Origin of the sequence: Amycolatopsis coloradensis (genome assembly GCF_001953865.1) — a bacterium.
GTDB classification, from domain to species: domain Bacteria; phylum Actinomycetota; class Actinomycetes; order Mycobacteriales; family Pseudonocardiaceae; genus Amycolatopsis; species Amycolatopsis coloradensis.
Genome location: NZ_MQUQ01000015.1, coordinates 1 through 57,671, shown reverse-complemented (window position 1 = coordinate 57,671; position 57,671 = coordinate 1). Strand labels below are relative to the sequence as shown.

Genomic DNA, 57,671 nt, shown 5'->3' with positions numbered 1-57,671 from the left:
TCTGCTTCGGCCGTTCCACGGTCACCTGGCTGCGGATCGCCTCGAGGTCACCGCGGGCGTTCCCGGTGACGGTCTCGGCGTCCGCGCCGCGCCACGAGGTCGAGGTGGCCCGGATGAGGGCGAGCCGGACGGGAGCGACCACATCGGCCGGATTCACTCGTTTGGTGGCATCCATCGTCATCGCCGACGACAGGCCGAGGGTCTCGTTGTCGATCTGGGACATCTTCGCGGTGACGTCGCCGCCGGTCGCGGCCGAAACGTCCTGCGGGTCGTAGTTGACCGACGCCGTCCCGGACGGGCTTTCGCCGAGCAGATCGGGCAGCGGGGTCGGCTTGACGAGGCCCGCGGCGTAGAAGTCGCCCATCCGCTCCAGGAACGTGGTGAGGTCGGGACCGGTCGGGTCCCAGTGCCGCGGCGGCGCGATCAGCAACTGCGCGCGCTCCTGCCCCGCGGCCTGCCCGCCGAGCCCCGCCCGGAAGGCGATCGCGCCGAGTCCGTTCTGGGTGCCCCCGGAGCCGTTCAGCGCGGACGCGATCAGCGTGTCGATCGGCTGCGCGCGGAGGTTCGTCCCCTCGATCGAGATCCCACCCGAAAGCGGGACATCGGACTGGAGTTTGCCCGAGTCGGTCAGCACGGTCTTGACGCCCGCCTTGCCGATCGTTTCGACGGTCTGCGAGTCGAGGGCGCCGCCGGGCCACAGCACGCCGTCCTGCGGCTGGATGCCGAGCAGGTTCTTGATCGTCGCCGCGCCGCCGAGCGCGCTGGCCATGAGCGCGGTGTCGGTGGCGTCACCGGCACGGACCTTCGTCAGCGCGGTGAGGTCGGCGTCGGCGAACGGGAGGGTGACCACGCACCGGCCCGCGACGAGCGCCTTCAGCTGTCCGAGCCAGTTCCTCGCGCTCTCGACGCCCTTGCCTGCGACGGGACCGCCGCCGGTGGCGACCTGGTAGCCGCGGGCCATCCCGTCCACGGTCGCGACCAGGTCGGGGTCGATGGCGAGACACAACGACGACGAGACCTTCGTGTCGGCCTCGGCCGTCCGCGCGGCCGCGACCAGCGAGTCCAGCCGCCCGCCGGGGCCCAGTTCGCCCGCCAGCCGCTCGTCGGCCAGTGTCAGCGGCCCGCCGAGCGGGGACGAGACGACGTGCACGGTGCTGTTCGCGATCGGCCACAGCAGGCTCGCCGACGGCGGCGACGGCGGACGCGACGCGGGCGCCTTGCCGGGGACGCCGAGCACCGGCATCAGCAGGCTGACCGCGGCGAGCCGTTCCGGCCCGCCGAACTCCGGGGTGCCGTTGACGTTGACCAGCAGCGGGTACACCCCAGGCCGGATGAACTGGAACTTCGAGGACTGGCCGAGCGGGACGGTCAGGTTCAGCCCGGCGCTCTTCCCCGCCTCCAGCACGTCCGGTTCGAGGTCGACGAACTCGGTGGCCGCGAGGTCCTTGAACTTGCCGCCGGCGAGCACGTCGCCGATCTGCTGCTCGGTCTGCAACCGGGTGCCCAGTTGCAGCCGGACGCTCAGCTTGCTGATCGGCCGATCGCCGATGTTGGTGACGCGGCCGGTGACGGTGAGCGACGTCGAGATCGAAGTGATGACGCGGGGATTCAGCTGATCGAGGTCCACGCGCAGCCGGGGCTGCTCCTGCGCCTGCGCGACCGCGCCGAACAACGCGGGCAGAGCCAGGAACAGGATCGACAGGACAGTGGCGGCAAGCCGCTTCACTCAGGTGCTCCCTCGGCGGTCTGGGCGTTGCTGCGCGAAGAGTTCTTTGGCCTTCCGGACCAGCTTGCGCTCGTCGGAGTAGGCGAGGGTGGTCTCGAGGTCGGCGAGCGGTACCCAGGCGACCTCGGTCACCTCGACATCTTCGTCCGAAAGTTCGCCACCGATGTATTCCAGGATGAAATGGTGCACCGTCTTGTGCACCCGTCGTCGCTCGGCCACGAACCAGTAGTCGATGGTGCCGAGGGGTTCGAGGACCCGCGCGGAGATGCCGGTCTCCTCCTTCACCTCGCGCACCGCGGTCTGCGCATGCGTTTCACCGTCCTCGATGTGGCCCTTCGGCAGCGACCACAGGAGTCTGCCGTGCCTGTCGAGCCGTCCGATCAGCGCGGCGTTGGCCCGTTCGACGTCGACGACGAGTCCACCGGCCGACGTTTCGTCGACCGTGGTCAGCCGCCGCCCCCGCCTGCGCCTCCGCCGGCGGCCCGGCTTCGAAGCGCCGGAGCGGCCGGCTGATCCAGACATGCTGCGATGCTAGAGCAAACGGCGGTACGGGTACGCTGGCTCTCCGTGCCCGTGTTGGGCGGGGTCGTAGTAAGTACATCCAAATCGTGGTGGGATTGTCGTGAACAAGGTGGTCGCCGGGCAGGCGATTGCGGGGAAGAGCACTGCGATGCAGAACGCTGTGACGGAGCTGATGCGCATCTCCCCGCTGGCGGACGAACTCGCGAAGCTCTTCGCCAAGGCGGGCTACCGCCTGTACCTGGTCGGCGGGAGCGTCCGCGACATGATGCTCGGCAGGCTCTCGAACGACCTCGACTTCACCACCGACGCGCGGCCGGACCAGGTGCTCAAGATCGTCAGCGTCTGGGGTGACGCGGTGTGGGACGTCGGCATCGCGTTCGGCACGGTCGGTGTGACCAAACAGGGCATGACCCTGGAGATCACCACGTTCCGCGCCGACAGCTACGACGGCGTCGGCCGCAACCCCGAGGTCACCTTCGGCGACAGTATCGAGGGCGACCTGCTCCGCCGCGACTTCACGGTCAACGCGATGGCGATCGACCTGGCGAACCAGACCTTCGTCGACCCGTACGACGGGCTCCAGGCGTTGCGGGACCGGATGCTCGACACCCCCGCGACCCCGCAGGAGTCCTTCGCCGACGACCCGCTGCGCATGCTGCGGGCCGCGCGGTTCTCCGCGCAGCTCGGGTTCACCGCGGCGCCGCGGGTGATCGACGCGATGACGTCGATGGCCGAGGAGATCGACCGGATCACCGCCGAGCGCGTCCAGGCCGAGCTGTCGAAGCTGCTGCTCGCGGACGACCCACGGCCCGGTATCGAGCTGCTGGTCGACACCCGCCTCGCCGACCGTGTGCTGCCCGAGGTGCCAGGGATGCGGCTGGCGATCGACGAGCATCACCAGCACAAGGACGTCTACCAGCACTCGCTGACCGTGCTCGCGCAGGCGATCGACCTGGAGAAGTCCCACGAACCGACGTCGAAGCCGGATCTGATCCTGCGGCTCGCGGCGCTGCTGCACGACGTCGGCAAGCCCGCGACGCGCGAATTCCAGCCCGGTGGCGGCGTGAGCTTCCACCACCACGAGGTCGTCGGCGCGAAAATGGCCCGCAAGCGTTTGCGCGCCCTGAAGTTCTCGAAGGAGATCGTCCAGGACGTCAGCCAGCTCGTGTTCCTGCACCTGCGGTTCCACGGGTACGGCAAGGGCGAGTGGACGGATTCGGCGGTGCGGCGCTACGTCACCGACGCCGGCGACCTGCTGCCCCGGCTGCACAAGCTGGTGCGTGCCGACTGCACCACGCGCAACCGGAAGAAGGCGGCCGCGTTGCAGGCGACCTACGACGACCTCGAGCGGCGGATCGAAACGATCCAGGCGCAGGAGGACCTCGACCGGGTCCGGCCGGACCTCGACGGCGGGGAGATCATGCGGATCCTCGACCTCAAGCCGGGGCCGGACGTCGGCAAGGCGTGGAAACACCTGAAGGAACTGCGCCTCGACCGCGGTCCGCTGGAGCACGACGACGCGGTGGCCGAGTTGAAGAAGTGGGCGGCCGAGAACGGTATCGGCGGCTGAGGTCACGTCGCGACGGCGTCCACATCGGCCAACAGCTGCTGCCAGCTGGAGAGCTTGCTGACCGGGCCGTGCCGGTCGAGTCGTTCCAGAAGTTGTCTCCGTTGCTGGTTGAACCGTTTGGCGTCACGGTCGCGTCGTCTGCCGGTCGATTCAGCAGCGGAGATCAAGGCGGACCGCAGGAGTTCTTTGGGGTCGGCGACTTTCTCGACCTCCTGGATTTTCGGGAGTCCAAGAGCGGCCTTACCACGCGGGTTTCCCGCGATCTGGCGAATCAGAACCTCGTCCAGCAGCAGCCAGGCTTCGGTCATCCGGACGGGGATGATCGGGCACCACACTGGAGCGTCGGTCTTTCTCAGCGCACCGGCGATTTCCTCGTGACGTACGGCCCTGCCCACGTTGTCGGCGTCGCGGTGCACCACGACGAGGTCGACCTGGTTCCCCATGAGTCTCAGGCCTGCCTCCACCCGTGATTCAACGTCTTTGGGGACACCCCGGAGCTGCTCGAATGGCGGCATCGTAAGGCGTAGGTCGACGCCCCGATCGCGAAACAGGAGCTCGGCTATTCCCGCCAAAGGGTGATCGGAGCTCCCTTCGGCGACGAAGAGGCCGCGAACAGTGGTCCTCATCAGCCGACCAGATCCATCGGAAGCTTGATTTGGACGCCAGGTGGAGCGGTCGCGTAAACGACCAGATCGGCGTCCGTGGCCGTTACCGTGGCTTCCCTGGCTCGCCATGTCCTGGCGAGTGGAAGTAACGACAGCGCCCTCGTAGTAGTCCCATCAGGTGCGGTCTGGAGCCGGTTGTCCGCGACCAAGATGTCTTCACGGCTGCATAGTTGGACCACACCGGGTGAATGGGTGTTGATGATGACCTGTCGAAACGGGTTGTCGGCGTCCGGTGGTTCTTCGGGGTCGACGGCAAGGTCACGGACCAGGTCGAGCATCGCTTCCAGGTTGGCCGGATGTATCCCGTTCTCGGGCTCCTCCATACAGATGAGCCCGGTCACCGTGGGATCTTCGAGTAGTACGCACAGCGCGAGAAAACGCAGGGTGCCCTCTGAAAGCGCACGTGCTGGGAGCCTGAGCCCGCCACGTTCCTCAAGGAACAGCGTAAGTACCTCTCGAACCTGGTCCGGTTCCACAGAGAGGCTTTCGACGCCAAGGTCGCCAAGGTCGGCGAGCCGACCGGCGACCCGCGCGTAAACGGCGTCCGCGTCCGGTGCGACTCCGCTGCTCACATTGTCCTGGGCGATCCGGAAGAGCGCGGCCGCGAGGTGGCGGCCATCGGAGCCGAGTGAACGAGGGTCGGTGAACCCGTCCGGGGTACGAAGCGCGGAAGGCTCGAGTGCAAGCCTTCGCCAGCTCTGCATTTCGCGGCGCGCGGCGAGAATTGTCGGGTGGTCGTTCGTCGTGATGGTGCTCAAGACTGTTCTGCCTGCTCGTGCCGCGGCGCGTGGTTGGGGCCTGCCTGAGCTCCCGCCGTCACCGTGCACATTGATCACCAGGCCACTCTCATGAGCGCCTGTCGAAAGGTACGGCCCGCCGCTCCGTCGTCCCAGCACCACGGCATTACGGAACTTCTTGACGCTGTGGTTGAACTTCAAATGCTCAGCCGCTTCACCTCGGTTGATGTGAACGAGCTTCTCGGACAGCAAAGCAAGCCGTCCGACGCTTGCTTCACCGTCCGGACGTGTGTAGCCGAGTCCGAGTTCATATCGAAGGAACGTCGTGGTCGCAGGTGCGGGTGAGCCGAGATCGTCTTCGACTGTCGCCGGAACGATCATCTCGACCGCGATATGGATCTCACGCTCATGGTCGCCGTAGCCGTCCCAGAACAGGTCTCGTGGGTCGCCGCTCCGTCCGTCGGCAGGACCGCGTATCTGCTGAGCTGCTTCCATCAGGGTGCCGGACGCCAGGTGCGACAGAAAATCGATGACGTCGAACACGTTGGACTTGCCGATTCCGTTCGCTCCCGCGATGCAGGTGAACGGACCGAAGTCGACCCGTACGTCCAGCAGGTTCTTGAACCCCTGTACCTCCAGCCTGGTGAGCATGAAAGTCAGGCTAGCGTGCGGACGAGTCGATTCAGCGGAGCGTGGGGCCGGTGAAGGTGACTTCGATGCGCTCGAGGTACATCATCAGCTGAGATAACTCCGTTGGGCCCTGGCTCGTTGTGCCGTTAGCCGACATACTCGCGCCGGTGCTCCGGGCAGGGGGAATTCCATGGCGAAGCGGCCGTCCAGTTTTCTGGTGACGTTGCTGCGTCGCGGCGCGCCCGCGCTGGCCACGGCGACGAGCGAGCTGTCCGACGAGGTCGGCGATCCGACGCCGATGCGCGCGTTGCGGCGGATCCAGAAGATGTCCGGGCCCGTCGACACGACCTATCGCGACAATCTTCTGTTGCGGGCTGCCCGTTATGTCGCACTCGTTCCTTTGGTCTACCGGCTCTTCGCGGTACCCGGCGCGTTCGGGGTTTACGTCTCCACGCACGGCATGATCGGGATCGGCCCCGTCGGGCTGGTGGCGCTCGGCTCGGTCTCGCTGTCGCTGTACGGGATCCGGTGGATGCTGCGTACGGCGCCGTTCCGGCCGCAGCACGCCGTCCGGCTGCTGGCCCTCGACCTGGTGTTCACGCTGCTCGCGCCGCTGGCGATCGGCGCGCTCGTGCCGGCTTCGGTGTTCACCGAAGCGATGGCGGTGCCCGGGAAACACCTGCTCGGCGAGGTCGCGCTGCTCGCGCTGGCGCTGGGGATGCCCGCCGCGGTGGGGCTGGCGCTCGCCAGCTTCCCGGTCCGGATGCTCGCGTCCCTGCTCGGCACCGGCAAGGCCGCGCCCGGCGACGCGATGGCCACCTTCCCGTCGATCCTCGGCGTGCTCTTCACCGCGACCGGCGCGCTCGTCCTGGTCGGACTCGGTACCCGGCTCGCCCTCGCGTACGGCATCCGCAACGGCCGGATCGCCGAACGCGCCCGCCAGCACCGGATGCTGCACGACTCCGTACTGCAGACCCTCGAAGCGATCGCGCTGGCCAACAAGGGCGATCCGGCGGTGCGGCTCGCCGAGGTGCAGCGGCTGGCACGGGCGCAGTCGATGGAACTGCGGCGGACGATCGAGAACGAGGCTTCGGAACGGTCCGAGGCCGGGTCGCGGCCGCTGGGCGAGAAGCTCGCCTCGCTGGCGGCGGAAATGGCGCGGGATGGGCTGCGCGCCCAGCTCGTCATCGCCGAACTCGACGACGACACCCTCTCGGAGGTCCGGCAGATCGCCATCCGCGACGCCGTCCGCGAGTCCCTGCGGAACACCCTCAAGCACGCCGGGACGGACAAGGTCGTCGTACGCGTCGAAGAGCAGGACGGCGGCATCGCGGTGATCACCCGCGATCACGGCGCGGGCTTCAGCCCCGACGCCCGCCCCGCCGGTTTCGGGATCAGCGAGTCCATCACCGCCCGGCTGAACGAGGTCGGCGGGACCGCCAGGGTGGAGTCCTCTCCGGGCAATGGCACCAGAGTCACCCTTTGGGTGCCGTTCTGACGGTAAACAGGAGAACATGAAGAAAACGGACGTCCTGGCCAGCGCGCTCACCGCGTACCGCGACGGTGACCAGGCCAAGGCAGCGGACCTCGCCGAGCGTGCCGGATCCACGCTCGGCATCGAACTGCACCGGTACCTGACCGAAGGCGGCGGCGGAGGTGTCTACGACCGGCCTGCCGCGTTCACGGCGTTCATCCGCGGTGGCGGGAACGTCAAGCTCTACCGGCAGCTCAGCGAGATGCTCGCCCGGCGCTACGGCAGCGTCGGTTCGCTGCTCGACCTCGGCTGCGGTGACGGGCTCGCCGTCGTCCCCGCGCTCGAACAGGCGGATCGGCAGCCCGGCCGGATCGACCTCGTCGAGCCGTCGCGTGCCCTGCTCGCCGAAGCACGCAAGCACCTCGACGGCACGCACGGCCTGCACACCTGGGACGTCACCGCGCAGGAGTTCCTCGCCCGCGACGACGACCGGCAGTGGCAGCTGACGCAGTCGACGTTCGCGCTCCAGTCGATCCCGACCGGCGAGCGCACCGAGGTCCTGCGGGCGCTCCGGCCCCGCACCGCCCGCCTGGTGCTCGCCGAATTCGACGTGCCCGAGTACGACGAAGACTCCGCCGAGTACCTGGTCTCGCTGGTCACGCGCTACGAACGGGGGATCTCGGAGTACGGCAAGAACGCGTCGCTGGTGGCGCAGGGGTTCCTGCTGCCGATCCTGCTCGGCCTGGTCAAACCGGGGGCGGACCGGACGAACTGGGAGCAGCCCGCCACCGATTGGGCCTCGCAGCTCAAGGAAGCGGGCTTCACCGGCGTCCGGATCGAACCGCTGGCCGACTACTGGTGGTCCCCCGCCGTGCTGATCACCGCGTCCTGAGTTCGCCAGGACCGCGTTTAGCGGGCTGAACGCGGACCTCGCACGAGGTCTCAGACCCGCGAAAGCGCGCCGGTTTCGAGATGCTGGGCGATCGGCCGGGGCAGTACGTAGGCCACGGCCCCGCCCGGTGTCCCGTTCCACGGCGCGGTGATGCCGGTGACCACGCGCAGCGGCCGTTGGACGCGGTACAGGCGGCGTTCCCGCTCGCGTTCCGCGGCCAGCGACGTCTCGACGAACCGTGACGGCTCGGCGTGCACGAGGTTGCCGGTCTCGTTCCCGAACCGCTGCACGGTGGTGCCCGCCGGCAGCACGACGATCCGCTTGCGGCGGAAGAAGTTCAGCGGCGGCTCGCCCCGCAGCGGCAGGATCGGCCAGTCGGCCGGGTTGTCGGCCTCCTCGTTCGCGCCCGCCGCGGCCCGTGCCGGATAGAGCAGCAGGGTGCCGAGGAAGAACCGCGCCGCCTCTTCGAGCTTGGCGAACGCCACCGGCTCGTCCGCCGGAGGCCGCGACACCTCCCAGCCGTTCTCGGCGCGGCGCAGCGTCCAGACCCCTGGTTCCGGTACCGCGTTCGCGCCGATCCGGTAGGCCGTCGGTGCGACGCCGTGCTCGGCCAGCCGCTGGTACAGCACGTCCAGCACGTCACCGGCCCGGACGTCGCGGCCGGGCTCGCCGTCGCGTTCGACGCGGGTGCGGACGCTGTCGTCCGGCAGGTCCGCGTCGGTCTGCGGCGGACGTGGTTTGCCGACGATCTCCGCTTCGGCGGTCGCCCGCACCAGCTCGCCGACCAGCGGCGGCCGGAAGCCGGCGGCCCGGATGTGCTCGACCAGTTCCGGCTCCGGCGGGACGCCGTACTTCCGCAGGTAGTGCGGGACGGCCGCGGGCCAGATCCAGACGCCGTCGGTGTGGAAGGCGTTCGGCACGTCCGGCGGGCCGTTGGGGGTGAAGACGTCGGGTTGCGGACCCGGCCTGGACACCGCCACCGGCGAGCGGAAGAGGTAGTCCAGCACGCCGCGGACCTGGTCCGGCGGCACCGGCGGCCGGTTGACGACCGGGCGTTCGCCTTCGTTGTGCGCGTCGACGACCTTCGCGTGCCGGAACGTCACACCCAGCGGCAGCCCGGCCTTGGCCGCGAGCCAGGCCGGGACGTGCTTGTGGTCGCGCGGGAAGATCGCGAGTTCGGTCGCGTACGCGCGTGGCGTCGGCTTCCCGCCCTCGTTCGGCGCGAGCCGCCAGGTCGGTTCCTGCTCGGCATCGAAGTCGAAATCGAAGTGCGACTCCGAGTCCAGGGTGAAGGTGCCCTGGAACCAGGTGCCGGTCTCGGGGTGGTGCATCGCCGCGCGCAGCCGCGCGAACAGCGAACCGAGCTCCGGCGGGGCCGCGATCGACACCGACACCGGGCCATTGCCCTCGTCGCCGACCGACCGGACCTCGAGTTCGGCGTAGTCGCCGATCTGCCGGAACTGGGCGCCGACCCGCTGCCAGCCCGGCGGCAGCACCCGCAGCAGCGTCCGGCCGATGGCGCGCAGCAGCGGGGGCTGGTCGCCCGCGCCGTTCTCCGGCCGGGCGTCCGGCGTCTCGAAGAAGTCGTGCCTGGTCTGCCACAGCGCCGTCAGCCGCGACGGCGCGACCGTGGTCGAGAAGTCCGTCAGGCCCAGTTCGGCCGCGCGGGCCGCGTCCTCGCCCGCCCAGCGCAAGGTCAGCTCGGCGCCACCGGTGTGCGGCGCGATCAGGAAGTGCTCGTCGTCGAACCGGCCGTGTGTCTGCAGGCTGAAGGTCGCGCCGACCTCGCCGTTGAGCACCACCCTCGCCGGGCGTCCGTTCCAGTCGCGGTCGAACCCTTCAGGCGGGGCTTCCCCCGGCGGCGCGATGAGCAGCAGTGTGCCGTCCTCTGTCGACCGCTGGGCCGCGAAGACGGTTTCCCCCCATACGGCGTACAGGCCATCCGGCCGCTCCGCCGCTTGAACCCGGTAACGCACGATGTGTCCTCTCCCCAATTCCCCAAACCGGAGGTAAATCTAGTGGGCCGGGTAGCGGGCGTACCACCGGTCGTCACCCGGTGCGTTCCCGCCGAACTCCGCGAGCGCGTCGTCCGCCAGCTGTCCGATCACCTCGCTCAGTTCCAGCTTCGCCAGCCAGTCCGTCTCGAGCTCTTCTTCCCCGTACATCGCACCGACGAGGTTCCCGCAGATCGATCCGGTCGAGTCGCTGTCACCGCTGTGGTTCACCGACGCGAGCAGCGCGACGTTCGGGTCCGTGGTGGCCAATGCCACGTAGACCGACATGGAGAGCGCGGTTTCGCCGATGTTCCCCTGGCCGAGTGTTTCGAGCTTCTCCGGCGTCGGGGCCCCCTTTTCGGCCAGGGCGAGCGCCTGGTCCAGCGCGACGCTCTGCTCCTCGTGCCCCTGGTACTTCTCCAGTTCGGCACGGGCGGCCGTGACGGCGTCGAGCAGTGGTTTCCCGAGCAGCAGTTCGTGCACGATCACCGCGAAAGCACCCGACGAGAGATACCCGCTCGGGTGACCGTGGGTCAGCGCCGCGCTCTCGGCGCCGAGCCGGAAGACCTCGGCGAGGTCGTCCGACCACAGCGCGACCGGCGCCGCGCGCATGATGCCGCCGCAGCCCTTCGAGTTGTTCACCGGTTTGTCCATGCCGGCACGCACGCCTGTCTTGCCGTACGCCTCCAGCTCACTGAAGCAGGTGAGGCCGGGCGCGCGACGGCTGAACAGCTCACGGTTCGTGATCAGCCAGCCGTCCGGTTCCAGGCTTGTGTCGTGCGGGCCGCGTGCCCGCTCCCACGAGACGCCCTGGGTGTGCAGCCAGCGCTGGTAGGCCATCTGGAGCGACTGCTCGACGGGAAGGGCGCCCGCGTGGGCTCTGATCAGGCCTTCCAGCGTGAACAGCGTCATCTGGGTGTCGTCGGTGATCCGGCCGATCCCGCCGTACGCCGGGATGAGGCCGGTGATCCCGGCGGGCCCGGCGATTTCCCGGATGCGGTCGATCGAATCGAATTCGGTCTTCGCGCCGAGCGCGTCGCCGAGCGCACCGGCGAACAGGCTGCCGCGCAGCCGCGAACTGGTCGCCGGATCCTGAAGCCACTCACGCATTTGTTCGCTGATCTCCTCGTGGATACCGTTTCGCGTCCCAGCGACGCCGCTCCTCGGGCTCGCGGGGCAGGCCGAACCGGTTGAAGTAGTAATAGGCGTCGCCCGCCATGGCGTCGACGGCGCCGAGACCGGAATACGCGGCGAGCCACGACTCCGGCAGGCCGGGCACGGTCAGCCTGGCACCCACCATCGCCCCGGTCAGCGCGCCGGTCACCGCGCCGCCGCGGGCGGCCAGTGCCAGCGCCGCCTCGGCGTCGTGGCCGCGTTTGGCGGCGGCGAACAACGCCCTGCCCAGCACCGAAAGCGGCGTCCGGCCGTCGCCGATGCTGTCGAACTGCTCGACGTCGTCTCCGCCAAAGTCGTTCCGGAGGTCGAGCACGGTCTTGACCAGGTCGCCGACCTCGCCGCTGTACTCGTCGAAGCCTTCGAGGAAGTTCGCCACCGCCGGCTCGCCGTTCCGGGCCGCGAGCTGGGCGCGGAACAGGTTCACCAGCAGTTCGGCGCCGTGGACGACCTCGTGCCCGGCCGCGGAACCGACCAGCTCACGAACCACCTTCATCGCGTAGAAGGCGTTGTCGGCGGGACCTTCCACGCCGCCGGTCACCGTCGCGGCCAGCGCGGTCGCCAGCATCGCCGAGAACTCGGCGGGAGCCGGGCCCGCGCCTTCGGTGGCCTTGGCCACCCAGCCGTCCGGCCGTCCGCCCGCGGGCAGCGACGCCGGGATCTCGGCCTTGTCCGGGGTCGGGTCCAGTCCTCGGATCACCGACTCGGTGTGGAACAGCAGTTGCCGCGTCAGTCCGCCCATCGGCAGGCCGTCCGCCGGGTCCGCTCCCGAGCCGAGCGCGTCCCCGAGCGCGAAGCCCACGTACGCGCCGAGAAGCCGCGGATACGCGAAGCTACCGACAGGGAGCGTCGGGTTGTGGAACTTCCCGAACGTCCAAGCGACCGGGCGCGGCTGGCCGTCGTCGTATAAGTGCGTCACCAGGCCGTTGGCGAACAGGTCTTCGGGCAGTTCCGGCAGCGGACGGCCGTCGTACTTCGCCCGGGAGCGCTCGAACGACAGCGTCGCGGCGCGGACATAGCGGGTGAGTTCGTCGGGGCTCAGGGGGTAGCCGTTGTCCCTGGCCTGGTCGACGAGGCTCCGCAGATTCGCGGTGGCCACGCCGTCGTACTCCCCGCTGAAGTACGCGGGACGTCCGACGGACTCCGGGCGCTCGGTGCCTTTCGGAAGTTCGAGATCGGCGACCTGACGCAGGGTCTCCGGGTAGACGTTGAAGGTCTCCGGCCTGCCCGGGTTCACCAGCAGGCCGACGCCGGGAGTGTCCTTCGCCCGGCGCAGGAGCACGCGAGGCTGGACCCGCTGCCAGACCGTGTACTCCGACGGGACCTGTGCCTCGGAGGTGTAGACGACGAACCTGGCCCCGGCGTCCCCGAAGTCGCGGACCTGCAGATGGCCGTCCTTCGCCGGGGCGAGCACGTCGAGATCGAGCATCCAGTGGACGAACTCCTCCGGAGTGATCCACTCGACGCGAAGGTAACCGAGGAGCGTCTCGACGTCGCTTTCCGGTTTCGGCCGTCCGGAGAACCGCGGCCCCGGCCGGTGATCCGGATTGGCGCGGACCGCGCCGGTCGGCTCGCCGTACAGCGTGTGCTGCTCCCAGCGCACGATCGCGGCCTTCGGCACGGGCAGGCCGGGGACCGCGGCGGGATCGAATTCGGGGTCGACGACCTCGGCCCATCGGGTGAACGCGTCGCTGTCGTCGCCGCCGGCCGCCGAAACCGCCATCAGCTCCAGGTCGAGCCGGATCTCACCGCCGTCGTCCGGGACGAACGCGACCGGGCTGGGGAACAGGCCCGCGCCGGGATCGGTCCCGTCGAGCCAGCCGACGGTGTTGTAGGTGACGTTCCAGCCGTCGGTCGCGCGCACCACGTACTCGCGACGGAGGCGCAACGCGCCGGTCCCCTCGCCCCCTCGGCCCGCCAGCCACTCTTCGACGCGGCTGACGGCTTCCTCTTCGTTCATCGTCCCCATTCCAGAATCACCAAGCTCACCAGCGGGGATACCGCTGCGACCAGCCGTCGACCTCGTGCAGCGCCGAATGGCGGTCGAAGTGCCAGAACGCGTCCGTGGCGATGTTCTCCACCAGGTGGCGCAGTTCCAGCTGCTCGATCCACTTCTGCGGCAGGCCGGGAATGCCGGTGCGGGCGCCGAGCAGCGCACCGGCGATGGCGCCGGTGACCGCGCTGCGGCCCGAGTGGTTGACCGCCCGCAGCAGCGCCTGCTCCGGGTAGTTCTCGAACCCGGACAGCGCCGCGAACGCGCGGCCCAGCACCGAAAGCGTGCCCTTGCCGTCGCCGATCAGCTCCGGGACCCGCAGATCGGGCAGGCCGTGTTTGCCGAAGAACGGCACCGATTCCGCGACCATCGCCTTGAGATCCGCCCAGACCGGTCCCCGCTGGTGCGGGTTCTGCTCGCTGAAGATCTCGCGGGAGGTGTTCCAGACCGGGTAGCTGAACGCCTCCGAGGTCAGCGCCGGTTCGAACAGCCAGGTCAGGTAGGTCGCCACCTCGACGTCGATCTCGCCGGGGTGGGTGACTGAAACCAGGTCACGCACCGCCTGGCGGACGCCGCCGCTCATCGCGGTGCCGGGTCCGGCCGCGGTCATCGCCGCCGGCAGCGCCGCGACCAGCGCGTCCGGCCCGCTCAGCGGCATCGCCGTCGGCGAGATGGTCGCCAGCGCGTGGTAGGCGTTCAGTTCCGCGTCGTCGGGGGTGCGGCGGACCCGCAGTTCCGGCACCTTCACCAGCCAGCCGTCGGCGTTGTCCAGCGGCGCGCCCTGGGTGTGCAGCCAGCGCATCAGCGAGTTGCGGGCGACCGTCCCGAGCGCTCTTTCGGCGTCGCGGTTCTCCGGCTGCTCGCGATGCGGGCTGCGGATCACGGCCTCGGTGTAGAACAGCAGCCGCTGGGTGAGCGGTCCGATCCGGCCGGGCAGGTCGAACGCGACAGGCAAATCGGTGACGCCGTCCGGGCCGTAGGTGCTGTGGATCTCATCGAGCCGCATCCGGTCGACGGCCGCCCCGAGAGCCTCGCCGAGCGCGAAGCCCACGTACGCGCCCGTGACGCGCTGCCAGCCGTAGCGCGAGCTGGAGCGGTCTCGGTCGAAGTACTTGCCGAAGGTGTCCAGACGCGGCTGGATCTGCCCCTCGTTGTCGTAGCCCGGCGCCAGGCCGTTCGCCCGAAGGTCGTTCGGGCGGCCGCGCGGCGGTTCCGGCCGCCTGAGCGCCGCCAGCCACGATTGGCCGAGGACGGTCTTCTGGCATTCCTCGACGCTGAGTTCGAAGCCGCGGCGGCGTGCCCGTTCGGCGGCGGCCAGCGGCGGCTTCACCGGTTCGGGCAGGCCCATCTTCGCCGCGGTGTCGGCGGCGAGGGCCGCCAGCTCGGGATCCGCTTCCGGACAGCGCTCGTAGACGTCGACGGACGCGTCCCGGCGCGGGAACTTCGACGCGGTCTCGGCGAGTTCCGCGCCGCTGACGTCCTCGAACGTCGCGGGGCCGCCGTTGATCACGAGGTTCGGCGGACTCTCGTACCCGGCCAGTGTGGCGATGTCGACCTTCCAGTACCCGTGTTCGCGGGAAGGGAGGTTCCTGGTCGAGCTGAACACCCTCAGCTCGGCACGTTCCTCGTTGAAGTAGAACCGCTCCGTCTTGCCGGACGCCAGGTCGACCGGGACGTAGACCTCGCAGCGCAGCAGCCCGATGAGCAGCTGTTCCCTGGTCAGCCAGCCGACGCTGGCGAACGACAGCAGCGTTTCGAGCCTGTTCTCCGGTTTCGGATAACCGCGGCGGACCGGACCGGCCTTGTACTCGGGGTTCTCCCGTTCTTCGCCGGTCTGCACGCCTTCCGAGTTGACCTTGACCCAGCCCGCGACGACCTGCAGGGGAACCCCTAGGTCACCGAGCCCGGCCTTCGCGTATTCGGGGTCGACGACCTCGCGCCACGCCTCCTGGCCGGGGAACGCGACCGGGACGCTGAGCCCACCAGGCTGCGGATGCGCCTGGCGCAGTTCGCCGTCCGGTTCGCGGACGAGCACCGACGGCGGCGGGAAGATCTCCTTCTCGGCATGACCCTCGTCGAGGAAGGCGATCGTGTTGTAGGGGACCGACCAGCCCTCGGGGATGCGCAGGACCTTTTCGTGGTTCACGCGCAGGCCGGCGCCGCCCGGTGCGGACACGTCCGGACCGTGGACCGCGCGCAGCCACTCTTCGACCTTGGCTACCGCTTCCGCCGATTCCACCTACTCGATCCTCTCCAGGCTGCCGTCGGACACGTGCTCGGCGATGGTCCTCGGGAGCACGTAGGCCACCGCCCCACCAGGCATGTTCGCCCAGGGGACGGTGACACCGGTGATCACGTGGAGCGGGCGGCGCAGCCGGTAGGTCCCTCCGACGCGCTCCCGTTCCAGCGGCAGGGACGTCGTGGCGAACCGTACTCCTCCGTGGTGCACCAGATTGCCGGTTTCCTCGCCGAACCGCAGTACGACCGTACCGGCGACCATCCGGCTGACGCGCTTGTTGCGGAGCAACGTGAGGGGAGGCTCACCCGGTGCCGCCTGCACCGGCCAGTCGGCGAGTTCCTTCGCGGTCTCCAGCGGGGTTTCGTGCCCGGCGGTCATCCTCGCCGGATGAAGCAGGACGGCGCCGAGAAGCTGGTGAGCCGCGTCTTCGAGCTTTTCGAAGTACTTCGGCGACACCGGGACATCGCCGGAGTAGGCGGCGACCTCCCAGCCCTTCTCGGTGAAGTTGAGGCACCAGGCACCGTCCGCGCGGTCCCCGATGCGGTACGCCTCCGGCCAGACGGCGTGCTCGCCGAGCCTGCTGACCAGGACGACCAGGAGCCCTTCGTCGGCCAAGGTGGGATTCGGCGACGTCTCCAGCTCCGCGGCGATGTCGCCCTCGGTCTTCTTGACGTCGGAGCGGCCCGGTTTCGGCCTCGGCTTGCCCAGCAGATCCGCCTCCGCCGTCCGCCGCACGAGGTGTTCGACGTACGGCGGCTGGAACCGCTGCCCCCGGATGTGCTCGACCAGGTCGGGCTCCGGCGGGATCCCGTACTTCCGCAGGTAGTGCGGCACGGACGCGTGCCAGATCCAGGTGCCGTCGGTGTGGTAGCTCTCCGGCACGTCGCCGTCGGCGTCCGGCTGGAAGATGTCCTTACCGAGCCCGCTGCCCGACAGGATCGCCGGTTCCCGCTCGAGGTACTGCGCGACCAGCGGCGCTTCGGATTCGTCCAGCTCCGGTCTGTCGACCACCGGTGGCTCGCCCTCGGTGTAGGAGTCGACGATCCGGGCGTTCCGGAATTCGACGCGCAACGGCAGTTGCGCGCGCAGCCGCCACCAGTCCGGGATGTGCTCGTCCTCGCGCGGGAACGCGGCCAGCTCGTCCGGATACGCCGAAGACGCCGGTGTCTTGGTCCAGGCCGGTTCGTCGTCGAGGGTGAAGTCGAAATCGAAGGTGCCGTCGGGTTTGAGCGTGAACCTCGACTGCAACCAGGTTCCCCGGCCGATGCCGTACATCCCGGTGCGGAGCCTGCCGAAGAGATCGTTCAGCCCGGAGTCGGGCGCGAGGTTGTGGCCCTCGAGTTCGGTGTGCGTGCCCGCTTGCCGGAAATCGGCGACCGCGGCGTGGGCGGGGTCGGTGACACCCGTCCGGATGAGCTTGCCGATCTCGACCAGCAGGCCGCGCTGCTCTTCGGGAGTGAGTTGTTCCACGTGAATCATCGCGCCCGGTCCGGCCGGTCGAAGGAGATCACTGGCTGTCCCCTTCCGCCGGTGGTTTGTATTCGGGGAAACGTGGTTCCGCCCGGAACGACGGCGGTTCCCCGGCGGCGCGGCGGGCCAGTTCGTCCTCCCACATCTTGAAGGTGCGTTTGCGCAGCGACCGGATCAACGCCGATTCCTGCGGCTCCAGCCCGCGTCCTTCTCGCCGGGCCTGTTCGTACAAGCCGTCGATGGTCTCGTAGAGCGCGAAGACCGGTCCCGCGCCCTTGAGCTCATACGCGCGGGCCCGCTCGGTCTCCTGGACGAACTTCTCCTCGGGCACCTTGCTGATGTCCGAACTCGCCATCGCCCACATGACCTCACGCACGTGCTCCGGCTTCTCGTCGAACTCACCAGTGCGGGGGTTGAGCAGGTAACCGGTGAGGCCGCCGTCGGGAGTCGACTCGATGCGGTAGGTCTTCCCGAAGTAGGTGTAGAAGGACGGGGTCTGGATCACGTGTTCTCCTCCGGCGGCAGGCCCTTCCGGAGCCCGGTCATGAACTTCTCCCGGACCCGGTCCATCAGCGCGGCCTCCAGCAGCGCCTGTTCCGGGGTCAGCCGCTTCTTGTTGTTCTCGTCCAGTGTCCGGTTGTACGTCGGGAAGTCGCGGCGGACCTCGAACAGGGCGTGTTCGTAGGCCGAGACGGTGTCGATGTGCCTCAGATGCAGCCGCAGTTCGGCGACGTGCCCGTTCGGCAGCCGGACGTTCATCTGCAGATCGCGGTACCCGCTGTCCTGCGGACTCGCGAACCGGTCGTCGAAGCTGACGATCCGGAGATCCGGATCGGCCATCACCGCGTTCAGCGCGTTGTAGACGTCGGCCAGCGTGTCGAACTGGATCTTCACGCCCACCAGATCGGTGAGTTTCGACGCGTCACCTTCGTAATCCGCGATCTTCGCCTTCGCGCGGTCGTCGTCCTTCGGACCGGGCCTGCCCGACGCGTCACCGTTGTTCTCCGCCGCGATCCGTTCGGCGATCCGGTTGAGGTCGCCCTGGTTCTGCGGCCACGCCTCCCGCTCGGCGTCCAGGAACTCCTGGATCTTCCCGGGGTCGCCCTTGTCCGCGCGATCGAATCCGGAGTGGTACTGATCGCGGGGCTCCACGTCGGCGACGATGTCGGCCGCCGCGTTCGCGAGGTCCCGTTGATCCTGGGTCAGCGGCGTGTCGCCGGGGCCGTCCTGACGGACGTCGTCGATCATCTGGAAACCGCGTTCCTCGACGTCACGCAAGGCGTCTTCGAGGATCGGGATGGCTTCCGGGTGCAGCAGCAGGCTGCCGATGGTCATCGGGTTGTTCAGCAGCGAAGCCCGCAGGTACGCGTTGTCCGGATGCTCCATCAGACGGACGAGTTCCGGATGCGCGGGCAGGTGTTCGCGGATGAAGTCCCGCATCGGCCCGACGTCGTGCTTGACCCCATTTTCGTCCTCGTGAACGGCCCGCTTCTTGTCCGGGTCGAGTCCGTCCACCGCGGCCGCGACCTCGGGATCGTTCAGGAACCGCTCGCCATCGGCCCGGTTTCCCGGTGGCTGCTCGTCGTGCGCCATGCCGTAGCCCGCGTCGTGCGGCGGCGTCACGACCGGACGGCCGTCCGGCCCGATCCGCGACGGCTGCACGTCGGGCGTGTCATCCCTGGCGAACGCGATCCTCGGGTCGACGGGTCGCGTCGGCGAAGTCTCCGTCCGCGTGGTGTGGCCGTCGGTGTGCTGCGCGGCCGGGGTTTCCGGGACGCCGACGTGCATCAGCCGCACGCCCAGCGGCGGATGCGGCAGGTTCATCAGCGCGCCCGACTGCGGATCGATGAACGCGACGCCGTCCCGTGTGTTCGCCACCATGGCGACGTGGCCGCGTTCGACGCCGTTCTCGTCGAGGTACTTCACCGCGACGACCGCGTGGTGGCCGGTCGGCAGGTCCCGCATCTCGCGGATGACGGTGTCGTAGTCGGCGCGGTCGGAGAACTGCCCGCCGAACCGCTCTTCGACGTGCTCCAGCGTGCCGCGGCTGTCCATCTCGTGCATGAGCAGCGGGTCGGCCGTCGAGTCGATGCCGTTCAGCCGGTCCATGTACGCGCCCGGCGTGCGGGTGCAGTTGGAGCGGTAGCCATTCGCCAACGCGTCCGAGTCGTTGAAGTGCGGGTTGACCTCGCCGAGCCGCGGATGCCGGTCGCGGACGTACGCGGCCTGCTGTTCCGGGCTCGCCGAACCGGCGTGGATCGCGGGTTCACTCGGCGGGTTCGTCGCGACCGCCAGGGACGAGTAGTCCCGTTCCGGGACGGGCGACTCGAGCGTGTCGTGGTCTTGGGCGGGCTGTTCGCCGTACTCGGGTCCCTTGTCGGCGTCCGCGACCCCGTGCTCCGCCGGATTCTCCGTGGTGAGGCGCGGGGTCTGCGGCTCGTCGAAGCCGCCGAGGCGCGCCATCGACCGTTCCTGGGCGAGGCGCGCGAGTTCGGGCGCCTCCGCGGCGTGCCGGGCCCGCCGCTCGTCCATCTTCTGCTTGGCGGTGTCGGCGTCGAGGTAGCGCGGGTCGCCGGGAGTGACCTCTTCGGCGTGGATGACCCACTTCGGCCGGTCGACCAGCGGCGGGGTCTTGAACTCCTTGCTGTGCACGTAAAGCTGCGTCGCCGGCTTGTTGATCGCCTCGCGCTCGCCCGGGTTCTCGGCGAGCGACGAAACGTCCTTGCCCGTCTTCGAGACGATGTGGATCTCGACGTCTTCGCCGAACTTCGACTTCGTGTCCGGCGACGTCTTGATGGTCGAGCTGGTCATCGTCGGTTCGGGGACGGTCTGGCCGACCTCGTAGTGCGCCGCCATGATCCCGGCGGCGCGCACGTCGCCCTTGGTGTCGATGCCGCGGATGGCCTCGCCGTGGAAGTCCGGCAGCTCGTGGAGCGCGCCGACGATCGCCCGGGTGCTCCGCTGCGCGTTCTCGAAGTCGGGGTGCGTTTCACCCCGGCGGTTCGCGTCGTTGATCGCGTAGGCGTGCTCGCGCGAGTACGAGTAGATCGCCTCCGCGGCCTCCGGAGAGACACGATCCTTCAGCGGGCTGGCTTCCAGGCGTTTGAGCGCCTTTTCGCGGGCCTGCTCGGCGAGATCGGCGCTGTCGTAACGGTCGCGCAGGCTCTTGTGGTCCTCCGGTGAACCGCGGAAGTTCTCGTCGCCGACGTAACTTTCGTCGAGCCGCGGCGGCGTCTCCTCGGGACCCTTGAGCCGCTCGGCGATGTCGAGGTCGGTCTTGGGCGCTTCCGGTGCTTCCGGTGCTTCCGGCGTGTGGACGTGCGGTGCGTCGCCGCCGCCCATCGGCATCGCCTTGAGGGACGCCGGGTCGTCGGGCAGCGTCGCGAGCCGCCCGGTCATCGGGTCGGCGAAGACCACCCCGTGCGGCGTGTTCACCGCGGCGACGATCCGGGTCTCGATCCGATCCTTCGACCGCGGCGAACCTTCCGGCGCGTTCGGTTCGGCGGCGGCGTGGTGCTCGAACGCCACCGCTGTCCGTGCACCCACCGGACGTTCCCCCAGCTCACGGGCGATGTCGGCGAATCCGTTCCGATCCGACCACTGCCCGCCGAGCCGATCGCTGACGTGCTGGAGCGGCGAACCACTCGCCGACGGCGCGGCGACGGCGTCGCCCCCGTTCATCCGGTCCTCGAACGCGACCAGCGCCTCGGCCGAGTTGGTCTGGTAACCGTCCTTCCACGATTCGGGCGCGTAGTAGTTGCGGGTGTTGGCCTCGCCGATCGCGGGCAGCTCGTCCATGACCAGCCGGACCTGCTGGTGCGGCGTTTCGGCGGAACCGGCGTGGATGACCGGCGTCCCGCCGTCTTCGAGCGGCTTCGCCAGCTCGGACCAGCCGCCGTCGGGAACGTGTTCCCTCGGTTTGGGGATCTCGCGGACCGGGGCGTCGGCGGCGTCGACCCAGCCACCCTTGCCGTCGGAGATCTTGGTGTCGAGGCTGGCGAAACCCTTGTTCTGGAACAGCTCCGGGTGATCGCGGCGCAGTTGTTCGTCGCGGGCGGCCTCCTCCTGAGCCAGCCGTTCCTGCTCGGCGTTGTTGTGCTCGCGCCGTTCCGCGACCTTCTGCTGGACCTCGTCCGGGCTCAGGTGGCCGTCTTCACCGGCGACGACCTCTTCGCATTCGACGATCCACTTCGGCAGGTCGTTGGGCGAGCCGTCGTCCAGCCGCTTCTTGTAGTCGGGGTGCTCGGGATGCCCGGGCCCCATCTTGACGTCGGTGACGCGCAACTGCGTCGCCGACTTCATCAGCACTTCGCGCTCGTCCTTGAGGGAGGCGAGGTCTTCGATGTGGCGTCCGGTCTTCGACTGGATGCGCATCTCGACTTCACCGGGGAAGGTGCTGCGCGGATGCTCGGGCGTGACCCGCGACGTGCTCAGCATCTGCGGGTCGACGATGACCTGACCCTTGGCGTGCGCTTCGAGGAAGCCGTGGATCGCGCTGTCGTTCCCGTTGAAGTTCACCCGCCGCGAGACGACGCCCTCGTAGGCGGGCATCTCGTTGAGGCCGGAGGTGATCGCCTCGATATGCGGCCGGAGCGCGTCCAGTTCCGGGCCGCCGTGACGCTGGGCGTGCGTGATCCGCTCGGCCATGTCGGTACGCGTGTAGCTGTGCACCGCGTACGCGCCCTGATCCGACATGTCCCGGACACGCGGGTCTTCGTGGGCATCGCGTTTGGCGAGACCTTCGCGGCGGACCTGTTCGCTCCGGGCTTCCCCGGTCTCCGGGTCGAAACCACGCTTGTCGATCTGCGTTTCGGCGAGCGCGCGGTAGGCCGCCGGATCGTCCGTGTGGAAGTCCGGGTCGGTCAGGTACGGCTCGTCGACCGTGGAAACGGTGTCGGGAGGAGCATCGACGTCCTTGGGGAGATCCGTGTCCTGGGGCACGGGCTCCGCCGGGGCGTGCTGCTGCGGCGGCTGTTGTTGTTGCTGCTGCGTCCGGTCCGGCGGGACGTTCCCGTCGTGGCCAGGGTGCGGCGCCGGGACCTGCGGCGGGCGTTGCGGCTGCGGCCCGCCGAAGCGCGGTGGCTCGGCACCGGGCGGCATCGGACGACCGGGCTGCTGCCCAGGGTGCCGGGGCGGCTGTCCGGGGTGGCCGGGTGGAGGCGGCGGCACGGGTCCGCGGTTGCCGGGGAACGGGCCGTTGCCAGGATGCTGAGGTCGCGGCGGAGGCGGCGGGTAGCCCACCGGGCCACGCTGGCCAGGGTGCTGCCCGGGCGGCGGCTGCTGCGGACGCGGCGGGACACCACCCTGCGGGCCAGGCCCCTGCGGCGGCCTGCCCTGATAACCCTGGGGCGGCTGCTGCGGTCGCGGCGGTTGCTGCGGACGCTGGCCGGGAGGCCCCTGCGGCGGTGGTTGCTGGGAACGCTGCTGTAACCGGTCGGGTGGTCCGCCCATCCGGCGATCCTGCGGATGTCCACCGTTGCCCGGATGCTGCGGCGGCGGCGGTCCCGTGGGACGGGGACCCATCGGACCCTGCGGCCCACGTGCGGGGCCATGGCCGCCACCCTGAGGCGGCGGAGGCGGGAAACCACCCGGAGGTCCCTGAGGCGGCGGCTGCATCGGCTGCCCCTGGAAGGGCATCTGGCCAGGCGGTTGGTCGAACCGCGGCTGCTGCGGCCCGTTGTTGCCGCTGAGCCCGGCGGCCTGGACGCCGTCGTGCGGCCGGTTCGGCTGCCCACCACCCGGCGGCGGGAAACCACCGGGGGCGGGGCCACTGCCGGGTGGCGGGCCATAGCCGCCCGTGTTCGGACCCGAGTTCGGCGCCATGCCGTACCCGCCGGAAGACGACCCGCCCGAAGTCGACGGCGCTCCCGTCGAGGCGGGAGCGCCACCGGAGGAGGAAGGTCCACCGGTCGGAGCGGGAGCGCCGGTCGAGGAGGGCCCACCGCTCGAAGCCGGAGCACCGGTCGGAGTCGCGCCACCGGTCGAGGAGGGCCCACCGGTCGGAGCAGGGCCACCCGTCGAGGACGGCCCACCGCTCGAAGCCGGTGCACTGGACGAAGCCGGTGCACTGGACGAAGCCGGGGCACCGGACGAAGCCGGGGCACCGGACGAAGCGGCGGGCGGCATCCCGCCGGACTGCGCGGGGCTCGAAGCCGGGCTCGCCGCCGGGGCTTGTGCGGGCGTCTGTGCCGGAGTCTGCGCGGCGGGCGCCTGCTGCTGACCAGCACCGTTGTCCGCCGCGGCCGGAGCGTTCTGGGTCTGTGCGGGGGACGCCGCACGCTGACCGTCACCGGTGTTCGCGGGAGCGTCCGCCGGACGTTCCGGAGCCTGCGCCGAAGACTGGCTGACCCGGTCACTCGGCGGCGAGCCGTCCGCCGTCCGCGCCCGCGACTCCGAAGAACCGCCACCAGAGGACGAATCGCGATCACTGTCCGAAGTGGATGAATCCGAACGCGACGAAGAAGAATCGCCACGAGAGGACGAATCGCGATTCGAAGAGGGGTCCGAAGAACGCGGAGGCGTCCCGGAATCCCCGGAATCCACACGAGGCTCCGGCGCACCATCGCCCGCCGTCGTGGCACCCGGCGTGTTCGCGGCGCGGATGTCGCCGATCTGGCTCTTCGCCCCGTCGACACCGCCGCCGACGGCTCCACCGGAAGCGCCCATCAGGACGTCCTTGGCCGAAAGCTTGTCCAGGTCACCGGTGACGGCGGCCTGCCCGACCGTGCTCGCGACCCCTTCGGCCGCGCCGCGCACCGCACCCCGCGCCGCGCTGTCGACGATCTGACCGCCCACGCTGTCGGAAAGTCCCTTGGTGGCGCCCTTGCCGATGCTGCTGCTGCCCGCGCCGACGACACCGTCGACGGCACCGCTGATCGCGGAATCCTTGGTCTTGCTGAAATCCCAGCTGTCGCGATCGCCCTTGGCCATCTGCAAGCCTTGGATGCCCGCGTCCATGGCGAGGTTCATCGCCGTGTTCTGCAGGACTTCCTTGCCGATCTTCTTCAGGCCCTCCTTGAGAAGTTTCTCGAGGAGTTCCTTCGCGACCTTCTTGAAGCCTTCCTGCGCGAGCTTCTGCATCAGCTGCCGGAAGATCATCTGGACGGTCATGCGGGTGGCGATCTGCGCGGGCGCGATCCCGGCCGTCGAACCACCGAACGTCACCGCGGCGGCCGCGAGCATCGCGACGATCTGCGCGGCGAGGATCACCAGCGAGATGATGATCATGTACTTCGTGTACTCGACGTCCAGCGCCGTCGCGTTGCACGAGTCGCCGAGGGCCTTCGAGGAATCGGCGAGCGACTTGAAATAGGCCTCGTCGCCTTCGATGAACTTCTTCCACGCCTCGGCGAACTTCTCCGCGCCCTCACCGGTCCAGCCGCCGAGGACCTCGGTGGCGCCCTTGGTCGCGGTGTCGGCGATCGGCTGGACGGCCTTTGACGCGTTGTGCCAGGCGTCCCGAAGTTCGCGGAGCTTGTCCTCGTCGCCCTCGGGCCAGCTCTCCCCGACGACGATCGGCAAGAGCCACTTGACCGCGTCGGGCATCTCCATACCCACGGCGCTAGACCTTCTTGTCCAGCGTCGTCTTGATCTCCTCTTCGGCGTTCTTGAACGCGGTCATCGACCGTTCGACGTTGTGCTGCATGCCGCGCAGCGCTTCGACGATGTTCGCGAACCCCTCGGAGGAGCCCTGCGCGCCGGGCTCGTAGTCCTTCGCGAACTCCTTGCCTGCGTCGTCGTTCCCCCAGCACTGGCCGAGTGAGTTGATCGCCGCCATCAGTTCCTTGCCGGCGTCGTCAAGCTGATCCGCGGCGATTCCCAGCTTGGCCGCGGCCGTGACGACTCCGTCCGGATCCGCGGTGAATCCACCACCGCCACCACCGCTCGTCATCAAACGCCCCTGGTCAGCCAGCTCGAAGGCGGATCTTCCTCATCGTCGTCCTGCCGGCGCACCCGTTTCGGAATCGGTTTCGGCGTGGGCGGGGCCGGAGGAGGCGGTGGCGGTGGCGGGGCGTCGTCCTTGCGCAGCAGCGGATCCTCGAAGTCGGCGTCGGACTTCACCGGCGCGGACGGCTCCTCTTCGGCGAGGAAGTCCGGGATCGCGGGCATCAGCCCGTGCAGTGAAGGTGCGCCTTCGATGAGGTCCGAGAGATCGGGCAGCCCTTCGGTGATCGGGGCCATCAGCTCGGCGACCTGCTGCTTGACCTGCAGTGATCCCTGGCGCACCAGGGTCAGCACGGTGTTGGCCAGCTGCGCGGGAGTGGTGCGCTCGAAGGCGTTCGGCTGGATCTCGAGTTTGCTCAGCGTGCCGGTGGAGTCGATGGTGGCGCGGACGAGGCCGTCCTGCGAGACCACCGTCGCGGCCAGTTGCGCCGCGGCGTCCTGCGCGTCCCGGAGCTGGGCCGTCTGGCGCTCGAACTGTTCGAGCAGCGTGTCGACCTGGTCCTTCATGGCGGCATTGCGCGCTTCGAGGCGTGCGCTGTCGTCGCCGGCCGTCGTCACTTGAGCCCCCGCAAGTACTTGATCCCGGGCATACGCCACCCGGTGTCGGTAAGCGTCACCCTAATGCCATCGGAGGAGCCGTATCGCGTGTTCTCCGTTTTCGCCCGGCGACCACGTAACCGGCGGCGCCCGCCAGGTAGAGCACGGTCGCCGCGATCAGCAGCCCAGCGGTCGAGCAAGGTGCCCGCGAAGGGGCCGACGACCGGGGCTCGTTCGGGGTGGACGTGGCCGTCGCTCGCCAGGCCGCGCCATCCGCACCGTGGGGGCTGGGGCTCGGGCCCCAGAAATTAGACGGCCGGTGCGCTTTGAGGTCGCCTCTCGGCGGCTATGCGCAGTGTGGCTCCAGCCGGACGGTATTCCACAAAGGCGGTTCTTCAGTGAGCCCGGGGGACACGGAAAGCGCACCGACCTCTGTGTCCAACGGTGCTCGTGATGCTCTTGTTCCCTGGCCGGACGATTTGTCTGCGCTCGAAGTGGGATCATGGCGGATGTGCCAGCGGACGCCGAGGTCGAACCGGGAACGCTCCTGGTCGCCGCCCCCACGATGTTCGATCCCCACTTCAAGCGGACCGTCGTGTTCGTCATCGACCACCGGGACGAGGGAACGCTCGGCGTCGTGCTCAACCGGCCGAGTGACGTTCCGGTGTACGACGTGCTCCCCAACTGGGGTGGGCACGTCGCCGAACCGCAGTCGGTGTTCGTCGGCGGGCCGGTGGAGAAGAAGACCGCCCTGTGCCTCGCCGCGCTGCGGACCGGCGAGACGGCGTCCAGCGTGCCCGGCGTGATCGCGGTGCGCGGCCCGGTCGCCTTGGTCGACCTCGACACCGATCCCGAGATCCTGGTCCCGAAGGTCCGCGGTGTGCGGGTTTTCGCCGGGTACGCGGGCTGGGACTCCGGTCAGCTCGCGAACGAGATCGAACGCGACGACTGGGTGATCGTCCCCGCGCTGCCCAGCGACGTCCTCGCCTCGCCGCACCACGACCTCTGGGGTCAGGTGCTGCGCCGTCAGGGCATTCCGCTGGCGCTGCTGGCCACCCACCCTGGAGACCTCCAGCGCAATTAAGCGGTGGCGGTGTCGGCCTTCTTGAAGACGCCGCAGGTCCCGCAGGCGCAGCCACTGCATCCGGCGGGACGCGCCGGTTCGGGCTCCGGGACGGTCGCGGCGGCGCGGTTGCCGAGCACTCCCCCGGCGGCGACCAGCGCGATCATCCCGAGCACGCCCACCACCGAGGCCAGCACGAGCCCGGACGTCGTCGGCATGACCAGCGCGGCGGCGCCCGCGAGCACGGCGATCACGGCACCGGCCAGCGTCGGGAGACCGGCGACCTTGTTGCCGAGGCGGAAGGCGTCTTCACTGCGCATCGTGGCGGCGGTGCGCACGCCCGCACCGCGGTCACGCGGCAGCTTCTCGCGCAGGCCGAGGAACCCACCCCAGCCGACGAGGACACCCAGCACGATCGGGACCAGCGCTATGACGAACACTCCACGAGGATAAGCGTGACGTTCCGGCAACCTGCCGGATACCCTGATCGACTGTGCTACAGGCCATGTCACGCCGCGTCCTGAAACCACGGAGCCTAGCCACAGCCCTGATCGGGGTCGTTTCCCTCACCCTGGTGGCGGCACCCGCCGCCCAAGCCGAACACCGTCCGTTGCGGTTGCTCGGTGAACAGATCGTCCCGAATTCGCAGCTCTACCAGGGCACCGTCGTCGGTGGCCTGTCCAGCATCGACTACGACCACCGCACCGGCGAGTACGCGCTGATCTGCGACGACCGGTCCGCCCTCAACCCCGCCCGGTTCTACACGGCGAAGTTCTCCCTGGACGCCAAGGGACTCGGCCCGGTCACCTTCACCGGCACCAAGCCGCTGCTGCGGCCCGACGGCACGACGTACCCGCCGCTCGCGAAGAACGACCCGGCCCAGCCGCCGAACATGCGGACCATCGACCCCGAAGAACTCCGCGTCGACCCGTGGACCGGCCACTATCTCTGGTCGCAGGAGGGCGAGCGGTCCGCCGCCGCCCTGATCGACCCGTCGATCCGCGAGGCGAAGCGGGACGGTTCCCACGTCCGCGACCTGCCGATCCCGGCCGGAGAGAAGATGACCGCGACCGCGGGGCCGCGGCAGAACCTCGCCCTCGAAGGCCTCACGTTCGCCGGCTTCGGCTCGCTCGTCGCGAGTTCGGTCGAGGGGCCGCTGCTGCAGGACGGTCCGGAAGCGAACACCACGTCGGGTGCCCTTTCCCGCATCACGCTTCAGTCGCGCTTCGGGCCGGTCCTCGCGCAGTACGCGTACCCGCAGGAGAAGGTCTTCGCGTCGCCGAACCCGCCCGGCGCGTTCGCGACCACCGGCGTCTCGTCGCTGCTGGCCGTCGACCAGGCCGACCCCACGCGCTACCTCGTCATGGAGCGCTCGTTCGTCACCGGTGTCGGCAACAAGATCCGGATTTACGAAATCGACACCAAGGGCGCCACGAACATCGCGAAAACGCCCTCGCTGGCCGACACCAAGAACGTCAAGCCGGTCAAGAAGCGCCTGCTCGCCGACCTCGCCGACTTCAAGTTGTCCACCGTGGACAACCTCGAAGGGATGACCTGGGGCCCGCGCCTGCCGAAGGGTGAGCGCAGTCTGGTGCTCGTCAGCGACAACAACTTCTCGGCGACGCAGGTGACCCAGTTCATCGCTCTGGCGGTCCCCGCGGAACGGCTTTGACCAGCGGGTTAAACTAGGCCCATGGACACGGCTCGGCTGCTCCTTAGCCTGCCGCGCTGACCTCGGCCGATCGGCCGGGACCAGCGCGGCGACCCCTCATGCCCTCCGGGCTGAGGGGTCGAGTTGTTTCTGGAGTGGCTTGACGTGGATGAGCACGGAGGATCGATGAACCAGGCGAGCGAAGCGCCCAGCGGCGCCGACGCGGCCCCTCAGCACCGCTACACCGCGGAGCTGGCGGGCCAGATCGAGCAGCGCTGGCAGGACTACTGGTCCGACCACGGCACCTACCACGCGCCGAACCCGGTCGGCCCGCTCGCGGACGACAGCGGTGACGTCGGGTCGGACAAGCTGTTCGTCCAGGACATGTTCCCGTACCCGTCGGGCGCGGGCCTGCACGTCGGGCACCCGCTGGGCTTCATCGCGACGGACGTCTTCGCGCGGTACCACCGCATGATCGGCCGGAACGTGCTGCACACGATGGGCTTCGACGCCTTCGGCCTGCCCGCCGAGCAGTACGCGGTACGCACCGGCCAGCACCCGGCGAAGACCACCGACGAGAACATCGCGACGTACCTGCGCCAGCTGCGCGGCCTGGGCTTGGGCCACGACGACCGGCGCCGGATCCGCACCACCGATCCGGAGTACTACCGCTGGACCCAGTGGATCTTCCTGCAGATCTTCAACTCCTACTACGACGACAAGGCGGACAAGGCCCGGCCCATCGTCGAGCTGGAGGCCGAGTACGCGCAGGACAAGCGCCGTACGCCCGACGGCCGCAACTGGTGCGAGCTGACCCGCGCCGAGCAGCTGGAGATCATCGACTCACACCGCCTGGTCTACATCTCCGAGGCCCCGGTGAACTGGTGCCCCGGACTGGGCACGGTGCTGTCGAACGAAGAGGTCACCTCCGACGGCCGCAGCGAACGCGGCAACTTCCCGGTGTTCCGGCGCAATCTGCGGCAGTGGATGATGCGCATCACCTCCTACGCCGACCGCCTGGTCGACGACCTGGACCTGCTGGACTGGCCCGAGAAGGTCAAGTCCATGCAGCGCAACTGGATCGGCCGCTCACACGGCGCCCAGGTCAAGTTCGAAGCGGGCGAGCAGGAGATCGAGGTCTTCACCACCCGCCCGGACACGCTGTTCGGCGCGACCTATGTGGTCGTGGCGCCGGAGAACCCGCTGGTCGAGAAGCTGACCGCGGCGACGTGGCCCGAAGGCGTCGACGCCAGGTGGACCGGCGACGCCGCGACTCCCGCCGAGGCGATCGCCGCGTACCGCGAAGCCGCGTCGCGGAAGTCCGAATTGGACCGTCAGGAGAACAAGGAGAAGACCGGCGTCTTCACCGGTTCGTACGCGGTGAATCCGGCGGACGGCAAGGAAATCCCGGTCTTCGTCGCCGACTACGTCCTGATGGGCTACGGCACCGGCGCGATCATGGCCGTCCCCGGCCAGGACACGCGTGACTGGGAATTCGCCGAGAAGTTCGGCCTGGAGATCATCCGCACCGTCCAGCCGACGGACGGTTTCGAAGGCAAGGCGTTCACCGGCGATGGTCCCGCGATCAACTCGGGCTTCTTGGACGGCATGGGCGTCGAGGAGGCCAAGAAGACGATGATCGGCTGGCTGGAGGAGCACGGCCACGGCCGCGGCACCGTCCAGTACAAGCTGCGCGACTGGCTGTTCTCGCGCCAGCGCTACTGGGGTGAGCCGTTCCCGGTCGTCTACGACGAGGACGGCCAGGTCCACGCGCTGCCGGACAGCATGCTGCCGATCGAACTGCCCGAGGTCGCCGACTACTCGCCGGTGACCTTCGACCCGGAGGACAAGGACAGCACGCCGTCGTCGCCGCTGGCCCGCGCCACCGACTGGGTCGAGGTCGAACTGGACCTGGGCAACGGCAAGAAGACCTACCGCCGCGACATCAACACCATGCCGAACTGGGCGGGTTCCTGCTGGTACCAGCTGAGGTACCTGGATCCGACCAACCAGGACACGCTGGTCGCGCCGGAGAACGAGGAGTACTGGGTCGGCCCGCGTCCCGCCGAACATGGCGTCGATGACCCGGGCGGCACGGACCTGTACGTCGGCGGCGTCGAGCACGCGGTGCTGCACCTGCTGTACTCGCGGTTCTGGCACAAGGTGCTGTTCGATCTGGGCCACGTGTCGTCCAAGGAGCCGTACCGGAAGCTGTTCAACCAGGGCTACGTCCAGGCGTACGCGTACATCGATTCCCGTGGTTTCTACGTTCCGGCCGAAGACGTCGTGGAGAAGGACGGCAAGTTCTTCTATTCCGGCGAAGAGGTCAAGCAGGAATACGGGAAGATGGGGAAGACGCAGCGCAACGTCGTCACCCCGGATGAAATGTGCGCGTCCTACGGCGCCGACACCTTCCGTTTCTATGAGATGTCGATGGGCCCGCTGGACGTCTCGCGGCCGTGGGCGACCAAGGACGTCGTTGGCGCACAACGGTTCCTGCAGCGCCTGTGGCGGCTGGTCGTCAACGAGGACACCGGTGAGCTGCGGGTGTCCACAGTGGATGCCACGGACGCCGACCGCAAGCAGCTGCACAAGGCGATCGCCGGTGTCCGCGAGGACTACGCGGAACTGCGGTTCAACACGGCCGGCGCGAAGCTGATCGAGCTGAACAACTACGTCACCAAGACCTATGGCGGCACCGATGCCACGCCGCGGGAACTGGTGGAGCCGCTGGTGCTGATGCTGGCACCGCTGGCCCCGCACCTGGCCGAGGAGCTGTGGAAGCGCCTGGGTCACGCGGATTCCCTGGTGCACGGGCCGTTCCCGGTCGTCGACGAGAAGTACCTGGTCGAGGACACCGTGGAGTACCCGATCCAGGTCAACGGCAAGGTGCGTGCCCGCGTCACCGTGCCCGCCGACGCGGGCAAGGACGCCGTGCAGGCGGCCGCGCTGACCGACGAGAAGGTCGCCGCCCTGGTCGGCGACGGCACACCGCGCAAGGTGATCGTCGTCCCGGGGCGGTTGGTCAACATCGTCCTGTAGTGCCGTGGCTGAAAGACGCCAGCGTGGAGGGTCATGAGGCGATTCGATGGAGTTGTTCAAGGACAACGAAATCGAACGGAGAACACCGCATGACCCTCGACGGCAAGGTGGCATTGGTGACCGGCGGCAGCCGCGGGATCGGTGCCGCCACGGCGATCCGGCTCGCCGAGGACGGCGCCGACATCGCGCTCACCTATCAGAACAACGCCGAACTCGCGGCCGGTGTCGTGGACGAGATCAAGGCGCTCGGCCGTCGTGCGCTGGCGATCAAGGCCGACAGCACCGACGCCGCCGCTCTGGTTTCGGCTGTCGACACGGCGGTCGCCGAGTTCGGCAGGCTCGACGTGCTGGTCAACAACGCGGGCGTCGGTTTCGTCGGCCCGCTCGACCAGACGAGCCTGGAGGACATCGACCGGGTGCTCGCGGTCAACGTCCGCGGTGTTTACGTGGCCACGCAGGCCGCGGCCCGGCACCTCGGCGACGGCGGCCGCGTGATCACCATCGGCAGCTGCGTCTCGGACCGTGTACCAGGCCCGGGGATGTCGCTGTACGCGGTGAGCAAAACCGCGCTGCTGGGCCTGACCAAGGGCCTGGCCAGGGAACTGGGGCCGCGCGGTGTCACGGTGAACCTCGTCCACCCCGGCCCGACCGACACCGACATGAACCCGGCCGACGGCCCGTACGCCGCCGACCAGCGGAGCTTGACGGTGTTCGACCGCTACGGCTCGCCGTCGGAGGTCGCCGCCACCGTGTCGTTCCTGGCACGGCCGGAAAGCAAGTACGTGACCGCCACGACCGTCTCGGTCGACGGCGGGCACGCGGCCTAGCCGGTGGTCAGGCCGATCTCGCTCGCGAGGTCGGCCAGCATCGCGTCGAAGAGGACGTCCGGTTTCGAGAACGGAATCGGATAGTTGCCGAAGACCTCGAGCGTGACGTGCCCGTAGAGCCGGGCCCAGAACTGGATCATCAGGTACGTCACGCCGAGGTCGAGCTTCTCCAGCGGGAACGTCGCACCGGACTCCTTCAGCACGGCCAGCAATTCCGCCTGGAACGACGTGAGATCGTCGCGCAGCTCGGCGGGGACCACGTCGTTCGACGGCGTCACCAGGTCGTGCATCGCGAGCACCCGGCCCGCCGCGGCGAGGAAGATCCGCCCGAACGGCTCGTCCAGCCGGTTCCCCGCGTCCCCCGACGGCGATGCGAAGACCAGCGTGAACTCCTTGGTGTGCGCGAGCGCCCACTGTCGGAAACCCTTGCAGATGGCGAAAAGCTGAAGTGCGCCCTCGTCCGGCAGCTGCGCGATGTCCTCGGCCAGTTCGGCCGCGAGATCCGCAGCGACGTCCGCGCGAAGATGCTCGACCAGATCGTCACGAGACCCGTAGTAGCGGTACAAGGCCGGCGCCGTGATGCCGAGCTCGCGTGCGATCGCCCGCAGCGTTACAGCCTCCGGACCCTGCTCGACCAGGAGCGCCCGCGCCGTCCGGCGGATGTCCTGATCGGTCGCAGCCCGCTCGCGACCCCTGCGGCTGGGGTTGTTCATCCGGGCATTCTAGGTGGTCAGTGCGCCATTACCGGGGATCAACCCAGAAGGCGAGCCTGCATCCTGGTGAGTGGCCGCAGCGCCAGGAAAATCGGAACGGCCATCCCGATCGCGACGAAGAAATGCACGATCCACGCGCCCCCCAGCGTCGGCCCGCCCCAAGTGCCCTCCGGATCGCTGCCCGACCAGAAGATCCCGTACGTCGCGATGCGCCCGACGAGGTACAAGAGCAGCGACGCGAGCGAGAACGCGATCACACTCGGACCGAAGGCCGCCACGACCCGCGGCCGTCCCCCGCTGTCGTGCCCGAGCCAGCGCCGCGCGAGCCCACGCTGAACCTTCGCGCCACCGAGGAAGCCCGGAAGGGCGAGAAGCGCGTAGATCGCGCGTTTCCAGTCCGAAATCGTCATGTTCGATACTTTATGGGTCGCTGACCTGGGTAAACCTGGGGTCGACCGCCGTATCCGGTAGGGAAAACCGGAGGCTTTCTGTGGTGATCCACACGACCGGGGTGTGGATGCGCGCGAAACGTTCCCCGACGTCAGACGGGTATGCCACACTCGGTCGCCGAATGGCTACGACGTGAACAGGGGAGGTTCGCGTGTCGAACCCTGAGCAGCTCTTCGCTGTTTCGAGGCCAAGCTGGCCGACGCCCAGCGGAAGGCGAACCAGATGCGCACCGAGATCGAAAGCGTCTCGGTGTCGGAACGCAGCAAGGACGGCCAGATCTCGGTCAAGGTCAACCACGCGGGGAACCTGGTGGGCCTGGAGATCGGCCCGTCGGTGCGGGACAACCCGGCGCTCGCGCAGGAGATCCTCCGCGTCGTCCAGAGCGCCCAGAGCAAACTGGCCGGCGCGATGCGGACCGGCGTCCCGTCCATCGCGGGCAGCGAGACGATGAACGAGCTGGTCCACCAGCTGCACAACGAGTATCCGGAACCCGAGCCGACCGGCTACGTCGAGGGCGGCCACCAGACCGTGGACGAGGACGACCGCTTCGTCGCCGAAGACGAACTCGACGCTCCTCCGCCCCCGCCTGCCCCCAAGCCACCCATGCCCCCGGCCCCTCCCGCCGCGCCGCCGCGTGCCGCGCGCAGGCAGCAGACGGACCACGAGGACGACTACTTCACCGGCGGCGACTTCCTGCGCTGAGCGGGCACTTGAGGGAGGGAAGGAACATGGGGCAGCCACAAGGACCGGGCTTTCAGGTCGATCCGGCGATTCTGCAAGCGCATCGCGACAAGCTGGATGGTCTCACCGGTCGGATCAACACCGCGCTTTCCGCCGCAGGACAGACGATGCACCCCGAGGCTTTTGGCCTGGTCGGGGTCACGCTCGCTGCTGCCTTCGCGGTCGGGCAGTCAGTCGCGGAAGAGGCGGTCAAGGCGGCCGCCGACGCCGCCGACGATCACGCCGACCGCGTCGGGACTTGGCAGCAGCGCAAGGAAATTACCGAGGACGAGTACAAAAATCTCTTCAAGGTGCAGGACTGACGCATGGCTGAGAATCCCGTGATCACCACACCGAGCCCGAACTCGCCCAATCGCTTGGTCGCCACGGACGGCGCCGCGAAAGAGAGCCCGCTCGAAGGGGCGGGCCTCCTCCAGGACTTCGGCGACGCCGCGATCAAGATGGGGTCGGGCGATTGGGGTGAAGGGCTCGCCAACCTCGCGTTGGGGGGATTTTCCCTCGCCTCGGACATGTCGGATCCGCTCGGGGCCCTCGCCAAGGCGGGGATCGGCTGGGTGATCGAACACGTGAGTTTCCTTCGGGAGCCCCTCGATTGGCTGACGGGCGATCAGGTCGCGTTGGAGAATCTGGGCGGTACCTGGAGCAATATCGGTGACGAGTTGTCGAAGGTCGCTGAAGAGCTACGGCAGGACGTGGCGAAGGACTCGGCGAACTGGATCGGCCCCGCGGCCGACGCCTACCGGGCTTTCGCGAATGATCGTGCCGACACTTACGAAGGTGTAGCGACCGGCGCACAAGGTATCTCGATCATGATCGCGTTGTGCAAGTCCATCCTCGCCGTGATCCGCAGTGTGGTGCGCGACCTCATCTCCGAGTGCGTCTGGAAGCTGATCTGGATCGTTTGCCGCTATCCCGGGCCCGCGATGCCGGCGGGCCTCGCCGCCGAGGGCGTTCCGATGGCGATCAAGTGGGCCACGAAGATCATGGACAAGGTCAAGCAGCTGACGAAGGCATTCGGCAATGGTTCGAAGCTGATCAAGCAGCTCGGCGAGATGTTCAGCCAGGCTTCGAGGCTCCTCAAGTCGGTCGATGGAAGCGCAGTGGCCAAGAACTTCGGCGAGGACGTTTCCGGATTGGCGAAGACCCTGGGCGACGACATCGCCAACCTGGGGGCGTATGCGAAGACGGCCGTCACCGACGTCTCGAAGGAGGTCGGCGACGAAGTGAGGAAGAAGGTCGCTGAGCTTCCTGCCGATATCGGCAAGGAGGCGGCGAAAGAGGCGACGAAGAAGGCAGGCGAAGCCGGCGACAAGATGATCAAGGGGGACGAGGACGACAAGAAAAAGGACGGAGTGATGGCTGACCGTCCCGATGGCGCACAAGTCCAGCCGGTGTTCGACCAGCCTGGTGGCCAACGGATATCGGGGTCGATCTAGGCCTGAACCGCACTGTTCGGTTTCCGGAGGTAACCATCAGATCCGCTGGCAAGACCGCGGCCGCTTGCGCTGCGGCGTGGATGTTGCTCGTCCTGTTCCTGCTCGGCGTCGTGACGCTGTTTCGCTTGTCTGGCGTCCCCGCGACGACTACCGGCTCCGACTCGGCGGGCGCGGACGCCACGGCGTTAGTCGCTGAATGTGCGGAACAAGGGCCGGTTTCGCTCAAGGGCGCCGGTTTCTACTGGGAATGCACGGCAGAGGTGCAGGCGAGTCCCGAGCGGCAGGCGCGCCGTATCGAGTTCGGGCCCGACGAGTTGACCCCTGCCGATCGCGAGCGACCGATCTTCGTCAAGTACGCGAACGGTGATTGGCAGCGCAACATCGCGCATCCGTATGTGTTTCTCCGGGTTGTCGGACCGATAGCCGTCGGTGGCCTCGCTTTTCTCGTCTACGCCATCGGGATCAGGTCCATCGCCGGTTGGTTCGTGCCGTCGTTCACACGCAAGAAGCCCGCTCACCCCACGGTCGTGTCGCGCGAACTTCCCCTGGACCTGGCTTTCCCGGTTCCGGACGGTGGGGATCCAAAAGGCGTGTTCGCCGCGTTCACGTTCCTGACGGTGCTGGGAACCGGGTTGCTCGTGATGGCGGGAACGATGATCGTGGCCGTCTTCCGCCTGATGCCGGACAACTGGACCGCCTATGTCGTGGCTTTGCCGTTCGGCCTGCTGGGCGGGTCGGTGCTTGTGGCCATCCCATCCGCACGGCGCAGAATGAAGGTGGCGCAAGGAGCATCGGTCATCCCGGCCCGATTGACCGTTCGGGGTTTCCAGCAGACGGCACGGGACGGCTCACCGAAGCAGCTTCACTGGTCCAAGATCAAGAAGTTCGTTTTCGAGGAACGCCCGGGCGATCTGGTCGAGGTGCATCTCTCAGTTGTCAATGACGACGTGGTCGTGGACCTGGCCGAGCCGTTTCGTGCCCGATCACGTCATGGCTACCTGCTCAGCCCGTACGTGCCTCTCCACGAAGCCGAGCATCTGTCCAAAGTGGTGGAGAACTTCAAGCCGGGGTTGACCAGGTGGCCGACCCGCGAGATCACTCGAGGTGGACTCGGTTTGATCGGGCCGGTGAAGAGCACGGTCGTCCGGTTGAGGCGAAAGGCCGGGGCAACCGTTCAGGTGGACACCCGGGTTTCCTCCAGCCGTCCATCGGTATTCCGTGTCTTGCTGATGCTGACGACCTGCGCTCTGGTGATCTGGTCCTTGTCCATCGGCGCCTCGGGCGGGACGTCCGTGAACCTGTTCGTCATCTCTGCACTGATGGTGGTCTACCTCGCCGTGTCCCTGTATCGAGGTCGGCGTGGGACCTTCGTGGTTCGCCGGAATTCACTGATCTGGCGCGAAACCGGGAAGAACGAAATCCTGGTCGATCTCGCGAGTGTCGACGGCATAGTCGTGAAGCCAGTGACTTCCGGCAACGGCCGGTGGTACTACTCCTTGCACGTGAAACCCCGCGAAGGTGACGAGTACCAGCTTGTCGACAAGGTCGGCCGTGCCGCGGCGAAACGAGTCTTACGAGCGGCCGGGCGTGCTGTTGTCCCCCAGGGCTGACGCAGCAAGGTGGGAATATCCGACGCCCGCTGAAACGGGGCGCCGCCGGCGCCGATCACTCGGGGGGCTACGTGATCGACGCCGGCGACCCGATGCCCCGCTCCCGGCTCTCACCGGGATCGGGGCAACGTCACCGCGTGAACGCGGCAACGCATCTCAAGAGCGGGCGTGATCGCCGAAGTGACGCCCGGGGGAAGGTTATCCCCCGAAAGAGTGACGGCGTTCCGCTGCTCGCCTGATTGTCGCACTACGCGCCGGGAAAGTTACAAAGTTCTTCACATCTTCGCCTGGTGAAGGGACATGACCGGACAACTCCTGGTCATGGCATGGTTTCCTCCATGACTTCTCAGGTGCTGGTCATCGGGTCCGCCAATGCCGATCTCGTCGTTCCGGTCGACCGGCGACCCGGGGGTGGCGAAACCGTACTCGGTGGCGACACGGTCTTGTCACCGGGTGGCAAAGGCGCCAACACCGCGGTCGCCGCGGCTCGGCTCGGGGCCGACGTCGCGCTGCTGGGGGCGGTCGGCGACGACCCGTACGGTGAATTGCTGAAGCGTTCGCTCGGCGAGTCCGGGGTGAACACGACGCTGTTGCGCACGAGCGAGCGTCCTACCGGGATCGCGTACATCACGGTCACGCCCGACGGTGAGAACTCGATTCTCGTCTCGCCCGGCGCCAACTCCGGTTTGCGGGCCGAGGACATCGATCTCGACGGTGTCGAGATCGTGGTGCTGTCGCTGGAGATTCCACTCGAAACCGTCGAGCACGCCGTGGCGAAGGCGGCCGAGGCCGGAGTCCGGACGCTGCTGAACCTGTCGCCGGCTGCCGAGCTTTCCGCGAAAACACTCGAGAGCCTCGACGTCCTGCTGGTCAACGAGCACGAGGCGGCGTTCCTCCTCGATGGCGAGGCCGACTTCCCCAAGCTGCTCGACCTCGGTCCGAAGGCCGCCGTCGTGACGCTCGGCGCGAAGGGGGCCGCGGTGGTGACCGCGGACGGTGTGACGGAGGTGTCGTCGCCGAAGGTCGAGGCTGTCGACACCACGGGCGCAGGTGACGCCTTCGCGGGTGCGCTCGCCACGTCGCTCGCGAAGGGCGACGAGTTGGCTGACGCGGCTCGTACGGCAGTGAAAGTGGCGGCGATCACTGTGACCCGTCAGGGGGCACAGCCGTCCTATCCGACGGCATCCGAACTGGAATGATGTCTTCTTCTGTGTTGTGCTGTTGGCTATGAGCCAGGTCACCTCCCCTATGAGATATGGTCTAGACCATGCCGTCTGAGTCACTGACCGGGGTCGCCGTCAGTCCCGGCCGCGCGAGCGGTCCTGTCGTCCGAGTCGCCGAACCCCTCGGCGAACCCGCGAGCACACCGGCACCGGCCGATCCCGCCGCCGAGGCCGCCCGGATCGGCCCGGCCGCGCAGATCGTGGCGGCCCGGCTCGAGAAGCTGGCCGAGACCGCGACGGGCGAGGCCGCGACGATCCTCATCACCACCGCGGCGATGGCGGCCGACCCGGCGCTCGTCTCCTCGGCGGAGCAGCTGGTCAAAAACGAGAACCTGCCCGCGCCGCGTGCGGTTCATCAGGCGGCGGGGAAGTTCGCCGACGCGCTCGCGGCCGCGGGTGGCTACATGGCTGAGCGGGCCCGCGACGTACTCGACGTGCGCGACAGGCTCGTCGCCGAACTGCTCGGCATCGCGCCTCCGGGCGTGCCCGATCTGGACTCGCCGAGCGTGCTCGTCGCGCGCGACCTCGCGCCCGCCGACACCGCCGGGCTCGACCCCGAGAAGGTGCTCGCGCTCGTCACCGAGGAGGGCGGCCCCACCAGTCACACCGCGATCCTCGCCCGCGCGCTCGGCATTCCCGCCGTCGTCGCGGTCCGCGGGGTGCTCGCACTCGACGCGCAAGCGCTTGCGGTGGACGGTGGCACCGGCGTGGTCGAGGTCGCGGACCCGGACGCCGAGATCGTCACGGCGGCCAAGACCGGCGCGATCGAATGGGACGGCACCGGCGCGACCGCCGACGGCCATCGCGTGAAGGTGCTCGGCAACGTCGGTTCCGCCACCGACGCCCAGTCCGCGGCCGAGGCGGGCGCCGAAGGCGTCGGTCTCTTCCGCACCGAGTTCTGCTACCTCGACGCCTCCGCCGAGCCGAGCGTCGAAGAGCAGCGCAAGGCCTACACGGCCGTGCTCTCGCCGTTCCGCGGCAAGCCGGTCGTCGTCCGCACCCTCGACGCGGGCGCAGACAAGCCTCTCGCTTTCCTGGAGCCCGAAGCCGAGCCCAACCCCGCGCTCGGCGTACGCGGCCTTCGCGTCGCTTTCGACCGGCCCGAGATCCTCGATCGCCAGCTCGAGGCCATCGCGGGTGCTGCCCGGGATTCCGGTGCCGAAGTGTCGGTGATGGCGCCGATGGTCGCCACCGCCGCCGAGGCAGCGTGGTTCGCCGAGCGCGTCCGTGCCGCCGGTATCGCCCGCGCGGGTGTGATGATCGAGATCCCGGCCGCCGCGCTGACCGCCCGCGAGATCCTCGACGTGGTCGACTTCGTCTCCGTCGGCACCAACGACCTCGCGCAGTACACCTTCGCCGCGGATCGCCAGCTCGGCGCGGTCGCCAAGCTCAACGACCCGTGGCAGCCGGGGCTGCTGCGCCTGCTCAGGGTCATCGGCCAGGCAGCCAAGGACACCGGCAAACCCGCCGGCGTCTGCGGTGAGGCCGCCGCCGATCCGCGGCTCGCGCTGGTCCTTGCCGGGCTCGGCCTGACGAGTCTGTCCATGAACGCTCCGGCGGTCCGGGCGGTGGGCGCGAGCCTGGCCGCCACGACGCTGGCCGAATGCGAGGCGCTCGCCGACGCGGTCTTGGCCACGTCGGACCCGGTCGAGGCCAGGGCGGCCGCCGCCCAGCGGTAGCAAAGGTCCCCTGCTCCGCGCTGGGCATCGCGACCGTCGGGACGCCGGGCAACGCCGTCGTCCAGGCTCGCCTCGCCCACGCGGGCCTAACCGAAGAAGCCCCGCCGCGGGTACTTGATGATCAGCGACCCGCCGTGCACGCGCCCGGTGATGACGAACCGGGGCGTGCCGGGGCGGCCGTTCGACCGGGTCCGGTCGTCGAGGTTGCCGAACTTGATGTCGGTGATCGAGTTGGTGTCGACGGCGCCGTTCTCGGGGATGGTGATCTCCACCGGCCCCCATTTGGCCTGCAGTTCGATGTGCACCACCGGATGCTGGATCTCCGCCTGGGAGAAGTCCAGTTTCGTCGCGCCGTACTTGTTCCGGATCACCATCGACTCGGGGACCAGCCAGTTCCCGTCGCGCTGCAACGCCGAGTACTTGCCGTTGAGCTCCATGGCCCGCCCGGACTGCTGGCCGTAGGCGTGCGGGCCGGGTGGCGACCACGGGTTCTGCTGCTGACGCGGCACCATTCCCGCTTCGGGATGCACCAGCCCCGGCAGATCCGTGAGCACCGCGTTCAGCTCACCGCGGGTCTTCGAGGCGAGGGCGCGGTCCGTTCGCTCGGTGAACTCGTCGAGGTTCAGCATCCCGAGGCCGATCGCCTTCTGCAGCACTTCGATGACGTGTTCGCGCTCCGCGTCGGAGACCCGGATGTCCCGTCCGGTCAACGGCTTGGTTTCGGTCGTCGGCTGCTCTTCCTCGCCCATGCCTGGAATGGTAGAACCGGATCTCACGCGCGAGATCGGGGAAATACCCTGAACAGACCCGCATTTCTCCCCTGTACCGCCCTGGTGGCGGCGGTCTTGCTGGCCGGCTGCGGTCCGGTGATCGGTGGCCCCGCGCCGCACCCTCCCGAGCCCACCGCCCCGCCACCATCGCGAATCGAAGGCGAACCGGTGGACTACAGCGGTTTCCGGCTCGTCATGTCGACTTCGCCGCCTTCGGTCCTCGACCCCGCTACCGGTGTTACGACGCCGTTGCCCGGCGCTCCGGGCGGGGACCGGGTCAACGAAGTCCTGCGGGTGGGCAAGTTCCCGGTCGTGCTGTCGGCCGCCCGCTGCGGGCCGTCGTGTTTGGAGCCGTCCGAAGTGTTCGTCTACGTGAACACCGGGAACCAGCCGTGGAAGCTGGGCAAGGCCCGCAGCGTGGCCCCGTCGGCCGACGAGAGCGGCGTCTGGCTGATCCGCGACGACGGCAACGACCTGTGCCGTCTCCAGTACGTCTCCCTGCTCGGCGCCGAACGCGACCGCGGCCGCCCGGCCAGCTGCACGACGGCGGTGCGCCAGGAGGTGCCGAAGGGCCTGCTGATCACGGTGAACAGCGGCACGGCCACCGCCGAGGACGTGCTGATCGATCCCGCCACCGGCCGGGCCGTGCACCAGTTCCCTCGGGTACTGGCGATCACCAAGGACCGGATGCTGCTCGCCGAGCTGACCGAGTTCTCCGTACTCGACCTGCGCAACGATCAGCGCATGCCGGTCGAGCGGCCGGTGGCCAACGGCACGCCCGGCCACGTGGTGCCGAGTCGCGACGGCTACCAGGCCGCCGTGCTGTTCGGCGACCCGGCCTGGGCCGGGACGAGTACGCAGACCGCCGACGTCTGGGTGCTCGCCCTCGACACCCTGACCTGGACGCGAGCGCCGTCGATGCCGATCGCGACCCCGCTCAACCAGGTCGCGATCGAATGGTCCGAGGACGACGCGCTGGTGATCGCCACCGACGTCGTCGCGAGTTGGCGCCTCGACCGGCCGCGGTGGACGATCGTCAAGACGCCGTTGCCCGCCGACCGGAACCGGCAGGTGGTGGCCGTCCCCCAGGGCTGAGTCACTCGGTGCTATTCCACGTCGAGCCCGTGTTCGATGGCGTAGCGGGCGAGTTCGACGCGGTTGTGCAGCTGGAGTTTCCGCAGCGTCGACTGGACGTGGTTCTCCACCGTCCGATGCGACAGCACGAGCTTCTCGGCGATCTGCCGCGCCGTCATCCCCTTCGCGACCAGTCGCAGGACGTCGGTCTCGCGTTCGGTCAGCCGCGGCGGGGCGGGCCCGTCGGCCGGGGCGTCGGCCATGCGGCGGTATTCGCCGAGCACGAGCCCCGCGAGCCCGGCGGTGAACACCGGATCCCCCGCGGCCGTCCGCTTGACCGCGTCCACCAGTTCGCTCGCCGAAGCCGATTTGACCAGATACCCGGACGCCCCGGCCTTCACCGCCTCGAGGACGTCACTGTGCTCGCCGCTCGCGGACAGCACCAGGACCTTGGTCGACGGCAGCTCCGCGGTGATCTCGCGGGTGGCGTCGACCCCCGACGTCTCGCCGAGGTTGAGGTCCATCAGCACGACGTCCGGCCGGACCGCGCGCGCGATCCGCACCGCGGCCGGCGCGTCCGGCGCGGTGGCCCGCACGTCGAAACCGTGCTCGGCCAGGTCACGCGCGACCCCGTCCCGCCACATCGGATGATCGTCGACCACCATCACCGACACTCCAGGTGCACCGGTCATCGCTTTCCCCTCGCCGCGACTGGAACCTTGACTTCCCATTCCGTGCCCTGGCCCGGCGCGGTGTCCAGGACGACGCTTCCGCCCAGATCCCGCACGCGGCCCTTGATGGACTCCGCGATACCTAGATGTCCCTCGGCCGCCGCTCGTTCCAGTTCGCCGGGCTCGATTCCGGGACCGTCGTCGCGGACGCTGACCACGACCTCGGTGCCGAGGTCCTCCAGCAGCACCCAAGCATGCGCTTCCGGGCCCGCGTGTTTCTCGACGTTCAGCAGCGCCTCGCGGGCCACCGCCACCAGTTCCGCGGTCACGTGCTCCGGCAGCCGGACCTCGCCGGCGGGCGTCGAGACCTGCACCGACGGCGTCGCGAGCAGTTGCAGCGCGGCCCGGAGATCGGTGGTCCCGTTCGCGCTCGGGCGGGTCGGCTCGGTGGTGACCAGCGCCCGGAGCGCGATCTCCTGCTCACCGGCCAGTTTCGCCAGCTCGGCGGCCTCCCCGCCGAATTCGGCGCCGCGTTTGCGCACCCTGGCGAGCACCTGGAGGACGCTGTCGTGGATCGAGCGGGCGAGCCGTTCCCGTTCGGCCGTCGCGGCCTCCATGCGCAATGCCCTGGTCAGCGCGTCCGCGGACCGGCGGGCCATGGTCGCGGCCAGCCCGATCACGAACCCGCTCGCGGTCAGCAGGAAACCGTCCCGGGCGACGTCGACGTCGAACCGCCAGCGCACCAGCCCGGTGACCACCGAGACCACCAGCCCGGCGAGCACCCCGCCGAGCGCGCCGAACCGCGTCCCGGCCGCCGCGGGCGGGACCGCCGCCCACACTGTCGTGATGAGCGGGGTGTTGGCGTCGAACTGTTCGGTGGACAGGATCCACGCCGACGTGAACATCAGGGCGACGGTCACCGCGAGATCGACGCCGACCAGCCACGGCCAGCGGCTCGACGGCCGCGCGTAGAACACGCTGCTGAGCACCGTCCACGCCGCCATCACGCCGAACGCCACCCACGCCAGCCACTGCTTCGCGTAGCCGTCGTAGTGGACGATGAACGAGCCGAGCGCGAAGAGCAGCGTCGTCACGCGAAGCACGATCACCCCGCGCCACAGCGGAGTGGCCGGGTCCCGCGTGCCGAGCGCCGAGACGGCTCGCCAGAGCCGGGTGGCGGTCACGACTCTGCTTCGGCCGTTTTCCCGGCGTCGTTCGGCTGCGCCGCCTGATCCCGCAGGACGTCGATCTCCTCCGGATCGGGATCCTGTTCGTGCAGCAGCGACCGGATGCCGGCGTTGAGCACCGCGAGCAGCGGCACCGACAGCAGCGCGCCGGGGATACCGGCGGCGACCAGGCCCGCGGTGATCGCGAGCACCACCGCGAGCGGGTGCAGCTTGACCGCGCGGCCGAGCAGGATCGGCTGCAGCACGTGGCTTTCCAGCTGCATGACACCGATGACGATGGCCAGCACGATCAGCGCGCCGACGACGCCCTTCGTCACCAGCGCGATCAGCACGGCCACCGCGCCGGCGATCACGGCGCCGATGATCGGGATGAACGCGCCGAGGAAGACCAGCGTCGCCAGCGGGATCACCAGCGGCACGCCGACGATCGCCAGCCCGACGCCGATGCCGACCGCGTCGACCACGGCCACCGCCGCCGTCGCGCGGACGTAGCTGACCAGCGACGCGAACCCGCGCCGCCCGGCGACGTCGACCCGGTTGCGCACTCGGCCGGGCACGCCGCGCACGAGGAACTTCCAGATCTGGTCGCCGCCGGAGAGGAAGAAGATGAGGATGAACAGCGTCAGGATGAAGCCGGTGACGATCTCGCCGACCGTGCCCGCCGTGGTGAGCGCGGTGGTGGTGATCGACGCCTGGTTGTTCTGCAGGAAGCCGATCGCCTGGTTGATGAACTCCTGGATCTGCTCCTGGCGCAGGTGCAGCGGCCCGTCGATCAGCCAGGTCTTGATCTGGTTGAGGCTTTCGGTCAGCTGTTTCTGCAACTCCGGCAGGCCGGAGGAGAACTGCGCGACGACGAACGTCAGCAGCCCGCCGAGTACCGCGAGCCCCGCGATCAGCACGATCCCGGCCGCGAGCCCGCGCGGGAACTTCAGCAGCATCAGTTTCGACACCGCGGGCGCGAGCAGCGCGGCGAGCAGCAGCGCGATCGACAGCGGGATGACGACCACCGACAGGTAGCCGATCAGGAACACGATGACGTAGAGTGCGGCGATCACCACGATGAACCGCCACGACAACGCGGCGCCGATCCGCAGGCCGCGGGGCACCAGGCTGGTGACGTCTTCGGTGGATTCGGAGAGGAACGGGTTCGCCGGGTCGAATTCCGGCCGTTCGGGCTGTTTGCGCTGGGGCTCGCTCACGTGCTCACCGTATCGGTCCGGGGCGGCGTTCCTGACCATTCCGGGCAACGCGCACGGTCGAATTCGCCCAAAGCGACGCTTGACACACCGCACGATGATCAACTCAGAAGTAACCGGGCGCCGCCAGCGTTGATCACTGATCGTGATTCCGTGCCACACCCTGTGTTCTTCACACGATCGGGCCATCAAGGTGTTTCAAAGTCGCGCCGGGCTTCCCCACTTTGCTTACCTCGGTCCCGCAACACGAAATCGGAGCGACAGGAGACCGAGTGACGAACGCGGCGAAGAACGAGGGGCGGGGCGCGGCGCGCTTCGGCCGTCTCGCTTCGCGTGCGCTGTTCGTCCTCGGCGGCGCCGTCGCCGGTTCCGCCGCCGCGTGGGCCGTTTCGGGCGCTTCCGCTTCCGCGGACATCGCCCCGGTGGTCTCCGCTCCCGACACGAGCGTCACTCCGGTCACCGACGCGACCGCGGCGGGCATGACCGACGTTTCGCGTGGCACTTCGAAGTTCGCCGGAGCGATGTGCGGTAACCGGCACCAGGAAGCCACCACGTGGTCGATGCCGGACGAGACCGGATCCGCCGCCGCGAAGCACCACTGCGGCGACATCCGCGCCGACCGGCACGAGGTCTCCACCCGCGTCAGCGACGCGGTCAGCGATTTCGCGGACAACTCGGTGGTCACCCCGGTCAAGCGGACGCTCGGCGCGGTCGAGCACATCGTGCGCGAGCCGCAGGACACCCGCCAGGTGCTGGACGAGACGTTCGCCCCGTCACCCGACTTCGGCCGCAAGGTCTGGGACCTCCTCGACCCGAACGGGCAAGGCGACCTCGTCCCCCGGCTCCCGGTCGACGGCGGTCCGGTCGACCCCGACTCGCCGCTGGACACCATCGTCGCCGATGACCAGGTCACCGACTTCGCGCGACTGGCGACGACGCAGTTCCCCGCTTTCTCCGAGACCGTCCTCCCGATGCCGGCCCTCGTGCGGCAGCACGGTGCCTTCGCTCAGGCCGAGGACGCTCCGGCGCGTGACGGTTACCGCGGTGACTTCCCGCGCCCGATCATCCCGGCGCCGCTTCCCGCCGCGCCTTCCTTCCCGACCGTCCCCGGCGGCTCCGCCCCCGGTGGTCACCTCGACGGCTTGACCCATGGCGTTCCCGCCTGGGTCGTCGCCGCCGTCGAGCGTTCCCTGACCGGCTACTCGCCGGCAGGCACGCGGTACATGCCGCTCACCCCGGGCTCGCAGCCCGGCGTCACTCCCGACTGAACACCTCCCTCCGCGGGGTAGCCGACGCGCCTCACGCCTCCCGATTCCGGGCTTGGCTTCGCGTCCGCTCCTGATCCCCCGCGAAACGGCGGTGCGCTCCGCTCTGAGAAATCACAGCCGCGCCGCAAATCGCCTAACCCCCTCTGGTGCCGCGTTGCGAAGGCATCTCTCTGAGCCCGAAAGGGAACCCGAAATGAAGGAGAAAAACCCCATGCAATCCTGGGCAAAGCGCGGACTCCAGACCGCGTTGGTCACGGGTGGGTTGTTGATGCTGGGCACCGGCATCGCCTCGGCTGACGAACAGGTCAACCCCGACACCCCGGCCTCCCCGCTCGACGCGAACGTCACCGTTCCCGTCGAGATCGACAACAACGCCGTCGGCACGCCCGCCGGCCAGGCCGACCTCCCCGGCTACAAGGGCGAGGTCGGCACCAAGACCGTCACCAAGCCCGCTTCGGACGCGCTGGACTCGGCTTCCTCGCCGGGCAGCGGCACCGACGGCCTCGGCGGGGGCCTCCCGTCCCTGCCTGCCACCGGCGCCGTCCCCGCCCCGCTGGCCGCGAAGGCCTCGGCCCGGCAGATCAGCGGGGGGATGACTCCGGGTGGGTTCACCACCACGGACGACATCCTCAAGGGCAACAAGGTCGTCGGTGACGTCGTCGCCCCGATCCAGATCGTCGACAACGCCATCGGCGTGCTCGGCGACGCCGAGGTCGAGGGTGGTTCGCACGACCAGACCTGGTCGCACAACCAGGACATCGAGACCACCGGTGAGGACTCCAGCCTCGCCGGGAACGTCGTGTCCCTCGACTGGGCGCTGCCCGTGCAGATCGCCGGCAACGGCGGCGGGCTCGCCGGCGGCACCGGTCGCGTGGTCGGCGGTTCCGCCGGCCAGAGCACCACCGAGACCGGCGACGTCACCACGGACGGAGGGGGCTCCACCACCTCCGGCAACGTGGTGGCCGGCCAGTTCGCCACCCCGGTCCAGGTCACCGGCAACGCCGCGTCCTGGATCCTCGGCAACGCCAACAGCTCCGGCTACGAGGCCGAGACCGACGCCACCTCCGGCGGCTGGATCGAGACCGACGGTGACGACTCCACCCTCGGCGGCAACGTCGGCGCGGTGCCGATCGCCCTCCCGGTGAAGGCCAACGACAACGCCGGTGCCGCGCACGGTTCGCTCGCGAACTCGAACAGCGGCTCCTCGGCGGACGCGCAGGCCGGCGACACCAAGCGCGGTTGGAGCAACGTTCCCAGCTACGTGCAGACCGAGGGCGAGGACTCGTTCCTCGCGGGCAACGCGGTCGTTCCGCAGACCGCGGACGTCGCGAACGTCGGCAGCGTGGCCGCCGGCTGGGTCGGTCTCGCCAACACCGGCACCAAGGGCGGCACCGATCACTCCAGCGTCGTCGACGCCGGTGGCTTCGTCAGCTCCGAGGGCGAAGGCTCCACGGGCGGCGGCAACATCGTCGACCCGGCCGTGGCGGCCCCGGGCGAGGCGACCTGCATCGCGGGCAGCTACATCGGCAACGCCAACGCCGCGTCGTGCGAGAACACCGTCGACGCGAACGCCGGCAACGGCAGCCACACCACGGGTGACGACTCCACCCTCGCCGGCAACATCGTCAACACCCAGGCCGCGCTGGCCCCCGAGGTCTACGGCGTCGGTGGCTCGCACATCGGCCAGGCCGTCGCCGAGGCGACCGAGAGCAAGACCGTGACCGCCGGCGGCTACGACGGCACCACGGGCAACGACTCGTCCGGCTCGGGCAACATCTTGCAGGTCCCGGCCGCGGTCCCGGCCGAGGTCTTCGGTGTCGGCGGCTCGTTCCTCGGGCGGGGCTCCGGCACCGCCGACGAGACCAAGGTCGTCTCCGGTGGCGGCGGCGGGAACACCGCCGACGACAACGGTTTCCTCAGCTCCAACCTGGGCACCGTGCCGGTTTCGCTGCCGGTGCAGGCGTTCGGGGTCGGTGGCGCGCTCATCGGCCAGGGCCACGGTGCCGCCGACGGTGACACCAAGTCCAACGCCGGGCACGACGTCCACGCGACCGGTGACGGTGGCGCGGGCTCGGGCAACCTGGTCTACGGGCCGGTCTCCCTGCCGGTCCAGGCGCACAACTTCGCCGCGGTGCTCGGCGGGATCGCGTCCGGCAAGGGCACGAACCTCACCGACTCGAACGCGGGCGGCGACGCCACCGCCAACGGTGAAGAAGGCACCCTGGCGGGCAACATCGTCCAGACGCCGGTCGGCGGCGCGATTCCGGTGACCGGACACGGCATCGCCGGTGCGGGCATCGCCGAGGGTGACAGCGTCAGCGACGTCCTTTCGGAGGCAGGCGGCGACGCCACCACCACCGGTGACGAGGGCGCGGTCTCGGGCAACATCATCGGCGCGCAGGCGCTGCCGGTCGTGCCCGTCACGCACGACGCGATCGCGGCCGCCGGCCTCGCCGACGCCGAAGGTTCCAACACCGTCGACGCCCTTTCGGGCGGCGACGTCGAGACCTCCGGCCTCGACGGATCGCTCTCGGGCAACATCCTCGACATCCCGGCCGCGGCCGACCCCGAGGTGTTCGGCAACGCCATCGCGGCGGTCGGCGGCAACTCCGAGACCGACGCGGAGAGCATCGTCACCGGCCAGGCCGGTGGCGACAGCATCACCGACGGCGGTGGAAAGGCCCTTTCGGGCTTCAACTTCCACCACCCGCTGGTCTTCGTGATCCCGATGAACGAGCTCGAGCTCCCGGTGCTGGCCATCGCGGACGAGAAGTCGGCCGACAACACCGAGATCAACGACGAGGACTACACCCGCGTCTTCACCGACCCGATCGGTTCGGAGATGCCGATCGACGCGCTGCCCATGCTTCCCTTCGGGGCTCCGTCGCTGAAGGGTGCCGGCACTCTGCCGGCCACCCCGGCGATCGGTGGCGTCCGCGCCGGCGGGCCCCAGGTGGGCACCCTGCCGGTGCAGGTGGCCGGCCCGACCGCGCTGAAGCAGCTGACCGCCGTCCCGACGGCTCTGCCGAAGTCGGAACTGCCCGAGCTGCCCGTCACCCCGGCCCTGCCCGGTGTCCCGGCCCTGCCGAAGACCCCGGCCCTGCCGAAGACCCCGGCCCTGCCGAAGACCCCGGCCCTGCCCGGTGACGCCGCTCGTGCGGACGCCCTCAAGGTCGCGCCGCTGCCCGCTCTCCCGGCCCTGCCCACCGCCGGTGGCCTGCCGGTGACGCCGCCGACCGCGGGTGGGCTGCCGGTGGCGCTGCCCACCACGGAAAGCCTGCCCCTCGTGGGCAGCCTGCCCGTCCTGGGCGCTCTGCCGGGTCAGGCCCGCACGGACGTCCCGAACGTCGCGCAGCTGCCGTCCGCCGGCACCCTGCCCGTCGTGAGCGGCGCCCCGGCGATGCCGACCGCGCAGGTTCCGGCTATGGCCGGCGTCGACTCGTCGCCGCTGAGCATGTTCCAGCGTTTCATCGGCACCCTGACCGGCAAGAAGTTCCACACCAAGTGACCCTGCCAGTCGGCTAGCGCCACTGAATGAACCGAAGCGGGCCCGGGAATCACTCCCGGGCCCGCTTTGTGTCGTGAGTACACGAAGGTCCCCTTCATGTACTTGAGGAGAGCTGTCTCGCAAATCGTGGCGGGAACATCAGCCGAGGTCAGTCCGAGCCCGGCGTGAACAGCGCGTCCTGGGCCGCGCCCATCGCGGTCAGCACCGCACCCTCCAGCACCGCGCCCCCGCCGACGGTCCCCGCCCGCACTTCGGTCCGCAGTGGCGAGATCTCCGCGAGCCGACGGCTCACCCCGGCCGCCAGCGCGTCGCCGCCCGCGCGGCCGATTTCGCCGCCGAGTACGACGCAGCCCGGATCCAGCACCGCCGTGACCGCGGCCGCGCCGATCGCGATCCGCTCCGCGACGATCTCCAGGAACCTCTCCGAGCTGGTTTCGATCGCGTGTTTCACGGCCGCCGCGGCCGCGGCGGCGTTGTCGGCGGACGAAGCCGGGATGCCGTTTTCGCGGGCCAGTTCGCAGATCGCGGCACTGCCCGCCAGGGTGTGGAAGCCGCCGTCGCAGTCGGTCGCCGTCGGAAGCCGTCCGGGTCCCAGCGTCGGCAGGAACCCGATCTCCCCCGCCCCACCCGACGCGCCCCGCCGCAGCGAACCGTCGAGGACGACGGCCGCGCCGACACCGAAACCGAGCCACAGCAGGACGAACGTGTCCCGGTCGCGGGCGGCGCCGAGCCGTTGTTCGGCCGCGGCCGCGAGGTTGACCTCGTTCTCCAGCAGCACCGGGACGCCCAGCCGTCGCCGGAGTTCGACGACGAGTTTTCCGTGCCACGCGGGCAATCCCCCGGCGGGCCGCAAGCCGCCGGTCGCCGGGTCGACCAGACCGGGCGCGCCGACGGCGATCGTGTTCAGGGTGGTCGCGCCCGCCTCGGCGGTGGTCGCCGCCAGCAGGGCGATCGCGCGCTCGACGGCCACGTCGGTGTCGACATCCAGGTCGAACGGCACCGAGGCCTTCGCGCGGGTCTGTCCCAGCAGGTCCGCGACCGAAACGGCCATGCCGTGCGTGCGGACGTCGAGACCGGCGAGGTACGCGCGTTCGGCGACGATGCCGTACAGCTTCGCGTTCGGCCCGCGGCGTTCGGCGCCCGCTTCGCCGACGATGGAGATCAGCCCGGCGTCCTGAAGGCGTTCGACGAGGTCGGCGATCGTCGGCCGGGAGAGCCCGGTCAACGTCTTGAGCTGTGCGGCCGTCAGCGAGCCCTCTCGCTGGAGCAGGTCGAGGGCGAGACGGTCGTTGATGGCCCGCGCCGTGCTCGGGGAGGCGGACGGCGTCCGGATGACACTCACCGGCAGATCCTCCCAGAATTAATTATCAGGTTCCCTTCCTGATAGTTTACGCTAGTGCCGTCGAATCGTCTTGTGGACCTTGGGGGCCCAGTGAGTAACGCAGTGGAAACCGTCGCCGGGCCGACGCGGCGGGTACGGCAGGCGCGGGTCGCCATCGCCGCCATCTTCGCCGTGCACGGCGCGGTGACCGGCAGTTTCGCCACCCGGATCCCGTGGATCCAGGAACACGCGGGGATCAGCGCGGGCCAGCTCGGTCTCGCGCTCGCCTTCCCCGCCATCGGTGCCTCGCTCACCATGCCGCTCGCGGCACGCATCGGGCATCGCCTCGGCGGCCGCCAGGGGCTGCGGATCCTGCTCGCGTACTGGACGCTGGCGCTGATCCTCCCTTCCCTCGCGGGAAACCTCGTCGCCCTGTGTGCCGCGCTCTTCGTCTTCGGCACCGCCGCGGGTACCTCGGACGTGCTGATGAACGCCCTCGGCGTCGACGTCGAGGAGAAGATGGGCAAGTCGGTCATGTCGGGGCTGCACGGTATGTGGACCACGGGCGCGCTCGTGGGATCCGCCGCCGGAGCGCTCGCCGCGCACGCCGCGCTGGACGCTCGCGTGCATCTGGCGATCGCGTCCGCCGTGCTCACCGTCGCCGGAGCGCTCATCTGCCAGGGCGTGCTCGACGTCCGCAGCGCGCCCGACGAGAACCCGCCGCCGAGGTTCGCGTTGCCGCCGAAGTCGGCCGTGATCATCGGCGCCATCGCGTTCTGCGCTGTCTTCGCCGAAGGCGCGAGCCTGGACTGGTCCGCCGTCTACCTGCGTGACGTCCTCGGCACGTCGCCGGGCATCGCGGCAGCGTCGACCACCGCGTTCACCTGCACGATGGCGGTGGCCCGCCTCTCCGGTGACGCGCTGGTGAGGCGCTTCGGCTCGGTCAACACGGTCCGCGCGGGCGGTGTCCTCGCGACGGCGGGCGGGCTGCTGGTCGTGCTGGCCGCGCATCCGGTGCTGGCGATGGCCGGATTCGCGTTGATCGGGCTCGGCGTCTCCGTCGTCGTGCCACTCGCCTTCGCGGCGGCTGGACGCAGCGGGCCGACGCCGAGTCAGTCGATCGCGGGCGTCGCGACCATCACCTATTCGTCCGGGCTCGTCGCGCCGTCGCTGATCGGCGGGATCGCCGACCTGACGTCGCTGACGGTGTCCTTCGGGCTGGTCACGCTGCTGGCGCTCGGGCTGGTGGCGGGCGCCGGAGTGCTCCGGTCCCGCTAGTCGAACTGGAGGGAGCGTTTGGCGAGGCCGTGCCAGTAGCCGTCGATGACGGTCTCGCCTTTCCCTTCGGACGAACTCGCGCCGAGCGAGACGAACAGCGGCGCGAAGTGCTCGATCCTGGGGTGCGCGATGGCCGCGGCCGGTGCCTTGTGCTGGAAGTCCAGCAACGCGTCGAGGTCGCCCTCACGGAGGGTTTCCGCACCCCAGTGGTCGAATTCGCTCGACCACGACGGCGGCGCGCCATCGGTGCCTTCGGTCTGGCTCAGCGCGCTCAGGTTGTGCGTGAAGAAGCCGCTGCCGATGATCAGCACGCCTTCGTCACGCAGCGGCGCGAGTTTGCGGCCGAGGTCGAACAGATCGCGCGGGTCCAGCGACGGCATGGACACCTGGAGCACCGGGAGGTCGGCGTCCGGGTACATCTCCACGAGCGGGACGTACGCGCCGTGGTCGAGGCCGCGGGCGGGCGCGTCGTGAACGGGTGTCCGTGTCGAGCGCAGGAGTTTCCGCACCTTGTCCGCCAGTTCGGGAGCGCCGGGCGCGGCGTATTTCACCTGGTAGTAGCGGTCGGGGAAGCCCCAGAAGTCATAGACCAGCGGAACCGTCGTGGTGGCGCCGAGGGTCAGCGGCGCCTCTTCCCAGTGCGCGGAGACGACGAGGATCGCCTTCGGCTTTTCGAGGTCCGCCGACCAGCCGGCGAGCTGCCGGGTCCAGGTGGCGTCGTCGGCGAGCGGCGGTGCGCCGTGGCTGAGGTAAAGCACCGGGGTCATGTCAGCTCCAGGTGTTTGAACTTTCAACTACTAGGATAGACGACGCCGTGGTGTTCCGACTTATTCCTGGGCGATGATCGCGTTGAGGCCCTGTCAAGGGCGGCGGGTCAGCGCCTCGACGGAGAGGATCCGGTCGAGAAGCCGATCGGTTTCGGGGATACTCCTTCATGCTGGCGGCAACTACATGTCAAAGTCCATGCATTCGGTGAGGGTGAGCAATGACGGACGCCGTGGCGGACGTGGAACGCGCGATGATCGCCATCCGGCGGAGCCAGGCGAGGCGTTCGCTGTCGAAACTCGCCCGCGATCGGGCCGAATCGATGCCGGACCAGGCCGTTCAGGGACTGCTCGACGCCGTCGAGGCGGCCGTGGAGAGCGGTGAGCCGGGCACGGTCACCAGCCTCGCGGCGGCGCTGACCATCGACCAGCCGCGCGCGAGCCGTCTGGTCGCGAGGGCCGTCGAGGGCGGCTTCCTCCGGCGTGAAGCCGATCAGCGTGACGGCCGCCGCGCCGTCCTCGTGCTCACCGAAAGCGGACGCGCCGAGGTGACGCGCATGCACGAGTTCCGCCGTTCGGTGTTCGCCGAGGCGATGGCGGACTGGCCGGACGAAGACCGCCACGAGTTCGCCCGGCTGCTGACCGCCTTCGTCCGGAACTACGGCGCGCTCGGCGTGAAGTAGTTCACCAGGTTGCCGTCGTGGTCGGCTTCTGCACTATTTCGGTTCTTTCACTTACCGCAGAACACCGTCTTGAGCAGCTTGTTCAGCTCCGCGGGGAACTTCTGCGCCGCGTCCACGACGTCGCCGGCGGTGATCGAGGCGGTCAGCGTCTTGCCGCCGTCCGGCGTGCTGTACATCAGCGCCGCGTAGCCGTTGTTGCTGCCGTTGTGGTTGAGGATGGTGCCGGGGCAGCCCGGGCCCAAGTCCTGCGTGAACTGCCCGAGGCCGTAGAAGCCGTAGAGGCTTTCGCTCAGCGGGTGCGTTTTACGCATTTCGGTCAGCAGCCAGGCGGGGAGGAGCTTGCCGCTTTGCAGTGCCGAGAAGTACGTCTGGAGATCCTTGGTCGTCGAGATCATGTCCCCGGCGGCGGAGGCCCAGGACGGGTTCTGATGGGTGACGTCGATCGTCTTCCACTGACCGGCGTCCTGATAGGGGTAGTAGGCGTGGGCGTACGGCTTGGGCATCCCCGACCAGGATCCCGGCGACAGCGTGTCCCGCAGCTTCAGCGGCCGCAGGATCCGCCGGTCCAGTTCGTCGGCGAAGGGGCGGCCGCTGAGCTTCTCGACCAGCAGCCTGAGCACCACGGAGTTGGTGTTGGAGTAGCTCCAGCCCGCACCCGGCTCGAACCGGGGCGGCTTGGACAGCGACAGCCGGACAAGCTCCTCCGGCTGGTAGGTGTGGAAGCGCTTGGCGACCCATTCCGGGCCCGACCACGGGATCCCTGGCACGACCGTCCCGTCCGGGAAATACTCGCCGGTGTGGTTGAACAGCCCGCTGGTGTGCTGCAACAGCATCCGCACGGTGATCCGCTTGTCGAAGCCGAACTGGGGCAGGAATCCCGCTATCGGGGTGTCGAGCCCGATCTTGCCGTCGGCCACCTGCTGCATCGTGAGGGTCGCGGTGAAGTTCTTCGTGGTGCTGCCGACGCGGAAGTGGCCGTCGGTCGGCGGCTTCGCGGTCCCGCCCAGCTCGCGCACTCCGGCGCTGCCGGTCCACTCGCCGCGCTCGTCGCGGACGCGCAACTGCATCCCGGCGAACCCGGCGTCGACGAATTCCCGGACGGCCTGCCTCAGCTCCGGGCGATCCCGTCCGGCGGCGGACGCGGTCGGCACGGCGACGCCCGCGAGCAGCGTGGCCGCCAGCGCCGTCACCCCCGCGCGCTGGAAGATCCTGTTCTTGGTACCCCTCAGTGACTTGGTCATGGTGACCACGTTCGCGTGCCGCGCTGACACGGCGCAGTCACCGCGCTGACACGGCCAAAGTGCTTTGCGTTGAACGCAATTACTCCTTATTGATATTGCACTGGTAATCAATAACCGGCGCGTCGATACTGGATTCCAGAAGCCTTCGGCAGCGGATATGCCAATCACATCCCCCTCAGTACAGGAGTTCAGTCATGCCCAGAATCGTGCGCCCGACCGCCTACGGCACGCCTGACGTGCTCGCCGTGACCGAGACACCCATCCAGCAGGCGGCCGCCGACGGCGTGGTCGTCGAGGTCCGGGCCGCGGGGGTCAACCCGATCGACTGGAAGCTTTACAGCGGGGCCTTCCACGACGTGGACGACGACCACAAGGACGCCGCCGGGATCGCCGCTTCGATGCCCTCGATCGGTCTCGAGTGCGCGGGCGTCGTCACCGAGGTCGGTGCGGACGTCACCGGCGTGCGGGTCGGGGACGAGGTCGTCGTCTATCCCGTGACGGCCGCCTACGCCGACTACGTCACCGCTCCGGCCACCTCGATCATCGGCAAGCCCGCCGGGCTCGGATGGGCGGAAGCCGGATCGCTGATCCTGACCGGCACCACCGCGGTCCACGCGCTGCACGCCGCCGGCGTGGGTGAAGGTGACACGGTGCTCGTCCACGGCGGTTCGGGCGGGGTCGGCCTGATGGCCGTGCAACTGGCCGCCGCTCAGGGCGCGACGGTGATCGCCACCGCCGCCGAGCGCAATCACGCGCTGCTGCGTGATCTCGGCGCCTTCCCCGTCGCCTACGGTCCTGGTCTCGCCGACAGGGTGCGCGCCGTCGCGCCGCAGGGGGTCACCGCCGCGGTCGACTTCGCCGGTACCGACGAGGCGCTCGACGTCTCGCTGGAGCTGGTGGCCGACCCCGCGCGGATCTCCTCGATCACCGGAGGCCCTCGCCGTGCCGAAACCGGCATCAAGCGGCTCGGCTACGGACCGGGAGAGGACGCGGGCGCCGAACTCCGCGACGCCGCCCGCGGTGACCTCGTCGAACGCGCCGGGTCCGGCTCACTGCGCGTCATCGTCGATTCCATCTTTCCGCTCGCCGAGGCCTCGAAGGCCCACGAGATCGGCATCGCCGGACACGCCCCCGGCAAGCTCGTGCTGATCCCCTGACCGATCCGGGTCAGTTCCCGGTGGAGGCGCGCTCCAGCACGACGACGGGGACCTGCCTACCGGAGGCCGCCTCGAACTCGGCGAACTTCGGGACGAGCGCCACCTGTTCCGCCCAGATCCGCTCACGTTCCGCGCCCTGCGCGAGGCGTGCCACGACCGGCACCTCCTCCGTACCCACCTCGACCGTGGTCCGCGGGTTCGCCATGAGATTGCGGTACCAGACCGGATGACGCGGGCTGCCGCCGTAGGTCCCGAAGACGGCCCAGCCATCGCCGACCGGTTGATAGAACAAGGGGCTGATCCGCTCGTGCCCGGTCTTGGCCCCGATGTGGCGCACCAAGATCAGCGGCATGCCTTGCTCGTCGAAGCCGGGGATCCGAGGCGGGACGGGGCGACCCGCGGCGAATTCGTCGTCGCTGCTCCACGCCGCGTACCCGGCGTTCGCTCGGACCTCGGCGATGATCCGTTCGTTCCAGCCGGTGACGGCCTCGGTCGTGGACTGGTCGGTCATGAGATCCCCTTCGCTATCCGGAGCACTTGCTCCTGAAATTAGCACGGCTAGCGGAGCGCATGCTCCGCATAGGCCGGTAAGCTCGGCCGCATGGCAGTGGCTGAACCGGAAAGCCCCACCCGGCGCCGCGCGCCGCGCGTGGACGCGATCCGTAACCGGGAAGCGATCATCGAGGCCGCCGCCGAAGTGCTCGCCGAGCAGGGCACCGCGGTGGACGTACGCGAGATCGCCCGCCGCGGCGGGGTCGGCATGGGCACCCTCTACCGGCATTTTCCGAAGAAGGAAGATCTCATCCACACGGTCCTGCGCAAGGACTTCTCGGAATGGGCGGAGTCCGCGCGTCAGGCGGCGGTCGACGCCGAGGACCCCTGGGCGGCACTGACCGACTTCTACGAGCAGGCGCTGACCGGCTGCGTCCACCATCGCGCGATGATGGAGAAATTCGCCCTGACCTGGGCGGACCCCGATTTGGACGGTCTACAGCGGCTCCGGGTCGTCATCGAGGAACTGTGCGCCCGCGCCACCGCGGCGGAACTGCTGCGTCCCGGCGTGACCGCTGACGACCTGCTGCTCCTGCTGGTCTCACTGGGCCACGCCGTCCAGCTCACCGACGAGTGCCGCCCACAGCTGTGGCGCCGGTCGCTACGCATCTCCCTCGACGGCCTGCGCGCCGACCAAGGCGAACCACTTCCCGCCGACACCGCACCGGACAGCGGCTCTCGATCGCTTCGTCACTGAGAAAAGACGTTCGCTTGAGCCGAGACCGTCGCCTAGCATTTGCCACGAACCTGCCCTAGGCGCGCCTACCCGGTAAGGGTGCCTCCGCGGTCGGAGGGGGAGGCTGCCCGTTCGAGCCGGGCCAGGTCCGAAGGGTCCCCGCGTTCGCGTGGGGGCCCTTGTCTTGGCTCAAACCCCGCACTCACGAGTTACGTCTCCAAACACGCGAGTTCGGCGAACGGGGTCACCGTGCTCGCCCGCGTACTTGTTCCGGCAGCGCCTAGGGCGTGTCCTGCGGATCTTTTTCATGATCGTGTGCAGATG

The 57,671-nt window shown here is 69.2% G+C and carries 44 protein-coding genes (1 of these 44 running past the window's edge); 20 read left to right on the top strand and 24 right to left on the bottom strand.

The window, feature by feature from the left end:
• Window positions 1–1,726, bottom strand: the 5' portion of a protein-coding gene (locus BS329_RS25760; RefSeq protein ID WP_076163843.1) for a DUF6049 family protein. The gene continues 425 nt to the left of window position 1, outside the view; only the first 1,726 of its 2,151 coding nucleotides appear in the window; it begins with the start codon at window positions 1,724–1,726; its stop codon lies beyond the left edge, outside the window.
• Window positions 1,727–2,248 (bottom strand): NUDIX hydrolase, encoded by a 522-nt coding sequence (locus tag BS329_RS25755; protein WP_076163842.1) that lies wholly within the window; start codon window positions 2,246–2,248, stop codon window positions 1,727–1,729.
• Window positions 2,249–2,396: 148 nt separating this feature from the next.
• Here BS329_RS25755 and BS329_RS25750 point away from each other — a divergent pair, with 148 nt between their 5' ends.
• On the top strand, window positions 2,397–3,818 hold the full coding sequence (locus tag BS329_RS25750; protein WP_076163841.1) for a CCA tRNA nucleotidyltransferase: 1,422 nt from the start codon (window positions 2,397–2,399) through the stop codon (window positions 3,816–3,818).
• Window positions 3,819–3,820: 2 nt separating this feature from the next.
• Here the strand turns inward: BS329_RS25750 and BS329_RS25745 are convergent, their stop codons facing one another.
• Both BS329_RS25745 and BS329_RS25740 read right to left on the bottom strand, forming a co-directional pair.
• Window positions 3,821–4,261 (bottom strand): hypothetical protein, encoded by a 441-nt coding sequence (locus tag BS329_RS25745; RefSeq protein ID WP_244197294.1) that lies wholly within the window; start codon window positions 4,259–4,261, stop codon window positions 3,821–3,823.
• Window positions 4,262–4,443: 182 nt separating this feature from the next.
• On the bottom strand, window positions 4,444–5,763 hold the full coding sequence (locus BS329_RS25740; RefSeq protein ID WP_244197293.1) for an AAA family ATPase: 1,320 nt from the start codon (window positions 5,761–5,763) through the stop codon (window positions 4,444–4,446).
• Between the two features lie 277 nt (window positions 5,764–6,040).
• Between BS329_RS25740 and BS329_RS25735 the strand changes: the two genes are divergently transcribed.
• On the top strand, window positions 6,041–7,348 hold the full coding sequence (locus tag BS329_RS25735) for a sensor histidine kinase (RefSeq protein ID WP_076163838.1): 1,308 nt from the start codon (window positions 6,041–6,043) through the stop codon (window positions 7,346–7,348).
• 16 nt (window positions 7,349–7,364) lie between these two features.
• Entirely contained in the window at window positions 7,365–8,216 is an 852-nt protein-coding gene (locus BS329_RS25730; RefSeq protein ID WP_076163837.1) for a class I SAM-dependent methyltransferase, read from the top strand.
• 50 nt (window positions 8,217–8,266) lie between these two features.
• Here the strand turns inward: BS329_RS25730 and BS329_RS25725 are convergent, their stop codons facing one another.
• Genes BS329_RS25725 through BS329_RS25685 form a run of 9 tightly spaced genes read right to left on the bottom strand, consistent with a single transcriptional unit; the run spans window position 8,267 to window position 25,587 of the window.
• Window positions 8,267–10,192, bottom strand: a complete 1,926-nt coding sequence (locus tag BS329_RS25725; protein ID WP_076163836.1) for a TNT domain-containing protein — start codon at window positions 10,190–10,192, stop codon at window positions 8,267–8,269.
• A gap of 39 nt (window positions 10,193–10,231) precedes the next feature.
• Complete coding sequence (locus BS329_RS25720; protein ID WP_076163835.1) at window positions 10,232–11,320, bottom strand: ADP-ribosylglycohydrolase family protein; 1,089 nt, start codon at window positions 11,318–11,320, stop codon at window positions 10,232–10,234.
• Window positions 11,313–13,343, bottom strand: coding sequence for a YrhB domain-containing protein (locus BS329_RS25715; RefSeq protein ID WP_076164402.1), 2,031 nt, complete (start codon window positions 13,341–13,343; stop codon window positions 11,313–11,315). The genes BS329_RS25720 and BS329_RS25715 overlap by 8 nt, the downstream gene beginning before the upstream one ends.
• Before the next feature lie 25 nt (window positions 13,344–13,368).
• Entirely contained in the window at window positions 13,369–15,615 is a 2,247-nt protein-coding gene (locus tag BS329_RS25710; RefSeq protein ID WP_076163834.1) for an ADP-ribosylglycohydrolase family protein, read from the bottom strand.
• Entirely contained in the window at window positions 15,616–17,085 is a 1,470-nt protein-coding gene (locus BS329_RS25705; protein WP_143253199.1) for a TNT domain-containing protein, read from the bottom strand. It lies immediately after the preceding gene.
• 37 nt (window positions 17,086–17,122) lie between these two features.
• Window positions 17,123–17,590 carry a hypothetical protein gene (locus BS329_RS25700; RefSeq protein WP_076163832.1) on the bottom strand — a complete coding sequence of 156 codons (468 nt, stop codon included), beginning with the start codon at window positions 17,588–17,590 and terminating at the stop codon, window positions 17,123–17,125.
• Complete coding sequence (locus BS329_RS25695; protein WP_076163831.1) at window positions 17,587–24,636, bottom strand: WXG100-like domain-containing protein; 7,050 nt, start codon at window positions 24,634–24,636, stop codon at window positions 17,587–17,589. Before BS329_RS25695 ends, BS329_RS25700 begins: the two co-directional genes overlap by 4 nt.
• Window positions 24,637–24,646: 10 nt before the next feature.
• On the bottom strand, window positions 24,647–24,976 hold the full coding sequence (locus BS329_RS25690; protein ID WP_076163830.1) for a WXG100 family type VII secretion target: 330 nt from the start codon (window positions 24,974–24,976) through the stop codon (window positions 24,647–24,649).
• Entirely contained in the window at window positions 24,976–25,587 is a 612-nt protein-coding gene (locus BS329_RS25685) for a YbaB/EbfC family nucleoid-associated protein (RefSeq protein WP_076163829.1), read from the bottom strand. Before BS329_RS25685 ends, BS329_RS25690 begins: the two co-directional genes overlap by 1 nt.
• 481 nt (window positions 25,588–26,068) lie before the next feature.
• Between BS329_RS25685 and BS329_RS25680 the strand changes: the two genes are divergently transcribed.
• The gene (locus BS329_RS25680) at window positions 26,069–26,650 is read left to right on the top strand and encodes a YqgE/AlgH family protein (RefSeq protein WP_076163828.1); all 582 of its coding nucleotides are present in this window, start codon (window positions 26,069–26,071) and stop codon (window positions 26,648–26,650) included.
• Here the strand turns inward: BS329_RS25680 and BS329_RS25675 are convergent.
• Window positions 26,647–27,069 carry an SdpI family protein gene (locus BS329_RS25675; RefSeq protein ID WP_076163827.1) on the bottom strand — a complete coding sequence of 141 codons (423 nt, stop codon included), beginning with the start codon at window positions 27,067–27,069 and terminating at the stop codon, window positions 26,647–26,649. The two genes, BS329_RS25680 and BS329_RS25675, sit on opposite strands and share 4 nt — an antisense overlap.
• 65 nt (window positions 27,070–27,134) lie before the next feature.
• Here BS329_RS25675 and BS329_RS25670 point away from each other — a divergent pair, with 65 nt between their 5' ends.
• From BS329_RS25670 to BS329_RS25660, 3 genes are all read left to right on the top strand, one after another.
• Complete coding sequence (locus BS329_RS25670) at window positions 27,135–28,301, top strand: esterase-like activity of phytase family protein (RefSeq protein WP_076163826.1); 1,167 nt, start codon at window positions 27,135–27,137, stop codon at window positions 28,299–28,301.
• Window positions 28,302–28,466: 165 nt separating this feature from the next.
• The gene (gene leuS / locus BS329_RS25665) at window positions 28,467–31,322 is read left to right on the top strand and encodes a leucine--tRNA ligase (RefSeq protein WP_076163825.1); all 2,856 of its coding nucleotides are present in this window, start codon (window positions 28,467–28,469) and stop codon (window positions 31,320–31,322) included.
• A gap of 89 nt (window positions 31,323–31,411) precedes the next feature.
• Window positions 31,412–32,149 (top strand): 3-oxoacyl-ACP reductase family protein, encoded by a 738-nt coding sequence (locus BS329_RS25660; protein WP_076163824.1) that lies wholly within the window; start codon window positions 31,412–31,414, stop codon window positions 32,147–32,149.
• Here the strand turns inward: BS329_RS25660 and BS329_RS25655 are convergent.
• Both BS329_RS25655 and BS329_RS25650 read right to left on the bottom strand, forming a co-directional pair.
• A complete protein-coding gene (locus BS329_RS25655) occupies window positions 32,146–32,862 on the bottom strand; it encodes a TetR/AcrR family transcriptional regulator (protein ID WP_076163823.1) in 717 nt (238 codons plus the stop codon). The two genes, BS329_RS25660 and BS329_RS25655, sit on opposite strands and share 4 nt — an antisense overlap.
• Window positions 32,863–32,900: 38 nt before the next feature.
• Entirely contained in the window at window positions 32,901–33,272 is a 372-nt protein-coding gene (locus tag BS329_RS25650) for a hypothetical protein (protein WP_076163822.1), read from the bottom strand.
• 262 nt (window positions 33,273–33,534) lie between these two features.
• Here BS329_RS25650 and BS329_RS25645 point away from each other — a divergent pair, with 262 nt between their 5' ends.
• The 6 genes from BS329_RS25645 to ptsP all read left to right on the top strand — a co-directional run bounded on the left by BS329_RS25645 (window position 33,535) and on the right by ptsP (window position 40,001).
• Window positions 33,535–34,014: a YbaB/EbfC family nucleoid-associated protein gene (locus BS329_RS25645; protein ID WP_244197292.1), complete on the top strand. Its 480-nt coding sequence runs from the start codon at window positions 33,535–33,537 to the stop codon at window positions 34,012–34,014.
• A 26-nt stretch (window positions 34,015–34,040) separates the two neighbouring features.
• Complete coding sequence (locus BS329_RS25640; RefSeq protein WP_076163820.1) at window positions 34,041–34,355, top strand: type VII secretion target; 315 nt, start codon at window positions 34,041–34,043, stop codon at window positions 34,353–34,355.
• 18 nt (window positions 34,356–34,373) lie between these two features.
• Window positions 34,374–35,489, top strand: a complete 1,116-nt coding sequence (locus tag BS329_RS25635; RefSeq protein ID WP_143253198.1) for a WXG100 family type VII secretion target — start codon at window positions 34,374–34,376, stop codon at window positions 35,487–35,489.
• Window positions 35,474–37,099, top strand: a complete 1,626-nt coding sequence (locus BS329_RS25630; protein WP_425266381.1) for a DUF6346 domain-containing protein — start codon at window positions 35,474–35,476, stop codon at window positions 37,097–37,099. The genes BS329_RS25635 and BS329_RS25630 overlap by 16 nt, the downstream gene beginning before the upstream one ends.
• Window positions 37,100–37,437: 338 nt before the next feature.
• Window positions 37,438–38,298 (top strand): ribokinase, encoded by an 861-nt coding sequence (locus BS329_RS25625; protein WP_076163817.1) that lies wholly within the window; start codon window positions 37,438–37,440, stop codon window positions 38,296–38,298.
• Between the two features lie 68 nt (window positions 38,299–38,366).
• On the top strand, window positions 38,367–40,001 hold the full coding sequence (ptsP, locus tag BS329_RS25620; protein ID WP_076163816.1) for a phosphoenolpyruvate--protein phosphotransferase: 1,635 nt from the start codon (window positions 38,367–38,369) through the stop codon (window positions 39,999–40,001).
• An 86-nt stretch (window positions 40,002–40,087) separates the two neighbouring features.
• On the opposite strand, the gene BS329_RS25615 is transcribed toward ptsP, so the two are convergent.
• A complete protein-coding gene (locus BS329_RS25615; protein ID WP_076163815.1) occupies window positions 40,088–40,750 on the bottom strand; it encodes a DUF1707 SHOCT-like domain-containing protein in 663 nt (220 codons plus the stop codon).
• Window positions 40,751–40,939: 189 nt separating this feature from the next.
• Here BS329_RS25615 and BS329_RS25610 point away from each other — a divergent pair, with 189 nt between their 5' ends.
• Window positions 40,940–41,866, top strand: a complete 927-nt coding sequence (locus BS329_RS25610) for a hypothetical protein (RefSeq protein WP_076164400.1) — start codon at window positions 40,940–40,942, stop codon at window positions 41,864–41,866.
• A gap of 11 nt (window positions 41,867–41,877) precedes the next feature.
• Here the strand turns inward: BS329_RS25610 and BS329_RS25605 are convergent, their stop codons facing one another.
• Genes BS329_RS25605 through BS329_RS25595 form a run of 3 tightly spaced genes read right to left on the bottom strand, consistent with a single transcriptional unit; the run spans window position 41,878 to window position 44,902 of the window.
• A complete protein-coding gene (locus BS329_RS25605) occupies window positions 41,878–42,537 on the bottom strand; it encodes a response regulator (RefSeq protein WP_076163814.1) in 660 nt (219 codons plus the stop codon).
• Complete coding sequence (macS, locus tag BS329_RS25600; RefSeq protein WP_076163813.1) at window positions 42,534–43,700, bottom strand: MacS family sensor histidine kinase; 1,167 nt, start codon at window positions 43,698–43,700, stop codon at window positions 42,534–42,536. Before macS ends, BS329_RS25605 begins: the two co-directional genes overlap by 4 nt.
• Window positions 43,697–44,902, bottom strand: coding sequence for an AI-2E family transporter (locus tag BS329_RS25595; protein ID WP_076164398.1), 1,206 nt, complete (start codon window positions 44,900–44,902; stop codon window positions 43,697–43,699). Before BS329_RS25595 ends, macS begins: the two co-directional genes overlap by 4 nt.
• Before the next feature lie 269 nt (window positions 44,903–45,171).
• Between BS329_RS25595 and BS329_RS25590 the strand changes: the two genes are divergently transcribed.
• A complete protein-coding gene (locus BS329_RS25590; RefSeq protein WP_076163812.1) occupies window positions 45,172–46,167 on the top strand; it encodes a hypothetical protein in 996 nt (331 codons plus the stop codon).
• 211 nt (window positions 46,168–46,378) lie between these two features.
• Entirely contained in the window at window positions 46,379–49,675 is a 3,297-nt protein-coding gene (locus BS329_RS25585) for a beta strand repeat-containing protein (protein ID WP_084750280.1), read from the top strand.
• A 148-nt stretch (window positions 49,676–49,823) separates the two neighbouring features.
• Here the strand turns inward: BS329_RS25585 and BS329_RS25580 are convergent, their stop codons facing one another.
• Window positions 49,824–51,017 carry an ROK family transcriptional regulator gene (locus BS329_RS25580; protein WP_076163810.1) on the bottom strand — a complete coding sequence of 398 codons (1,194 nt, stop codon included), beginning with the start codon at window positions 51,015–51,017 and terminating at the stop codon, window positions 49,824–49,826.
• 90 nt (window positions 51,018–51,107) lie between these two features.
• On the opposite strand from BS329_RS25580, the gene BS329_RS25575 reads away from it, so the two are divergent.
• Window positions 51,108–52,274 carry an MFS transporter gene (locus BS329_RS25575; protein ID WP_076163809.1) on the top strand — a complete coding sequence of 389 codons (1,167 nt, stop codon included), beginning with the start codon at window positions 51,108–51,110 and terminating at the stop codon, window positions 52,272–52,274.
• On the opposite strand, the gene BS329_RS25570 is transcribed toward BS329_RS25575, so the two are convergent.
• Window positions 52,271–53,041, bottom strand: coding sequence for a dioxygenase family protein (locus tag BS329_RS25570; RefSeq protein WP_076163808.1), 771 nt, complete (start codon window positions 53,039–53,041; stop codon window positions 52,271–52,273). The two genes, BS329_RS25575 and BS329_RS25570, sit on opposite strands and share 4 nt — an antisense overlap.
• Before the next feature lie 218 nt (window positions 53,042–53,259).
• On the opposite strand from BS329_RS25570, the gene BS329_RS25565 reads away from it, so the two are divergent.
• A complete protein-coding gene (locus BS329_RS25565; protein WP_076163807.1) occupies window positions 53,260–53,721 on the top strand; it encodes a MarR family winged helix-turn-helix transcriptional regulator in 462 nt (153 codons plus the stop codon).
• 47 nt (window positions 53,722–53,768) lie between these two features.
• Here BS329_RS25565 and BS329_RS25560 read toward each other — a convergent pair whose 3' ends face one another.
• On the bottom strand, window positions 53,769–54,962 hold the full coding sequence (locus tag BS329_RS25560; RefSeq protein WP_076164397.1) for a serine hydrolase domain-containing protein: 1,194 nt from the start codon (window positions 54,960–54,962) through the stop codon (window positions 53,769–53,771).
• A gap of 194 nt (window positions 54,963–55,156) precedes the next feature.
• Here BS329_RS25560 and BS329_RS25555 point away from each other — a divergent pair, with 194 nt between their 5' ends.
• Window positions 55,157–56,119, top strand: coding sequence for an NADP-dependent oxidoreductase (locus tag BS329_RS25555; protein ID WP_076163806.1), 963 nt, complete (start codon window positions 55,157–55,159; stop codon window positions 56,117–56,119).
• A 10-nt stretch (window positions 56,120–56,129) separates the two neighbouring features.
• Here BS329_RS25555 and BS329_RS25550 read toward each other — a convergent pair whose 3' ends face one another.
• Window positions 56,130–56,630: a nitroreductase/quinone reductase family protein gene (locus BS329_RS25550; protein ID WP_076163805.1), complete on the bottom strand. Its 501-nt coding sequence runs from the start codon at window positions 56,628–56,630 to the stop codon at window positions 56,130–56,132.
• Between the two features lie 90 nt (window positions 56,631–56,720).
• Here BS329_RS25550 and BS329_RS25545 point away from each other — a divergent pair, with 90 nt between their 5' ends.
• Window positions 56,721–57,368, top strand: coding sequence for a TetR/AcrR family transcriptional regulator (locus tag BS329_RS25545; RefSeq protein WP_076163804.1), 648 nt, complete (start codon window positions 56,721–56,723; stop codon window positions 57,366–57,368).
• Window positions 57,369–57,671 lie beyond the last annotated feature (303 nt).

What these genes read in the sequence shown, in the direction of transcription:
- BS329_RS25625 (WP_076163817.1), top strand. Translation starts at nt 37,438, where the DNA reads ATGACTTCTCAGGTGCTGGTCATCGGGTCCGCCAATGCCGATCTCGTC.
- BS329_RS25645 (WP_244197292.1), top strand. Translation starts at nt 33,535, where the DNA reads ATGCGCACCGAGATCGAAAGCGTCTCGGTGTCGGAACGCAGCAAGGAC.
- BS329_RS25615 (WP_076163815.1), bottom strand. Translation starts at nt 40,750, where the DNA reads ATGGGCGAGGAAGAGCAGCCGACGACCGAAACCAAGCCGTTGACCGGA.
- BS329_RS25605 (WP_076163814.1), bottom strand. Translation starts at nt 42,537, where the DNA reads ATGACCGGTGCACCTGGAGTGTCGGTGATGGTGGTCGACGATCATCCG.
- ptsP (WP_076163816.1), top strand. Translation starts at nt 38,367, where the DNA reads ATGCCGTCTGAGTCACTGACCGGGGTCGCCGTCAGTCCCGGCCGCGCG.
- BS329_RS25680 (WP_076163828.1), top strand. Translation starts at nt 26,069, where the DNA reads ATGGCGGATGTGCCAGCGGACGCCGAGGTCGAACCGGGAACGCTCCTG.
- BS329_RS25715 (WP_076164402.1), bottom strand. Translation starts at nt 13,343, where the DNA reads ATGAACGAAGAGGAAGCCGTCAGCCGCGTCGAAGAGTGGCTGGCGGGC.
- BS329_RS25550 (WP_076163805.1), bottom strand. Translation starts at nt 56,630, where the DNA reads ATGACCGACCAGTCCACGACCGAGGCCGTCACCGGCTGGAACGAACGG.
- BS329_RS25730 (WP_076163837.1), top strand. Translation starts at nt 7,365, where the DNA reads ATGAAGAAAACGGACGTCCTGGCCAGCGCGCTCACCGCGTACCGCGAC.
- BS329_RS25735 (WP_076163838.1), top strand. Translation starts at nt 6,041, where the DNA reads ATGGCGAAGCGGCCGTCCAGTTTTCTGGTGACGTTGCTGCGTCGCGGC.
- BS329_RS25690 (WP_076163830.1), bottom strand. Translation starts at nt 24,976, where the DNA reads ATGACGAGCGGTGGTGGCGGTGGTGGATTCACCGCGGATCCGGACGGA.
- BS329_RS25655 (WP_076163823.1), bottom strand. Translation starts at nt 32,862, where the DNA reads ATGAACAACCCCAGCCGCAGGGGTCGCGAGCGGGCTGCGACCGATCAG.
- BS329_RS25660 (WP_076163824.1), top strand. Translation starts at nt 31,412, where the DNA reads ATGACCCTCGACGGCAAGGTGGCATTGGTGACCGGCGGCAGCCGCGGG.
- BS329_RS25560 (WP_076164397.1), bottom strand. Translation starts at nt 54,962, where the DNA reads ATGACCAAGTCACTGAGGGGTACCAAGAACAGGATCTTCCAGCGCGCG.
- BS329_RS25570 (WP_076163808.1), bottom strand. Translation starts at nt 53,041, where the DNA reads ATGACCCCGGTGCTTTACCTCAGCCACGGCGCACCGCCGCTCGCCGAC.
- BS329_RS25555 (WP_076163806.1), top strand. Translation starts at nt 55,157, where the DNA reads ATGCCCAGAATCGTGCGCCCGACCGCCTACGGCACGCCTGACGTGCTC.
- BS329_RS25640 (WP_076163820.1), top strand. Translation starts at nt 34,041, where the DNA reads ATGGGGCAGCCACAAGGACCGGGCTTTCAGGTCGATCCGGCGATTCTG.
- BS329_RS25585 (WP_084750280.1), top strand. Translation starts at nt 46,379, where the DNA reads ATGCAATCCTGGGCAAAGCGCGGACTCCAGACCGCGTTGGTCACGGGT.
- BS329_RS25670 (WP_076163826.1), top strand. Translation starts at nt 27,135, where the DNA reads ATGTCACGCCGCGTCCTGAAACCACGGAGCCTAGCCACAGCCCTGATC.
- BS329_RS25720 (WP_076163835.1), bottom strand. Translation starts at nt 11,320, where the DNA reads ATGCGTGAGTGGCTTCAGGATCCGGCGACCAGTTCGCGGCTGCGCGGC.
- BS329_RS25695 (WP_076163831.1), bottom strand. Translation starts at nt 24,636, where the DNA reads ATGGAGATGCCCGACGCGGTCAAGTGGCTCTTGCCGATCGTCGTCGGG.
- BS329_RS25545 (WP_076163804.1), top strand. Translation starts at nt 56,721, where the DNA reads ATGGCAGTGGCTGAACCGGAAAGCCCCACCCGGCGCCGCGCGCCGCGC.
- BS329_RS25650 (WP_076163822.1), bottom strand. Translation starts at nt 33,272, where the DNA reads ATGACGATTTCGGACTGGAAACGCGCGATCTACGCGCTTCTCGCCCTT.
- BS329_RS25565 (WP_076163807.1), top strand. Translation starts at nt 53,260, where the DNA reads ATGACGGACGCCGTGGCGGACGTGGAACGCGCGATGATCGCCATCCGG.
- BS329_RS25755 (WP_076163842.1), bottom strand. Translation starts at nt 2,248, where the DNA reads ATGTCTGGATCAGCCGGCCGCTCCGGCGCTTCGAAGCCGGGCCGCCGG.
- BS329_RS25745 (WP_244197294.1), bottom strand. Translation starts at nt 4,261, where the DNA reads ATGGGGAACCAGGTCGACCTCGTCGTGGTGCACCGCGACGCCGACAAC.
- leuS (WP_076163825.1), top strand. Translation starts at nt 28,467, where the DNA reads ATGAACCAGGCGAGCGAAGCGCCCAGCGGCGCCGACGCGGCCCCTCAG.
- BS329_RS25750 (WP_076163841.1), top strand. Translation starts at nt 2,397, where the DNA reads ATGCAGAACGCTGTGACGGAGCTGATGCGCATCTCCCCGCTGGCGGAC.